This window comes from Clostridium algifaecis, from assembly GCF_017874415.1.
Taxonomy (GTDB): domain Bacteria; phylum Bacillota; class Clostridia; order Clostridiales; family Clostridiaceae; genus Clostridium_B; species Clostridium_B algifaecis.
The window spans coordinates 1-57,671 of record NZ_JAGGLM010000013.1; the positions used below are offsets into that span (position 1 = coordinate 1).

The following is a 57,671-nucleotide window of genomic DNA, read 5'->3' on the forward strand; positions in this document are numbered from 1 at the left end:
AATCTTCATGTAAAAAGAACAAATGACAAACTGCGACCATTTTAACAAATGGCCGTTTATTTTTGTACATATACACTTGGTAGTTTATCGCTTACTATTGAAGTAAGAAATCTGTATAAGAATAATGAACAAATTAGCATACTAGATTTGTACAATATTACAAGTCTTTACAAGTCTATTGATACATTTTTTTCACAATTAATTAATGAAGTGCTAAGTAATAACAATAAGTATATGAAAGTCAATGAATTTGCAACAATATTAGATAAAAAGATTTGTAATTTTTATGAGTATATAGATATTTTAAGGAACAGAACTAATGCAACTAGAAAAACTAATGATATTATTAAAGATGCTATTAGTAAGTATACTTACACATGGAGTGCATATGCAAAGGATAGGGCACAAAATAAAATTAGTAAGACTTTTGTAAAATATTACGACAGCAACTATTATGGTTTAGCAGAATGGTCTGATGAAATCCATAAGCAATACTTTATGGATGCTATAGATGAATATACAGCAAATAGTCCTAATGAAAAGAAAGCCAAAGATATATTAAAATTGTTTAAAGAACTAGACATAGAAGATAAAGAAGACTATGTAGATATTATTGAAGACAAGATAAAAAAGGCTTTTAGTTAAGAGGTGAAAAATTGAATATAGAATCATTGTCAGAAAAAATACCAATAGAAGAGACTATAAAAGCAATTGAGTATGTAAAGCATGAGAGAAATATAGAAAAATTTAAATCCTATGTAGATGATATTATGCCTTTTGGAGAAAAGACAACAGTTAAATATAGGAACAAATTTATTCAAAGGTTTATAGAGGTATCAGGGGAAGAAATAATGTATTCCCCTTTACTTCGATTTATTAATGAAATAGATAACTTTCAAACTAAAAAGGACATTATTTATTTTATAGTATGCTCAACATCTAGTGCTGTTGGGGAGATAGTAAAGGCATTTTGTGATAAAAAGATACCTGAAAGTATTGACTCTGAAGAGTTATTAGAGGTATTTACTAAAAGTATGAAAGATGCTAAAGAAAGTTCTATTAAGAAAACATATAGTGTTTCAACTACAATACTAAGTGATTTTAATATTATAAGCAGCAGAAAAGAAGATACAAAGACAAAGAAATTTATACTAAATACTAACATTAGACCTAATAACGAGGCTATACTTTTTAATTTGTATTATGAGTTTATAAAAGTAAAAGGAAATAAAATGCCTGAAGAAGAAGCAGTATTAGAGAGTGATACATTTAAGTATTTTTTAATGAGTAGTTTAATGAAAAAGAGATATCTTAAATGGATTATAGACAAAGGCTATATTGAGCACTATGTCATGGGTGGAAATTCAAAATATCAGTTTGCCTATGACACACTAGATCTTTTAGTGGAGAAGGTGATAAGTAATGATTAAAGTAATAGAAAATGCATTAAAAAGTATGGGGCAGAGGAAAGTTTTATTTATTTTAGGAGATCATTTAGTTGGAAAGACAAAACTGATAAAGGAATTTTTAAAAAGTAACTATGGAGAAGAAAATATCCATAAACATTATATAGATGTTGGACTGTATATAAAGGATAGGGTGAATAAAGAATATTTAGATACCTATGAGATTTACCCGGAGGAATTTAAGTCTGATGCAGAAATTTTTTTCAAAGAACTTGTAGATGAAAAATATAAGGATTCTAATATAATTGTATTTGACCACATGGAGTTTTTGCTATCAGAAAAATATACAGGCTGGATTAAGATATTAGATAAAAAGGCTATGGAAGAAAATACAGCAGTAGTAATTGTTCCAAGTGAGTATAAAGATAGTTTACCACTGAGAGCATATAAGTATATAGAAGTGTAATGGAGGGGAAATATCAATGAAGATAAGAGAGGTTGTTGAAGTACCTCGTATAGATAAGATAGTTAGACTTACAGATAATATGTCTGATAAGGCAGATGCTGAAAAATTAAGAGGATTATTAAAAGGTTATGTAATCACAGAAAGTGTTGAAAAAAATCTTTCTAATTTCTTTTATAAGGTAACAAATTTTAAAGACAAAGGACATGGTTTTTTAATCTCTGGGCTTCCGGGTTGTGGTAAATCTCATTTTATGTCTGTACTGGGGCTCTTAACCAAAAACAGTGAAGCCTTTGACATTATGAATGGTAAAAGTGAATCAATTGATAAATCAAAGAAGTTTTTTCAAGATAAAAAGGTATTTGTAGTACCTCTTATGGCAGAAGAAGGTGGTCCAGAAATATCTTTAGAAGAGATGTTTTTTGATGCAGCAGAGAATATAACTGGTTTTCCTTTTAGTGATGCTAGTTTTTATATAAAACAATTTGAAGAAGCAATAGTGGCTAATAGTAACTATGAGCAGAAGGTAAATAATTTCGTTCAAGAAGATTCAAAAGGAAGATTTTTAACTTGGGCAGATTTTAGAACAAAGATAAAAAGTGAAGAAGGAATAACTAGATTAATAAAATCTTTTGTAGATAAATATGAAATAACTTTCTTTAAACCCAATAGAGGCAGAAAAGAGAGACTAGATAATTTGTATAAATGGCTTTCTGAAGAAAATTATGATGCAGTGCTTGTATTAGTAGATGAACTTTCTGAATATTTAAATGATAGAGGCGGACGAGCAAGAACTGATGCATTGTTTTTAAAAACATTTTTAGAAAATGCGCAGCAAGAACGAAACGGAAAAATTATACCTGCATGGATAGTAGGAGCATTTTTATCTTCGTTAAATGATATTAAAGTGCCAGATGTATATGATTTAATGAAGGATAGGTTTCCAAGTGAAAATCAATTTACTTTGAAAGTAGACGATGTAGAAGATATTATTGACCAAAGACTTGTAGTTAAAAAGCAGCCTGATAAAATTGAGGAAGCATACATTACATTGAAAAAGAAATATAATGCTTTTGATAAAGTAGAGAAAGATACTTTTATGAAAATATATCCTCTTCACCCAGAAAGTTTGGACATCTTATCAAAGTCAGTTCGCTTTTTATCAAGACAAAGGTCTATTGTGGATTTTGTATTAAGTGAAGTAAAAGGAAACATAGATGAAGGAGGACATACAAAGGGAATTTTAGATGAGGATTTTCTAAAACTTGTAACTCCAGATAGAATATTAAGCCATTTCCAAGAAAGAATAAGAGAACTTAGTGATAAAAGGGAATACTTTGAAAGTATATATGCTTATTATATGGGACCAGAAGGATTAGGAAACGGTAAAATCAAAGAGTTGTTTAAAGATAATGAGTCGGATAAAGATACAGCATGTAAACTTATAGATGTAATGACACTTTTGAAAATTTTAGATTTGGAAAAAGAGTATACTGTAAGAGATTTAACTTATATGATTCAATATCCTAAGATGGAAGGGGATTTTGCAGAAGAGAAGGTAAATAAAATTCTTTTCAAAATGTATGATAAAGGAAGATTTATAGAATTTGAAGAAGATGAAAGCAGTGCTGGAGGGAATATATACTTCATAAATAAAGATGTAAGTCTTGCAACGAAGATTACACAAGATATGAAGAAGAAACTTGCTTTAGTTGAAGGAGAAAGTATAGTATCTATTGTTGATGAAATAGTAACTACACTATCACAAGAACCGTTAAGTATAAATGGATATTATAATGAACCATCTAGTATCAGAGTAAATTGGAATAATATAAGTCGTGAGGGTGTTGTTCTATTTAATAACTTAACCAAGACGGGAACAAAGGAAGGCTTATCTAAATCACTTACTAACCTAAAAGACTCTGAAAATGACTTTTATATGTATATAGGAACCTTTTTAAATACAGAAAAACAGAAAGAATATATAGAGAAGGCTTTAAAGGAAGTTAGCAGTGCAGGCAGTAACCAGACATTTTCGTTATGGGGAAATCATGAAGATGATTCCTCAAAAGAGATAGAAAAGAGACTGATTAAATCAATAATATATTGGTTACCTTCTAATGAATTAGAAAGAGAAGAAGGTAAGGAAAAACTTTATAGGCTAAAAGAATATTTTGCTTATACAGAACTGTACAAGGAATATGAAAAGAATTACCAAGAAACAAATTCAAATGAAAATAGAGAGTTAGTGGGAAAAGTTGAAGAAAAAATATTGAATTTACAAGATGAAGTATTTGAAATACTTAAAGGACTTTATTTAAATGGTAGTTTTTACAATATTGATGGCGATATTGATATAGATATATCTGCTTATGAAAAAGATTCTTTTACTAAAATTATGAATACAGTAGTAGGTGCTGTTTTAAGTAAGGTTTATAAAGATAATAAATTCATTTCTCCAGACGAAAATATAGGTCTTACAGATAAAGTTACAAATAAATTTATTAACTACTATATTACAGGAACTCAAACAGATCTATCAGGTATTGATTTAAGTATAATAAAAAATATAGTGAAGAAGTTTGGAGAAGCACAAATTAGGATTGATTCATTTAAATTTAATATAGACGCTAAAAATAATAATCTAGTTAAATTGATTATTGATGAAGTTAATGGAAAAGGTGAAGTTATATATAAGAATTTATACAACAAAACAAGAAAATCTACTTTTGGTCCAGATAAAAATATTGTGGATATTTTACTTGCTATGATGATTAAAAAGGGATTCTTATTACCTATAAAAAATGATATGCCTGTAAGCATTGCTAATGTAAAGGCGCCGCTTAATTCTTCGGTTACTAAATTTAAAATGGGAGAATTTGTGGAAGAAAAATATCATGAAGGCCTAATAAGAATAACAAAATTATTCTTTAATAAAAAATTTGAAAAGCAGGACCTTTCTTTCCAAGAAGAATTATGGGAAGAACTTATTCAATTTAAAAAGGTAAAATTGAATGAAATAAGTGATATTAAGAATAAACTAAATGAATTTAAGGAACCTCTCAAATTAGAAGATAACAGGTTATCTAAGACATATGAAACAATTAACTTTATGAAAACTTTAGTTGAAGATATAGCAGAAGACAATGGTTCAAAGGATGGATTAGAGTACTTTATAGAAAAAAACAACACGGAAATATCTGAGGGACTATTAGAGAAGTATTATGAAAATTTAAATAAAATATATACTTGGGCAGAATCATCATTACCTATAGATATTCGTAAAGTAAATATAACTATTAATGGATATAGAGAATTTATTCCAGATAAAGAAGATTATAAGGAACTTATAAATCAGTATAATTCTATGAAAGAATTGTTAAATAACGGAGATGAATTCATATTCAATAATTGTGCAAGTGAACTAAACAAGAAATTTAATATATTTAAAAATGACTATATATCTTTATATGTCGAAGAGCATAATAGGGAGAATGGAAAGCCTGAATTTGATGAATTAAGAACTGTTCTTGAAGAAGATAACTTTAAATTCCTAAACTTACTAAATGGAATTGAAAGAATAAATATGGATTATGACTATATGAACATAAAAAATGATATAGATAGTCAATTAAGGCTTCAGTGTAATTTATCTTCTATTAAGTTTTTAAAGGATAATGAAAGTGCTTGTAAGTGCTCTTTTAAACTAGGACAGAAGAAATTTATAGACGATAAGGAAGAATATCTAGAGGCAATAACAAATGCTGTTTTAGGATATATAGATCAATTAAATTTGCAGGCAAATAAAGAGAAAGTATTTAAGTATATTGGAGATTTAAAAGAAATTGGAGAAAAGAAAGATATTATCCAATTAGTTGAAAAAATGTATGAAATACCTTTAGATGAAAACAGATTAGATAATTATAGAAAGTATTTAACTGTTAATTCAGAAATTATTCCTTTCATAGATAAGGCTTTAAAGGTGAATATAAATATTATTCAAAGAGATATAAATAAATTAGTAGAGGTATTTAACGATAAGACCTATTCTAAAGAAGAAATGATAGAGAAGTTTACTGCACTTATTGAAGGAAATGATACATTATATAGAAACAATTATATTAAGTTTACTAACTTAAGAAATGATAACTAGGTGATAGTATGAATGAAGTATTTATAGATTGTTTAAAGAGATATCTTGAGGATATTACTGACTTAGGAAGTAATATATTATTTTTACAGGATGAAAGTGGGCTTATGGATGATGTCGAGGGTATAGATTTGTATCTATATCCTCATAAAGTAATATCAGTTAAGGAGAATGTGTTATTTAGGGCTAAATACGAAGATATAAAACATAAAAAAGACGAAAAATATATACTGGTTCTAAAAAATAAGGGCTTAAAAAGTAAATTATTAGACTTTATAAAGCGTTCAGAGAAAGCAAGAGTTATTGAAATAGATACTAAATCATTACTTGATTCAATAGAAGATGATGTAAATTGGAGTGAAGAGATAAATAACTTTCAGAGTGAAGACATTAAGAAGAAATTTAGGGAATTATTATACTATAGAAAGTTATTTAGAAAAAGTAATATAGAAAAAAATGAGGTCGATAAAGTAGTACTATCTGCATTTGTTGATTTAGATGCCACTAAACTAAAAGATGATGTAGATTGTTATTTATATTATAAAAATCTAAGTGAAATTTATTCCGATTTACACAGTTTCAAATATAAATCAGATATAAAGGAACTTATATATAAAGTTTTTGCTGAAAGTGGTTCATTAATTGCGAATATAATAAAAAAGGACATATTTGTTGAGTTTGAAAATCTATTGTGGATATGTACTGCACTTTATGAATTTAATAAATTGACCAGTGAAAATGTAGAAATAGTTTTAGGCCAAGATTTAGATAAGTTATCATATTTTAAGGAACATTTAATGGATCTTGTAGAGTTTGCTAAAGTAGTAAGTAAAAAAGATAAGATACTATATATTCAAAAGAAAGACGCAGCGGAAAAACTTATTTATAAATCAGGTATAAACATATATGAAAGTGAAAAAGATTATAGAACTATTATAAGAGAAGGCAATGGAACTTATATAAGTGTAATAGAAAGTATTAAAACTCTTCTTAAAGGCGTTAACTTAGAAGGATTTAAAAAGATATATAAACATGATTTCAATGATTTAATGGAACTTAAAGTACTGATAGACGAAAATAATAATTATTCAACAGAAAACATTAATAATGCAAAGAATTTATTTGATATAATCATAAATCTTTTTAAAGATATTGATTATATTGAAAAACAAATAAAATATGTCATTAATAGTTATTCAGATTGGGAGAATCTATATAAAAATTATCTTTATGATTTACAGTACAGATTCAGCAAGATAGTGCACTTAGATAGTCAAAACCTTATAGAATCTAATAGATATGAAAACATAGATAAAAGAATAAGTAGAATATTAAATGAATATAGAAAAAGATTTGCTGAATTTATTGAGAAGAACTATGAATCGTGGGAGAATACGGAATATGGAGTATCTAGACCTATTTTAAATAGTGATATTGAAAGTTTATTAAATCTGGAAGATAACAAAACTTTTATAATCATATTTGATGGTATGAGATATGATGCTTGGGAACATATAGTTAGACCTTATTTTGAAACAGTTTTAGGTGAAAGAAATACCAAGTATAAAAGTTCTTATGCATTGCTGCCAACTATTACATCTATATCAAGAGAAGTAATATATAGTAATATTATTAAAAACTATAAGAATGATGTTAACTATATTACAAAGTCAGAAAGTATGAAGAATGAGAAACTGTTAAAAGAAAGCATTCTTCAAGATAAAAAGATTAATGTTCTTGTATTTAATATGTTTGATAGAGATGGTCATAAGGCTACAGAAGATTTTTATATTTTCTATGAGAAACAAAGACAGGTTTTTGAAAAAAGCATAAGTGAACTTATAAAGGTGATACCTAATGATGCAAACCTAGTAATTGCTTCGGATCATGGCTTAATGAGAATAGATGAAAATATAAATATGAAAGATGAGCAATATATAAGTACAGTTAAATCAAGATACTTAACTGTAGATAATAACATTAAAAAAGAAGGCTGTATAAATATAAAAGATTATCTATTACCTTATAATAATAAAGGATACTTTTTAGGTGGTGGAGAGAAAGATTTTTATAGTCACGGAGGAGCAAGTATAGAAGAAATATTACTTCCTTTAGTGATATCTGAAACTAAAATTTCTCAAAGAAATAATGAAAATACACAAAAGATATCTTCTGTAGGATTAGAAGAAGAAACTTTAGTGCTAGATGCTAATGTTCAATTAAAGTTGAGTTTTAAGCCAAATGAAAAAGAAAAGATCATATTAGTTTCATTGTACAATTTAAAAAATCAAAATGTAAGTAATAGGGATATTGAAAAGATACTAAAAAATAAGACTGGAAAATCTGGACTTGTAGATGGCGTTATCAGAAGGCTTCTACAGAAGTTGAAAAAAGATGGACTAGATATTATAGAAACTTCATCTGCAGGAGACTTAATCATTTATAAATTGAATGACAAAGGGTTAAGAGGAGAGATATAATTGAGTGATATATTAAGAGAAATTATAGATTCATTAAGAAATGGAACAGTTCCAGCAGAAGGCACTGAAAACATTGCAGTTGGGATTGCTGATGAGTTAGTAGAAATTGAAAATAGATTGGAAGGCATAAAGAATAATAAATCTGCATTTAAATTTATTATAGGTGACTATGGTTCTGGAAAGACTTTCTTTAGTACCGCAGCCAGAGAAATGGCCTATAGTAAAAATTTTGTTGTATCGTCTGTTGTAATTTCACAGGAAGCACCTCTTCATAAATTTGAAGAATTGTATCGCAAAATAATGGATGGTATGAGAACATCAGAAAATAAAAAAATACCTGCTTTTACTTTAATACTTGAGGAATGGCTTTTAAATATTGAAGATAAAATTATTGAAATTGAAGGGTTAGATCCTGAAGAAGATAGAGAGAAGTTTGAAGTAGAAATGAGTAAGCGAATTAACGAAGAGTTATTAATAGTTGGTTCCATTGCTGCTTCATTTGCAAATGCTATAAGAGGTTTTTATAATGCTAAATATGAAGGTGATACAGTACTTTCACAAGGGGCTATTGCATGGCTTAAAGGTGAAAATGTAAGACCAGAACTAAAAAAGAAATTAGGGGTTACGGGAACAGTGACAAGGGAAAACTCTTTTGAGTTCTTTAGAGCATTGCTACATATGATTAAGTCTGCTGGGTATGAAGGTTTAACTGTTATTTTAGATGAAGTTGAAACCGTTCAGAAATTAATGAGAAAAGATATGAGAAGTGATGCATATGAAAATCTAAGGTTTTTTATAGATGAATCGGATAAGAATTCATTTCCTAACTGTTTTTTCTTATATACTGGAACTACTGATTTAATGGAAAGCGAAAAGGGATTTAAATCTCTTGAACCCTTATATCAGAGAGTTAAAGTAGATAGAGATAACAAATTTAAGAATCTTAGGCAGCCTGTTATGTTTTTAGACGGGTTTAATAAAGAAAAATTATTTGAAGTTGCTTGTAAGGTAAGAAGTATACATGGAGAAGTTTATTCCTGGATGCCTAATGATAAGGTAACAGATAGTTTTATAGAAAGACTGGTCAATGATATAACTTCGGGTTTTGGTGGAGAAATTAATATAGGACCAAGAGGATTTTTAAGAACCTTTGTAGATATTTTAGATAAATCTCAAATGTATGATAATTATAGACCACAAGAACAATTTGAATTCAATGAAGAAATAAGAACTATGGCTGAGACTATTGAAAATGAAACTGCACACATAGTGAATTTTTAGGTGATAATTATGTCAAATTTCCATATGTTATGCCAACCGCTTAAGAGTAAAATTATCAATAAACTAGGGTGGAAGGAACTTACTTCAGTACAAGAAATGACAATTCCGGAGATTTTAAGTGGAAAAAATGCTGTAATTCTTGCACCAACAGCAGGTGGTAAGACTGAGGCAGCATTTTTCCCAATTCTATCTTTGATACATGAAGAAGAACTTGGTCCTACATCTGTTTTATATGTTTCTCCAATAAAAGCATTGCTTAATAATCAAGAAGAAAGATTAAAAGTGCTTTCTTCTTTTGTATATGGTGATGTATTTAAATGGCACGGAGATGTTGAGAGCAATGAAAAAAGTAAATTTTATAAAAATCCATCTCAAATATTAATTATTACGCCTGAATCACTTGAAGTTATGCTAATGAGCCAAAAAGTAAACAAAGAAGAAATATTTAAAAATATAAGGTTTATAGTAATTGATGAGATACACGCATTTGCTGATAGTGAAAGAGGTTCTCATTTAATGGCTATTTTAGAAAGAATACAGGCTTTTTCTAAATATGATATTCAAAGAGTTGGTCTTAGTGCCACAGTTGGAAACCCTAAAGATATATGTGATTGGATGCAGGGAAGCAGTAAAAGAGAAAGTATTGTAATTGATCCACCTAAACTAGCAGGTCAGAAACGCATTGAAATTAAAGTGGTTAAGAAAGATGAAGATTTAGGTATTGAGGTATGCAAGAGGATACAAGGGAAAAAAGCATTATTTTTCTCAAATAGCAGAAGTGCTGCAGAAGGATTAAAGAAAGCAATAGAAGGAAAAGGGATAGATACATATGTTCATCATTCATCTATAGATAAAAGATTTAGAGAAGTAGCAGAAGAAAAATTTAAGATTGGAACGAATAATTGCATTATAGCAACTAACACATTAGAACTTGGCATAGATATTGGAGATCTTGATATTGTTCTTCAGTTAGATTCGCCAAATACCGTGTCTTCATTTTTACAGAGGATGGGAAGAACAGGTAGACGAAAAGGAACTATTGCTCATTATGTATTTTTCCCTACAAAGCCAGCAAAGTTAATTCTTTCTATAGCAATATTGAGTCTTGCTATGAGGAGATGGGTTGAAAATGTATATGTAAGTAAACTTTCTTATGACATATTGTTTCACCAAATATTAACTATGTCTATGGGCGAATTTGGAGTAAATAAGGAGCATGTTTATGAAGTTTTAAAATGTGTTTATTCATTTTCAGATATAAGCAGGTCAGACTATGAATACTTACTTAATTATATGGTTGAAAAGAAATTTATACAGATAAATAGGAACATGATACACATAGATACAGAAACTGAAAAGGTTTTTGGAAGACAGAATTTTATGACGCTTTACTCGGTTTTTGAAACAAATAAGGAGTTTACAGTAAAGTTTAGAAATAAATCTATTGGAACTCTTGAAAGATGGTTTGTAAATGCTCTTGGTGAAAATTTTCAATTTATTCTAGCCGGCAAGTATTGGCAAACAGATAAAATAGATTATGATAATTCTATAATACATGTAGAAGAAGCAAAATCAGCAATGCCACCAAGATGGATGAGTGGAGAAGGTTTTTATTCTTATGAGTTATCTCAAGAAATACTAAAGGTGCTAAGTACAAATGAAGAATATCCATTCTTAAATAGTTATGAGAAATCAGTATTAAAGGATGTCAGATATGAGGAGAAAGCCTTTGGACTTGAGATAGGCAAAATCATTATAGAAGAAATAAAAGACGGATATCACTTTTACACATATGCCGGAAATGGTGTGAACTATACAATGGCTACTGCTTTTTCTTTTATAAATAGAATGATAGATATTAAAAGTATTACTTGGAATGGCTTTAAGGTAGTAGCAGCGGATAAAGACTTCAAGCCTAAGAATGAAGAAATATTAAAAGTTATTGAAGATATAAAGAACAATGAAAATTATTTTGAAGAGAATTATGATAAGTTAGTAGAAAGAGTACCAGATATTTCCTTATCAAAATATCAAAAATATTTGCCTGATAGACTTAGAAAGAAAATGTTGGCTGACTATGTATATAACATTAAAAAGACAGTTGAGTTGATTAGAACTTCTTCAATAGAAATATTAAAGATATATTAAAAAGACTGGAAGTTATTACCAATACTTAAGGGGTGATTATTTTTGCATTTATGTAAAAATAATCTAATGACTAAGGAAGATAGGATGTTTCCAATAAAGATTGAAACAAATCAAGTAAATGGTAATGGTGGATATCAAATAACAGTAGACCTTCTACAGAGGCAAAAGATACAATTAAAAATGTATTTAACTATATAAAAGCAAATACAAATAATATGGGTGTTAAATCAAAGTTAGAGGAATTTAATTATATTACCCAACTTATTGATGAAAATGCTTCAGGTGGCAATCAAGAAATAGGTGCTGCCTTTTATATGAACATGATATCTAATTTTATAACCAAAGTAATAAAAACAAAAACAGTAGTATTAGGAAGCTTAACTGTTAATGGAAATCTTATTAAAGTAAGTAATTTAAATGAAAAGATAAGTTATATTATTGAGCAAGGAGCAAAATTTGTTTATCTTCCGATCTCAAATCAACCAGATGTAATGATTTTATCACCAGATATTTGGAGCAAAGTATCATTGATATTTTATGTAAGTCCATAGGATTTAATGAGAAAGATATTTGAACTGGAATAAGGAGAATTAATATGTCCGACTACATCTTAACCTATACAAAAACTAAATTTTATCCTTTAGAACCATTAATGAAAGATATAAAAATTGAAGATATAGCCCATGCTCTTTCTTTGATGACAAGAGCAAATGGGCATTTTAAGCACTTTTATTCTGTAGCTCAGCATTCTGTTAATTGTTATAAGGAAGCAAAAATTAGAAGATATTCAAAGAGAGTTCAGCTTGGCTGTCTTTTACATGATGCCAGTGAAAGCTATATTTCAGATTTAACTAGACCTGTTAAAAAGAATTTATCACAGTATTTTGTTATAGAAGAAAAGCTTCAAAAGGTAATATACGAGAAATTTGGACTTGTTAATTTAACAGAAGATGAAATAGATAAGATAAGAGAAATTGATGATGCAATGCTATACTATGAATTTATAGAGCTTATGGATGAAAAAATATTTGATGAAGAGCCTTTTATAGCTATGAAACATAACTTTTCACAAAGAGATTTTAAAACTGTTGAAAGTGAATTTATATATGCATTTGAAAACTTAAATAAATCTGATACTAAGAATAGTTTTGTTGGTGTTGATGGCTGTAAATATGGTTATGTAGCAGTAAATATAACAGATAATGATTTTGATATTAATGTTTTTAAAAATATAGAAGAAATATGTGCAAAATATAGTGATAGTAATACAATTTTAATAGATATGCCTATTGGACTTCCTGAAAATACATATGATATAAGACCGGAAACAGAAGGAAGAAAAATATTATCTTCAAGATCATCTTGTATATTTACAGTGCCATGTAGACAAGCTGTGTATGAAGATGATTACTGCAAGGCTAATGAAATAAACAGAGATGTATTAGGAAAAGGTTTAAGCAAACAGTCTTTTTCTATTTGCAGCAAAATAAAAGAGATAGATGAATTTTTAAATAATGCACCAGAGTATAAAAATAGGCTTTTAGAAAGCCATCCAGAAATCTGTTTTGCAATGCTTAATTTTGACGGAACAATGGCAATGCCTATTTTTGAAAACAAGAAAACAGAAGAAGGAATAGATAGAAGATTTGAGGTATTAAGCCGCTATTATGAGAAGACTGATGAAATTAGAGAAGTACTATATTCTGATGACAAGTTGAAAGGGATTAAGGATGATATCATAGATGCACTATGTCTTGCTATTACTGGAATGCTTGGATATAAAAATGGATTTAAAACTATACCAGGAAATCCAATGAAGGATAGCAGAGGACTATTTATGCAGATGGTTTATGCTGATTAAATTTAAGAGAGGTATTATAAATGCTTTCAAAACAAAATATAATAACCACAATAAATTCCTTGAGTAATAAAAGAAAAATCTTTTTTTCGGAGGCAGACTTTCAGTTTGCACTTTCTTGGGAGCTGCAAAGGCATATGCCCAAAAGTGATGTTAGATTAGAATACTCTCCTGCACATATTGATCCATCTATGCATATTGATATTCTTCTTAAAGAAGAGGATGAGTTTTATCCTATAGAGTTAAAATATGTAACTGCTGCTTGTGATACTATTGTAGATAGAGAAAGATATTTATTAAAAAATCATGGAGCACAAGATATAAGAAGATATGATTTCTTAAAGGATGTTATGAGAATTGAAAAACTCATTTATAACCATAATGAATATAAGAAGGGGTATGCTATTTTTCTAACTAATGACTGTAGTTATTGGACAAAGTCCTCCGCTAAGAAAACCTGTGATAGGGTTTTAGAATAAATCAAGATGAAATAAAATCAGGGGAACTTAAATGGGGAGAAGCAGCAGGAATAGGAACTAAAAAGGGCAGAGAAGGCAGGGAAACTATAAATTAAACTGGCAGGATTATAGTAGTATTAGTGATGAAAAATGGGGGAAATTTAAAATTCTTATTGTTGAAGTAGAAAATAGCAAAGATATAACAAGTTTTAATATATAAAAAGCAACATCTAAGAATTATTAAAAGCAAGAGATGTTGCTTAAAGGATTATTATTTTATATGTGGAAGTATAACTTTAATAATATCGCTAATTATTTCTAATTCGTGGTTTGAACACTTATAAAGTAAAGAAGTAATTTCAGTAGTTTCTTTAACTAGCTGAGAATTATTATCTCCAAAAACTAAATAATCAATAGAGCTATGAAGATTTTTAGATATGTTAACTAAACTATCCATGCTCATTTTTCTTTCTCCTCTTTCAATTTGACCAACATAAACAGGAGAAAGACCGATAAGCTCTGCAAATTTTTCTCTTGATATTCCTAATAATTCACGTTCAAAACGAACTCTTTCACCAATACTTTTATAATCAGGTTCATATTTCATTTAAATCTCCTCCTGTAATTACTTTACAAGAGTAAAAAGAATATAAAAATAAGCTATATGTATATAAAAAATATATGCATATAGCTTATTTGACATTAGGCATTATACTAATTCGGATTTACCTTCAAGTTTGGCATACATTCTTTCTTGCTGCTTAGTTGTAAATTGAAAATATATTTCAGTATTTGAAACTGATTTATGACCTAACCACCACTGCAATTCTTTTATATCTATATCACATTCAGCTAGATGAACAGCAGTGGTATGCTTAAGTGCATGAAAATGATGTTTTGATTTATCTTCTATATTTGCTATTGAGCAATATTTTTTCATTAAATAATTTAAAGTTTGCCTAGATATAGGCTTGTTTTTTTGACTTTTAAAAAGTATTTCAGATGTTGATGATATTCCATTTTTCTTGATGTATTTGTTTAAAATATGTTTTGTTTTTTCATCTAATCTTATAGTATTATTATTGCTTCCTTTTAAGCGTTTACAATAGATTTCACCTTTATCCATATTATAATCTTCAAGTTTTAAAAGTGAAATTTCAGAAGCACGTAAACCACATCTATATGCAATTCTGAAAATTGATAAATCTCGGAGAGTATGAGACGCGCATGTACTTTCAATAGTGCTAAAAAGAGATTTTGCTTCTTGCTGTGTTAAATATTTAATTTTAGTTTCTGTGTTTTTCATTTTGTTATATTCTCCTTAGTAAAATAATATACAATATAAATATTTTGTACCATTTTATTATAATACAAATTGCATATTATGCAAATAATTTACTGTATATTGTAATATTATATAGAAAATACATGGTAGAGTTTTATTTTATACAAATACATGTAAAATATAGGATAATTCTCTTCATTTATTCTATCATAACTATACAAAATATTTATTTTGTTTTAATAAATAATATAATGACTTTTTCTAAAAGTCAAAGGAGCAATTACTAAATCAATATAAAGCTAATAGCGTATTAAAAATATTGCTATAAAGCTCACAAAGTAGTAAAATTTATTTAATGATAAAAAAATAGAGGTTTTAAGGGAGAAATGTATTAAAATAGAAATTAGAGATTTAGAGAAAAGAAGAGAAATATTAAATGAATTAGCAGAAAATATTGAAGGTTTAGATATAAACGAAAGAAATATGTTACAACAAATTAGTGAGGAAATGGACATACTTATAGCAGATTATATTAATAATTCTTGCTTAAGTATTAAAAGGTGAATATCATGAATAAAAGTAAAATAGTTAAAATTAATGAAGTTTACAATAGAGGAATTTCAGGAGGAGAAATTGGAATTTGGGAATGGAATATAGAAGAAAATTATGTGTTTTTATCTGAGAATTGCTATAGATTTATTGAATATACAAATGAAAAATTCAATGATTTTTATGAATGTATTGATAAATTTGTATTAATGGAAGATAGAGATAGGGCAATTGAAGAGTTAAAACTGTTTACTATAAGTAATTTAGATTTATATACAAGTGAAGTTAGAATTTTAACTAAAGAAGGTAAGGAAAAATGGGTTCTGATTAAGGGGAAATATAGTAAAAATAAAAAAATTATTTCAGGATCTATTACTGATTTAAGTATAAAAAAACAGCTTGAAAATGAAATTGAAACAGTAATTTATTATGACTTAATTACAGGACTTCCAAATAGGAATGTATTTATTGAAAAACTAAAAAAAATTATAGAAAAATGTAAAAATGAAAAAAGTAAATCAGCAGTTATTTGTGTTGATATAGATAATTTTAATTTAATAAATGATACATTTGGATATGAATATGGGGATGTGTTATTAAGGATATTTTCACAAGTATTATCATCACTAAAAAATAATATTAATGTATTCAGAATAAGTGGAAATAAATTTATTCTAATTTTAAATCAAATAAGTAATTATTGTGAAATTGAAGAAGTTTGTAACAAAATATTATCGTATTGTGATAAACCATTTGAATTAATAGATGCTCAAGTGTACATATCTGTAAGTATAGGAGTTGCATGCATACCAGAAGATAGTTTAAATGAAAGTGATATTTATAGATATGTGGATTTAGCAATGCAACAATCAAAAATTAAAGGAAATAAAATGATTACTTTTTTTGATAAGTCTATGTACAATAAATATTTAAGAAAAATAACTATTGAACAGGAATTAAGAAATGCTATAAAAAATGAAGAATTATATATAGTATATCAACCACAAGTAGATATGACTAAGCACAAAATTATAGGATTTGAAGCATTACTAAGATGGAAAAATAGAAAGCTTGGAAATATTTCTCCAGCAGAATTTATTCCAATAGCAGAACAAAGTGGTGTAATAGTAGAAATTGGTAAATGGGTGATTAACTCTGCATGTGATAAAATTTTAGAATTATCAAAAGCAAATTATCAATTGGAATCTGTATCAGTAAATATTTCACCTGTTCAACTTAGAAATATGGATTTTTTAAATACATTAGAAAATATAATTGATAAAAAAAATATTTCACCATCAATGCTGGAAATAGAGATAACGGAGGGAACTATAATAGATTTGAAAAAAAACAATATTGACATTTTCAATAAAATTATTGAAAAAGGATTTAAAATAGCAATTGATGACTTTGGAACAGGGTATTCATCTTTAAATTATTTAACTATTGTACCATTTAATACACTGAAAATAGATAAATCATTTATAGATGGTATTGAAAAAGGAAAAAATATGGCGGTAATAAGCTGTATATTAAATTTATCAAAAGCATTAAACTATAAGGTTATTGCAGAAGGTGTGGAAACTGAGTTGCAGATGAATAAGCTACTTGAGATAGGAAGCAGTATAATACAAGGATATTATTTTAGTAAACCTATAGATGAAAGAGAAATAGAAAATTTATTAGGTGAATTTTAATATGTAAGTGAAGGAGATGAAAGTGATAATAGATAATATAAAAGAAGTTTTAGAAAATATACACAATAAAAAATAACGATAGGGAGATATGACAATGAAATTTTTTGTTGATTTAGGGGTAAAGAAAAAGCTTGTCTTAGCATTTTCAGTGATTTGTATTTTTATGATTTTAATAGGAGTGGAGGGTATATTAAGTTCTGCAAAGATAAACGAAGGCTCTAAAGCTATATACAGTACTAATTTAATATCCATTAAAGATTTAGAAAAAATATCTTCTAATATAAACGATGTTAGAGCTAATATACTTAGAATTGTTTTTGAAAGAGATAAGTCAAAGTTAAATGAAGAGATACAAACTATAGATGATTTAACTAATGAAAATAAGAAATATCAAGATGAATATGAAAGTTTACCTGCAACAGATGAAGAGAAAAAAACTTATACAGATTTTAAGAATGATTTATTAAAATATAGAGAAGTAAGAAATAAGGTGATTGAACTTGTAAAAGCCGATAACTATGATGAAGCAGTTAAAGTATATAATTCAGAAGTAAGCCCAATCAGAGCTGCTATGGCTGAAAAATTGAAAAAATGTATTGATATAAATGAAATAGAAGCTAAAAAAACTAATGAAAATAATATAGCTCAGTTCAACAAGGTTAAGTCTACAATAATAATCTATACAGCTATAGCATTTTTAATTATAATTTTAATGGCATATGTATTAAGTAAAAATATAATGATACCACTGAATAAGATAAAGGAACTAGCAAATAGATTATCTAACTATGATTTTTCAACACCAATTAGCATTACAAGAAAAGATGAATTTGGACAAACAGGTTTAGCTTTAAACACAGCACAGGAAAATGTAAATAGCTTAATTAAAGTAATTATGGAGAATTCACAAGATATAAGTGCATCTTCGGAAGAACTTTCAGCAACAGTGCAGGAATTATCATCAAAAGCAGAAACTATAGATGAGGCCGTAAACACTATTTCCTCAGGTATGCAAGAGTCAAGTGCTACTACAGAAGAAATAAGTGCGTCTATTGAGGAAGTGGATTCAAGTATAAATGTTCTTTCTACAAAAGCTATGGAAGGAAGTAATAGTGCAAATCAGTTTAAAGAAAGGGCTACGGATGTTAAAAATAATAGTCAGATGGCACTAGAGGAAACAAGAACAATTTATACTGAAAAACAAAAAAAGATGGAAAAAGCTATTGAAGATGGAAAAGTAGTAGAAGAAATAAAGGTTATGGCAGATACTATTGGAAGTATAGCACAGCAAACTAATTTACTTGCATTAAATGCAGCTATAGAGGCAGCAAGAGCAGGAGAGCAGGGTAGGGGTTTTGCAGTAGTTGCAGAAGAGGTAAGAAAGCTTGCAGAACAGTCAGCAGAGGCAGTAACAAATATTCAAGAAACAATTTCAAAAGTACAACAAGCCTTTATAAGCAGTATTGAAACTGGTAGTGACATATTGGAATTTATAAACACAAAGGTACACGAACAATTTGATGCCTATGGGGAAACAGGCAAACAGTATTATAATGATTCAGATTTTGTAAGTAAAATGTCCGAGGAGATTGCAGCTATGACTGAAGAAATAACAGCTACAGTTGGACAAGTAAGTGGAGCAGTTCAGAATATGGCTGAGGCTTCACAAAAATCAAGTGAAAAATCAGAAACAATAAAAGAAAGCATAGATGAAACTACAAAAGCTATAGAACAAGTGGCATTAACGGCACAAAGTCAAGCAGAGCTTGCTCAAAAACTAAATGAAATAGTTCAAAAATTTAAGATATAAAAGATTTAACTACTGATACAAAAAGTAATTTCATATAATCATTTTTTGTATCAGTTTTTCAAAAAGTTTCCTTTAGAAATGCATAGTGTACTTATATTATACCCTTTAGCTTTTAATATTTGACTTTTAAAATCAACTAGCTCAATAGGCACGTTTAGTTCAGCAGCTACTGATGAAAAGGTATAATCGCCATAAAATAATTCCATAATAGTAGAGTCTGGAATTAAAAGTTCTGATGCGAAAAGATTAGCTTCTCTTTCAGGTTTTGATGTCATATCAAATAAAGAGAATTCTCTTATAGCATCATTTTTGGCATAACTTTGGTGAAATCTATCATGTCCAAGTTCATGAGCACATATAACTGGTAATAGTTCTTCCTGAATATTTTTATTGATTACAATATACCGAAACTTAGATTGATAGAAATAATACCCCTTTAAGTCACCTAAATCATGATAGCATATATTAATATTCATACCTTTAGCCATTTCAAAAGGATCTCTTGTCTTATATTTTTTAATAAGCTTATCCACTTCTTTAGAAATAAAATTAGTCATAAGCAATTACCTCTCTTAAGGAGTTTTATTATCGTCATTGCCTATAGATGTTGATTTATTACCATATTTTTTTCTTGCCTTTTGTTTTGCATCAAAATATATTTCCGTAATTGACTTAAAAAAAGCATCCTTATCTTCATCGGACAATTCCCCTCCTGCAAGTACTGCAGAAGTTCTCTTTAAAATCATTTCTGCCTCTTTTTTCCCTTTGTAACCAAACTCAGCTTTAGCAGAAGATATAAAATTCTCATCTCTTGAAACATCTTCATTATCAGATATTAAATAATCTACAGAAACATTGAATATTTCAGCAAGTCCAGTAATAATCTTTTGCCCTTTAGGGAATCTAGTATTATTTTCGTAATTACAGATAGATTTTTGAGTAATACCTAACTTTTTTGCCAATTCTTCCTGAGAAAGTCCAGCTTCTTTACGGAGTAATTTTATTTTATCACCAAAATTCATTTCTGTGACCTCCAAATATATAAATTTAAAAACAGAACATTTGTTCTTAAAATTATTGACAAGATAAATTTGCCAATATATACTTATAATTAGAACGAAAGTTCATAATATTATTCTAATTCAGAACAATATTTCTGTCAATGATAAAGTGTAAGGGGGATGTGTCATATGGCTATTTATGAAGGAATTCAAAGTAATAATATTAATGCTGGAATTGATAACATAAAAGATAATAAGAAAGTAAGTCCTAATATTTATCATAATACTAAGCTACTTTTAAAACTATACAATAAAGTTTTATGGAGAATAAATAATTCCTTTGAGGAGATAGAGGAAGATTGTATTTCTTTCTCTGGAAAGAGACTGGATGAACTATTACATAGTCTTACTGATACAGAAGAATTCATAACAGAAGCAAGACTTGAAAGTAGGCTGCAATCTATAGAAGATAGTAAAAGTATTATAAATTTAATTGAAAAAGCTCTACTTATGTTAAAGTCCTATCCTGAAAATGGAGAGAGGTATTATTCAATAATTTATAAGATATATATTTCTGCCTACCCTTATAGTGAAAGTGAAATAATTGATTATTTATGCTGTTCAAGAGCTACCTATTATAGAGAGAAGAAAAATGCAATTAATTTACTTGGAACAATACTATGGGGATTTTTATTTCCTAATTTCATGAAAGAAATTAAAAGCATAAAACTGATACAAGATTGATACTAAAAAAATACATAATTGGTACTGACACCATACTTTGATACTGCTATGATATATACAATGGCAATAGTATTAGTGTTAGAGGACATTTTATTTTGCAGTAAATTAAGTTTTTTAGACAAGAAAATCAGCATGGAAATTATAGAGAAAAAAGCACAAGCTGTAATGGATACATCTTGTGCTTTTTGTCTAGGATTTAAACACGCCTAAAAAACCCACTACCATAATAATCCAATTGCATATAGATTTCAATAGTTTTTGCGAAAATTATGAAAAAAAGTATCTTAATAATATTTGTAAAGACTCAATCCGCAAGGAATTAAATATACCAGATTCAGATAAGCTTAAGAAAAACGGAACTTTTGAACGTGGGATATTTTATATAGTTGATAATGATTTGAGATATAGCAGAATAAAAATACAAACTCTGCTTTGGGAAACAGCCTCCGGCGAAAAGAAATATATAAGCGTATTTCCATCATTCATTATTAAGTATAACAAGGTTTCTACAGATTTAATTGAGTTTATCAGTACCAATGTAGGGAAGGATGAGAATATTTTTGATTACATAGATGATTCTGGTGATTTATTAGAGTGTGAAGATATTTTGGCGAGGTCGTGTAAAAGAGTAGAGCATGCTGTAATAAGTAAAAAACTAACAGCATTATTAAGTGCAAAGTACACCGAAACTTTTAACAATACCATTAGCTTCATTAATTTTGTTGATTATAAAAAGCTTAATCTAAGATTTAAAGAAACTTATGTATTGATAATTGCAGCAAATATCTGCTTTAAGTCACTTATTTTAAATGGCGCTAGCCTTTCTTACCTCAATGAGTTTTTCAAATTTTTAAGATAGTTTCATATTCCATAAAATTATTCATTTCAAGGACAAGTTCTTATAAAAAGACTATTTTCATTTCTATTTTCTATCATTTTTATAAAAAAACTAAAAATTCAACATTTTTCTAATGAACCACCAACAATCTAAATTTCTACTATATTAAATTTTTATAATTATAGCAGCCGCTAGGCTAAAACAGCAAGAAAAATTTATTTTTATAGTCACTGTAGCTTTCGTAAAATGGAATTACAAAAATGAAATGAGGTGTTTTTAATGTTTGAAGGATGCATAAAGACTGATGATGCTGTCGCATTTTTTAGGTACACTGTTATTCTTCCTCTTTTAGAAGCAGATCCAGGAACAATAAGAAAAGTAGCTTATGAGTTGGCCCATACAACCTTCAATGATCCAGTAAATAAGCGCATAGTAACCTTTGGAGAAAGAACTATCTTCACCTACTATGCAAATTATAGAAAACATGGTTTTGAAGGATTAAAACCAAAAACAAAATCTAATAAAGGCAAACATCCATCTATACCTGAAGAAACTATAAAAGAAATATTAAGCTTAAAAGAAGAGCTACCGTGCCGTTCAGCGCAGAAAATTATAGCTATGCTGGAACTGGCAAATAAAGCTGAGAAGGATTTCTTAAAGGTTAGAACAGTAAATAGAATACTCAGTTTTTATGGATATACAAGAGAAAATCTATCTAAAGATACAAGAGTTTATATTAAGCATGAAAAGGAAGCTATAAACATGATGTGGGAATCAGATGTTATGGAGGCATTTTATATTTCAGATGGAGATGGAGCAAACAAACTTGTATATCTAATAGGATTTATAGATGATCATTCAAGGCGAGTTTTACATTGTCAATTCTATTTTGATTCCACGCTAACGCGTCTTGAAGATTGCTTAAAAAAAGCTATAACGAAGTTTGGTGTGCCTCAAAGTCTTTATGTGGATAATGGGAAAATTTTTATAGCTGAAAACTTTAAAATAATTTGTGCAAAGCTTGGAATAAAACTAAAATATTCAACTCCTTATCACCCGCAGGGTAAAGCGAAGATAGAGAGGTTTTGGCAATATGTCCAGAGTTCTTTTGTATCAGAAATTAAGCAACATAAATTAAATAATATTATAGAGCTTAATGATCTTTTCCAAGGATGGCTTAAGACAGAATATCACGATAAACTGCATACTTCCATCGGCAAAACTCCAGTGGAAGCGTGGATTAGCTCGCTAAACAATGGGACTAAGATAAACTTTTTTTCACCAGTACAGCTTGATGAAATATTTTTACATTATGCTGAAAGGACTGTTGATAAGTATGGAACAATTTCTTTTCAAGGTAACACATATGAAATTGATGGATCACTTGTAGGAAAGAGAATATCACTTAGATATAATCCTTTTCATTTGGATTATATTCATATTTACTATAATGATAAATATTTTGGAATAGCAAAAATAATAGATCTTAAAAACCAAAAACATAAAGATGTAGGACATATTGAAGAAGATCCTTGTGTTGATTCCGAAGTCTCAAAACAATATTTCGAGAATATAAAAAGCAACTATCAAGATTATCTTCAAAAACAAATTGATTCCTACTTATCAAAGGATTTAGTTGCTACTAATAAAGAGAAAGAAAACTCTGAAACGTCAGATGCTGAAGGTTTTAGAGCTCCTAAAGACAAAGACTACGTCATAGATAAAAATGAATTTGTTTCAATAGTCTCCCAGGCTTTAGATATTTATACTGTAACCTTTGCTGAGAAAGGTAAGCTCTACGAGCTGTGGGAAACCTTCAAGGAGTTTAATAGAGAAATTCTAATATCTATACTTAATGATATTAAGGAAACCACACCAGATTTTAAGAGGAATTTTCTATATTATCTGTCACAGCTCAAAACAATGTACCTATTAAAGTTAAGTGCTGAAAAGTAATAATCGGAGGTGATGTATTTTATACATAATTTTTATGCCATATTATAATTAAAATCCTTTCCACCAAAAGATGGAAATTAATTTTCTAGACTATTAAGCCAAGCCTTAGTTTCTTTCATTCTGTAAGAGTTTCCATTCATGTTAACAACATAAGATTTATGAGTTAACCTATCAGTCATTGCTGCAGTCATCACAGGATCACCAAATATTTCACCCCACCTATCAAAAGAAAGGTTAGTGGTAATTATTGTGGATTTTTGACCAGCTCTTAAAGAAATGTGAGTAAATAGGAGCTCCGCCCCCTCTTTATCAGAAGAGATGTATCCGAATTCATCCAAAATAACTAAATCATATTTAGAAAGTTTGTTTTGATAACATCTTAAATTTTTTGCTGATTTTAATTCTTTTAATTGTGTAATAAAAAGAGGTACAGTTGTAAATAATACTTTATATCCTTCTAAACATGCCTTTATTCCTAAAGCAATGGCAATATGAGTTTTTCCAGTTCCACAATTTCCAGAAAAAATTACATTCTGTCCGTCTTTTATGAATTTTAGGCTACTAAGATGCTTCAGTTTTAATTGAGCATCTGCTGGCAAATCCTCAATGGATATATCTTCTAAATACTTCTTATATGGAAAATTAGCTGTTCTAATTCTGCTTTGAGTTAAGTTATAGTTTCTTATATCGCATTCTTTTTGAAGGAGCCCATACAAGAACTCCTCATAACTAAGGTTACTAGTATTAGCATCCTCAATTGCTAGTTCAATATCACTTTTTATAACTCCTAGTTTCATTATTTCAGCGTATGTTTTGATATCACTAATAAATGAATTCTTAGAATCCATGATTATTCACTCCCTCATTAGTTTAAAAGACTATTGAAATCTTTTAGAATATTAAGTGAATTGTTCATAATTTCATCATTATGATCTTCTAAATATATAATTTTAGGATCATCTTTTCTTGAACAAATAAATTCAATTTTATCAACACTAATATTAGTTGGACATACTTCTTGTATATCTTTTATTGCATTATCAACAGAGACAAGCCCGTAATTACCAACTAATTCAATAAGCTTTACAAACTCTCGTTCATTGTTGTTAAAATATTTAGAGTAAATCTCTTTCAGGGTGGTATCCATTTGATTAAAGGCTGTGCTATTAACCAATGCCTTCGGCTTTCTAAAAAGTGTTTTAGCATAATGAGTAATATCTATATGCCATAGGTTAAGACCATAAACCTTATCATGTCTAGCTATCTCTTCTTGATTATAAAACACTAGAATTTTAGTAGTATATACCTTACAACGTACCATTGTACCAACATAATCATCTGGTACTGAGTAGTAACAGGAATCTACCATAATAGTTGAGTATTTGTTTACTCTTAGATCCGAAATAGTAGCTGTTTCGTATAAAGGCATATCTGGTAATAAGTACTCTCGTTCTTCGTCTAATAATTGAAACGGTGACTTATTAGAATTGGATAAGGTTCTTGAATTTAATTTATTTAGCACTTCATCAAGGTAGGCGTTAGCCTCATCTAATGAGGTAAATGTGCGTTCTCCTGAAAATGCTTTCCTTCTTATAAATTCAACACTTCTCTCAACATGCCCCTTTTCATTGCCACTATAAGCATTACAAAACCTAAATCTAAATTTATAATATAGCGATAGCTTTAGAAGTGCCTCTGTTGGCTCTTTTTCTGTATGCCCTACAAACTTTGCTACCGCAACTCTAGTGTTATCATATACAACTGTTCTATGATTACCTTTGATATGCTTAAAAAATGAGGCATGAGCTTCTAAAAAACATCCTGTATTCTGCTTTGGAAATAACCTAGCCCACCTGTAATTGCTATAAGCTGCTGTAAATACTGCTAATTGAAATTCCTTTATACTACCATCATTCCTTTTAAATTTAACTACCCCAAAATCAAATTCTACAATATCTCCTGGAGCATATTCTTGACGTATATACGCTTCGCGTTTTTTTCTTTCTATGCTATTTACAGCATTTACTACAGACGGATAACTAACGCGATATCCTTCTTCAAGCAAAGTTTCATACATATCTATTTTTTTCTTCTGTTGTTTAGATAATCCACTTAGACGCTTTTGCTCATTTTCTTTTAAAAATTGCTCGAGTCTTTCTATAACCTCATCGGTTAAAGCCTTTTTGACTCTTGGGGATGAAATATATTTAGGTTTAGCTGTTATATCATCGATAATATTTATTTTGTCTATTTCAGCCAAGTCATGATTAATTTCAATCAACTTATTTTCATAATCTTTAACATATTTTCTTATGGTTTCTCTGCATATTCCCGTTTCTTTGCTTATCTGTCTTTGAGATTTACCTTCTCTGATATGTTTTAATATAATGTCCTGTTTTTCATTCAAGTTTATCACCCTTTGCACTTCCTCTTATACCCAATATTATTACCTAAATATTGTTTGTATAAAAGGTTTGGAAAATACTAGTGGGCAGGTTTTTAATTATAATTTGGTACAGTTATAGTTTATACAATACAGGTGATAAATGTGAATACAAAAGTTCAAACATCTATATTGGAGCACTTTAAGCTTAGTTCAATACCATTTTTAGATAGAACTAAACAAAACTTTCAATATGAAGAGTTTAATCATAACATTAATCTTATATCTACAGTTTTTTATTCAAGACAGATTGCGGCTGTTACAGGAGCCGCAGGCTGTGGCAAAAGTTCTCTACTCTTTTATGCAGTTAATGATTTGGAGCCTTCTGAATTTAGAGTGGTATCTTCAGAACTTTCCGCTCCTAACAAAAAATCTTTGTACAAAACACTAGCTCTCAAGATGGGCATAAAACCTGTTTTTAATGCTGATGATATAAAAAATCAGATTTTTAATTTCTTTAACGAGGAAAATTCAATGGGTAAATTTAATTCAATTATTATTGATGAGGCTCATACTCTAAGCATTCCTATGTTTGATGAAATAAGAAGCTTTTATGATGAAGGAAGTAACTTTTCCCTAGTTCTTATTGGGTTACCAGCACTAAATAATCAGTTGAATCTTTCATTAAACCTACCACTAAAGCAAAGAATTTCTCTTTTCATAGAGTGCTCAGGTCTTAGTCTCGTAGAGACTAAAGAATATATCATGCATCAGCTTGATATTGCAAGGATTAAAGAAAATATTATTGACGAAAAGTGTTTTTCGCTAATTCATAGTTTAACTTCTGGAGCTCCAAGAAGAATAAATCAACTATGCTACGCATCCCTTTTGGAGGCCTATAAAGAAAAACAGTCCATAATCTCAGAAGAAATTATAAAGAAAGTGCAGGCGAAGTTGGCATATGTATAAAAATAAAGTACAAAAAAAACATAAAAATAATACGAAAAATACAAATTTGGTACAAAGGTTAAAGGCTACTGAAAGGTATATAAACCGCTTTCGGCTAGAGTTTTATTCTTTGGAAGATAGGCTTCTCAATTGTAATTCCTTGATGGAAGGAAGGATAGAATTTATAGAAGAGAAAATTGGCATTGAGCCATTTTAAGGTGATAATTTATGGAAGTAATAAAAAATCCAACAACAATAAAACTGCTGTCAAAGCAAATAATCTTAGCTTGTGATGAGTATCTTTCACTAAAGCTATCAGAACAGAAGTTAAAAGAGCTGATGCTTTACTATGCTAGTAATCATGGAAATAAGCTATTTAAAGGCCACAATCTAAACCCTACTGTTCTAAATCGTATTGGCAAAAAAAGAGCGGAGCTCGTTGAACACACCCTATAGGGTTTTCAAATTAGGCTATAAAAAAGAAGCACCCCTTTTTCTAAAAATAAATAAGGGGTGTTTCTTATTATAGATTTGCTGCTGATTTTCATGGCTAAGTTGCTGTAAATTGAGATGACTAATAACAGTAGTTGTTTCAGAAGTTTAGATTTAGGTTGATAATTATAAATATGGTGCTAGTATCTGCTGTTATCGTAATTAGCTTTTTCACAGTATATAATGTTACAAAACAATCATTGGAGCAGCAATCTGAAATAATTATGCATGGAATAGCTAAAGATGACGGAAAGATTACTAGTGTAAACGGTGATTTAAAAAATACTAAAAATCCAGCAAATATTATTTTAGATAAAGTATTTTGTACAAGAGTATCAAAAAACGGAGATGTTTTAGAATACTTACAAGTAAGTGATTTTAATCAAATGCTTATGAAGAATATCTCTATACAAGCACTTAGTGATTCTAAATTGAAGGGATTTTTGAAACATGAATCATATACATTTAAATATATAAAGGTGGAAAAGGAATATGGTTCAATTTTAGTGTTTTACGAAATAAGTAGTGAAAATTATATATTTAATAGAATATTAACTATTTCTATGATTGTATTTTTAATAAGCCTTATTTTTATATTCCTTATAAGTTTATATCTTTCTAATAAAGCAATAAAACCTGTTAAAGCTTCTTGGGAAAAGCAAAACATCTTTGTTGCAGATGCCTCACATGAGCTTCGTACGCCATTAGCAATAATTAAGTCAAACCTTGAAATTGTTATGGAAAACAAGGAAGAATCTATACAAAGCCAAGGTAAATGGTTATCCAATGTTGATAGAGAAATTGATAGAATGTCAAAATTAGTAGAAGAACTCCTATTTTTAGTTAGAGTTGATATGCAACATGAAAAAATGGTTTTTGATAAGGTTAATATCAGTTATGTTATAAATAATCTTATAGATAACTTTAAACCATTACTCAATAAAAAGTTCATAAATATTGTGAGTAATGTTGAAACTGATATTATAGCTATGGGAAATGAAGGAAGAATAAAACAATTAATAACTATTCTAATTGATAACGCTATGAAACATACTCCACAAGGAGGTATGATTGATGTTAAATTGATTGGAAATGAGAATTATTATGAAGTAATCATACGTGATAACGGTGAGGGGATTCCTGAAGATGAAATAGGTAAAATTTTTGAACGTTTTTATAGAGTAGATAAATCACGTTCAAGAAATTATGGTGGGGCAGGACTGGGGTTATCTATTGCAGATTGCATTGTAAAAGAGCATAATGGAAAGATTTCGGTAAAAAGTGAACTTGGGAAAGGAAGTGAGTTTAAGATACGAATACCCTACAAAAGGATGGAAAGGATTGATACAGATGGTTAGAATAGGTGACTTTTCTAAAATTGCAAGAGTTTCCATAAGGATGCTTCGACACTATGATCAAATAGGAATTTTTAAACCTGCATGTATTGACAATTTAACTGGATATAGAGGTTATTCTATTGAGCAATTGCCAAAACTCAATAGAATCATATTTTTAAAAGATATTGGATTTTCACTAAATGAAGTCAAGGAGTTAATAGATGAGAATATTTCTATTGATGAAATGAAAGAAATGCTTTTAAAAAGACAAAAGGATCTGGAAAATGAAATAAGTATGGCACAAATCAATTTGAAGACTGTAATGGATAGGCTTAAAACTATAGAAGATGAAAGAAATATACCTAGATACGATATTAGCATTAAAAGAACAGATAGTTATACACTAGCTTCACATAGAACTATAGTTCCTCATATGAATCAGATGGGTATTTTCTGCTATGATATGTATTCTAAATTGTATAAAGAACTTAATAAAATGAATATTACCCCAATTGGTCCAGAAATCACATTCTATTATAATGAAGAATACTGCGAAGCTGATCTTGATATGGAAACGGGTATTCTTGTTCCGCATACCTGGCTAGATATAAAAAATAAAAATGAATCTATTCTAATGTTTAGGAATATTGAAGCCGAGGAAAATATGGCTTTTCTTTTATATAGTGGATCATTTGATGGTATTGAACAAGCAATTATCGAATTACTTAAATGGGTTGCAGTGAATAATTGGCAAATTACGGGTGCGCTTAGGGAACTACATCTCTCAGGGCCTGCACACCCAGATGGTAAAGTGGTTGAAAATGCTATTGTTGAACTTCAAATCCCGGTTTCTAAAATTTTATAATTTGCTACTTGACCCTCACATTATGTGAGGGTTTATTATTAGTTTGTAAAATAGAAAGGTGGTTGATTTTATGATTATAAAAAAAGATTACAAGTTTACTTCAGTAGTATTTATGGCATTTTTTATATTTTTAATGGCTGGTTGGCTTACACTGATTAGTACATTTCAATTTCCAGATATTTTAAGAGAAAGTGTTATGGAACGTTTTACACTCTTTCAGGAGAACAAAGATATTATAGTACCTGCTTACTATATTATGTCCCTAACATCAATACTTCAGGTCTTTATGGCTGTTTCTATGTATCACCTTACCAAGAAAGGAAAATTTATTGATATCGTTTCACTAACCGCAGGTGTTTTATCTGGTGTGTTTCAGATATTAGGTTTCTTTAGATGGGTAATTCTTATACCTATGTTGTCAGATGCTCTTAATGCAAATGAAATATCCTCAGATATTATCTTTTTCTTTGAAAAATTTGCCAACACTTATCTTGGAATGACTGTAGGGGAACATTTGAGGTCGTTTTTTACAGGACTATGGGTAATATCTCTTGGCATCATTCTCATCAATAACTCCAGTTTTGATAAAAAGCTATCTATATTAGGGTTGGTTTCAGGTGTTGCTGTATTAGCGCAAAGTTTTGAGACTGTAAGTAGCAGTTTTAGTTTTTTAGGAGAAATAACTGCACCACTATGGGGACTTTATCTTGTATGGGTTCTTATAATGTCCATTACTTTATTTGCTAAAAAAGATGATAGCAGCTTGACTAAAGTTCATTGGGCAACATGGATTATTGGGTTAATCATTTATCTTGCAAATGTGATTCCATCATTTATGTAAAAATAAATTACAAGCTGCATATAAATTTGAATAGGAGGGAGTTAGATTATGAATAGTGAACTACATGTAGTGCTTGGAGCAGCGGGTTCAGTTGGTAAAAGCGTCGTTGAAGAGCTACAAAGGAGAAATTTTAAAATTAGAGCAGTAGAGAGAAAAAAGAAAATAAACGGAGTTGAAACTGTAAATGCAGATTTACTGGATTTAGAGCAAACAACAATTGCCTTAAAGGATGCAAGTTATGTTTACTTGTGTATTGGCCTACCATATAATACTAAAGTTTGGCAGGAAAAGTGGCCTATAGTTATGAAAAATGTTATTAGCGGATGTGAGCAAGCGCAAGCGAAACTTATATTTTTAGATAATGTTTACATGTATGGGCCAGCACCGTTGAATATTCCTTTTACAGAAATGCATTCAAAAAAAACTATTTCTAAAAAAGGTATGGTGAGAAAAATTATATCAGATATGATATTGGAAGCACATAGTGCTGGCAAAATAAAAGCAGTTATTGGCCGTTCGGCAGATTTTTATGGACCAAATGTTATTAATAGTCCATTGTATGTTTCATTTATTGAGAGAATGTTAAAAGGAAAAGCCCCTCAGTCCTTAGGTAAGACTAACATTAAACATACTTACTCCTATACAAAGGATAATGGTAGAGCCTTAGTTACTCTTGCAATGGACGACAGTACTTATGGGCAAGAATGGCATCTTCCAGTTAGTAAACCCATTACAATAGATGAAATTATTGTAGAGATTAACAAAGTACTGAATACAGATTTTAAGGCAACTGTTATTCCTAGGGTTATGTTAAAACTCATGGCCAGATTTATGCCATCCATTAAGGAAATAGAGGAAATGTTATACCAAGCGGATTATACTTACATTATGAGCGATGATAAGTTTAGAAAATATTTTCCAGAATTTGTGGTTACTGATTTTGAAACAGGTATTAAACAAATGATAAATTCATTTAAGAGTTAGGAGTAATTATGAAGGAAGGGTTGAATATGAGTAAAAAATTAAGTGTAAAAATGAATAGAGACTTTATTAAAAATTCACAATTAGGTAATAACTATTGGCGAAGTTTTGTATTGACTATTGTGTCAATTATAATTGCAGTTGCAGTTGTAAATTTTGCATGGTCATTAATTCTTCCTAGCAATATGTCAGATACTTTAATGGTGAATTTAATCAATATTATATTAATGGTTAATATCCTTGTTGCTCTGTTAGCTTTCAGGTTTGCATTTACAAAATTTCATAAGGGTTCTTTTAAAAGCATGAATAGCATAAAAGAAAGATTTCGTATCGGTGTCTATGCAATATTTTTTGTTTTAGGTCTAGTAATATTTTTCCTAAATAGTTTAATGACAAATTTCACAAATTTTCAAAATTTTATTAAAAATTTTCAATTGAATCAGTTTTTGATCTTGCTCATTCTATCTATCATTAGTTTGCCGATTCAGTCATATTTTGAAGAATTATTCTTTCGTGGATATCTGCTTCAGTTTTTTGGTGTGAAATTCAAGAGAATTGCAGTAACAATTATTATTAATAGCATACTGTTTGGATTGTTTCATATTGGTTATGGTTTAAGTAATTTCATTAGCTCTTTTCTATTTTCTACAGTTGTCTGCATAATTACGCTTCGTACATCAGGCATCGAAGCTGCAAGTGGAATTCATACAGCTAACAATCTTGTTATTGCATTATTTTTCCAAACGTTGAGCGACATAAAAGACATCCCATTTAGCTGGGAAATAAACTTTAACGAATTGTTTGTGGAGATTTGCACATTTGCCATTATACTTTGGTTTACATTTACTTGGGCTAAACAAAATGAAAAAAAACAAATACTTATGTCCAATAGTCAAGAAAGTTAGGAAATGATCAGAGATTTCGTATCTAAATTCCAGTGAAAATCTTATTTTTACTGGAATTATCTTTGTGTAACAAAGTAAACCACTTGCTAAGCAAGTGGAAGAAAAAAGGCTTATGCCGTTGAGCAGAAAAAAACTCCTATGTTAGAATAAATGCAGGTCTAGCCAACCGCAAATATAAAAACATAGGAGGATTGTCTAATGAAAGACACAAATAGTTTATCGCATACAACATGGAATTGCAAGTATCACATAGTTTTTGCACCGAAATATAGGAGACAAATAATATATGGGAAAATAAAAAGTGATATAGGGAGAATAATACGAAAGTTATGTGAGTGGAAAGGTGTAGAAATAATAGAAGCAGAAGCATGTCCGGATCACATACATATGCTAGTAGAGATACCACCAAAAATAAGCATATCAAGTTTCATGGGATATTTAAAAGGAAAAAGTAGTCTAATGATATTTGACCATCATGCAAACTTGAAATATAAATATGGAAATAGGGAATTTTGGTGTAGAGGATATTATGTTGATACAGTTGGAAAAAACAAAAAGAAAATAGAAGAATATATAAGAAATCAATTGCAAGAAGACTTGGCATATGAACAGATGAGCATAAAAGAACTAGTTGATCCGTTTACCGGTGAACCAGTAAAGAAGAACAAAAAATAGTCGCTTTAGCGACTGCACGAGAAAGTATGCGGGTGGCGGATCATTCAGAGGGCTTTCAGCCCAGCCAGTAACATGCCCTTATAGGGCTGAGCAAACCACCGGCTTAGCCGGTGGTCATGATTTTTTACACTAATTAATAGTAATGGTAAGTCTGTAGATCTATAGCTTGCAAAAATAGTTATAATTACCCATACCCAAGAAATTTTAATAATTAATTTCCAATTTTATTTATATATTAAGTCTTTTCAAATGTTGGATTATTCAAGTTATCCTCTATAGTAAATCTCTCATCTCGTATGTCAACAACAATAGCTACTTGCAACATTCGTTTCTTTCTAAAATATCTGATACATCTAAAAAAATATAACTGCATCAGTTTGAATGCTATAATTATAAACATTAGTATTGTTTCTACGCCTGTAGGGCTATAAAGAAAGCAATGGTCTAATGCCATTCGTTACTTAATCTTTTGACCACATATTGAAACCTGATAATTACCATACAAACTAATTCTGTCCATAAGATTGTTTAGTGCCTCAAGGCTAGTTGTTTCAATTTTTATATAATAACAAGCATCAGAAGTCACTTTATATGCTTCAACAATAGAAGTTTCATTTGCTAAAAGATGTAAAAAATCTTGATGTTTAAAGGATTTCATATATATTTTTGCTATTGCAACTAAAGAAATACCAAGCCTTTTGCTATTTACTTTAATCGTAAATTTCTCAATAATTCCCTGATCAATTAAATTATTAATTCGAATACCGACTGCTTGCCCAGTCATGTGAGTTATCTTACCTATTTCCTTATAAGATATATTAGAATTATCAATTAAAATATTTATAATTTTCAAATCTGTTTCATCCATATTAATAATCCATTTCCTCCCAAAAACTAATTTTTAAAGACTATTGTAGTATAACTTTTTCAATGTGAAAATAATTTGTTCAAAAGCTTTTCTCTACAAAATTGTTTAATTGTATTAATTATACTAAAATTAGTTTAGAAAAACAAATTTGTGTACAATAATTAAATTTCTTTTGTTAGTGGATCTTACCAATAATAAGGGAGGCAGGAAAAATGGGTAAAGGTAAAGGAAGTAAAAAGTTATGTAAACTAGCCACTATATTATTTATAATTGCTAATGTATTATGGGGATTGGTTTTTTTAATGCCCTTTATGCCATTAAGTATTTCGATGAAAGCAATTTTAATACCAGTACTAGCAGTAGTTGGTGAAATTACACTATGGATTTCAGTAGCACTAGGTGGCAAAGAATTGGTAGTTAAATATAAAAAGTATTTTAATCCAAAATATTGGTTTAAAAGCAGGAAAGAAAGTGTAGACGAATTGGGGGTGAAAAAATGAAAAAAATATTGCTTTTAGGAGAAATAGATGTAAATTGTTATTTTATAGAACATAATAGGAAATGTTATATTGTTGACCCAGGATATGAAAAAGAAAAAGTTATAAAATATGTAGAAGAGAATGAATTAGAAGTACTAGGGATACTTTTAACACATGGTCATATAGATCATATTGGAGCTATTGATAGTTTTAATGTGCCTATTTACTTACATGAAAAAGAATATGATATTTTGCAAGAAAATTATACTTATGGATTTGAATACTATGGTAAAGTAAAGCCTTACGTACTAGAAGATCTAGATATAAGAATTATTGATGAAAACTCACAACTTGCAATTGATGAAAGGCTTATAGAAGTAATTTATACCCCTGGTCATACAATTGGAGGGTTAAGCTTCAAATTTGGCCATGATCTATATACTGGGGATACACTTTTCAAAGGTACGGTTGGTAAGTGGGAATATCGAACTGGTGATATTAATACTCTAGGAAAAACCATTATTCGGCTAATCGATACTCTTGATGAGAAAACCAGAGTACACCCAGCTCATGGCCCAAGTTCAACCATTGGAGCTGAAAAAAATAGTAATTTTTTCTACTTAAAGTGGAAAAATGATCAAATATAAAAGTAAACAACAAGAAGTATTAGAAAAATGAAGGAACAGAAGGTGTAAAAATCCATCCTTCGCTGCTAGAGATAGCACCGAATGCTAAAGTTGTTAAAAAGATATTCGCAGATAGTTAGTTTAAATAGTATTTTTTATTTATGTAAACCATTTGGGTGATGCACACATTCAGCATTACTCAAATGGTTTGTGAAAAATTTGAAAAGCTCCCGTCTGAGATACTCCTCTATTTACCAAACTTCTCAATGTAAAGAGGGGTGATGACTGTGTTAAGATAGATTCGAAGCATCTTTTCTATATAGAACTCAACATCAAAGCTGTCTCCACATAGTCCCCATTCAAATATTACACCTTTTGCTACCATACAAATATTTGCACCTATCTCTTCGGCACTTTCATCAGTTTTTACATATCCAAGGTTTTGTGCATGAACCACCTGTTGAAGAATAAGCATTGAGTAGCTTTCTCCAGACATATTATCTCGATTAAGTAATAAAGAATTTTTAATATTATAATAGCTTCTAACATATTGCACACCTATTTGTTTTGTATATCTAATATTATGTAAATGAATTTCAACAATGATATCTATAAAATTATCTTTGTGCAAAGACATTTGATTATCAAAGCTATACTCATCATAGCATGCGTGCATATAAAAAGCAATTAAACTTTCCTTAGAATCAAAATAATGAAAAAATGTACCGTTAGAAATTCCAGCTAATTTACAAATATTTTTCACTGTTAGATGTGATATATCATTTGATTTTAGAAGCTCAATAGCCGCATCTAAAATTTTTTGTTTTGTTTTTTTTGATTTGATTTCTCGTGGGGTTGATAATTCCATATATAACTCTCCTAAATAAATTTTGTTAGTAAGCAATAATGAAAACCTTACTATTCATATATTAACACAAAATAGATAAATTTGCATTGACAAATTAATAACAAATTGATAATCTATATTTAAATCTAGAGTTTACTCTAATTCATTAAATTAAAATTATCGCAAATAAAATTTTATGGAGGATGTTTTGATGAATAATTACTTAAACTTTAAAGGAAAAAATTGTGTAGTAACTGGTGCAGCAACTGGGGTAGGAAGAGCAGTAGCCACTAAGTTTATGGAACTCGGGGCTAATGTTTATGCCATGGATATTAATAAGGTATCGGATGTGACTAAGTACATAAAAGTTGATTTATGCCGAAAAGACCAAATTGATAATGCAATTACTCAGCTACCTGATAAAATAGATGTATTAATTTCTAATGCTGCACTAGCTGGCACTACCTTTATGGATTATGTTTTTACTGTGCCTGAGGTGTTTTCAGTAAACTATATTGCTTGTAGATATTTAGTTGAAAGTCTTATACCTAGGATGCCTAGAGGAAGTAGCATTGCAGTGGTTTCTTCAACTACAGGAGAAAACTGGAAAGATAAAATGGATTTATTAGGAGACTTATATGAAAATGGAGACACCTTTGAAAAGGCAGTAGTTTGGGCAGAAAACCATATTTATGATGAAAGAGTATTTAATGGCACTGAAAGACCTGACTGTTTATATACTTTCAGCAAGGAGGCTCTTATATATTTTGTAAAAAGAGCTAGTTTTGATATTCTTAAGAAGGGAGTACGAATAAATGTTTTGTGTCCAGGTGGAATTGATACTCCTATGGTAGATGAAATAGCTCGCATTGTAGGAACACATGAATATGATAAAGCTGCAACAAATCCGATTATGGATCGAGCTGCTACCCCTGAAGAAATTGCAGATTGTTTACTATTCTTAAGCAGTAGCCTATCATTTAGCTTAAATGGTTGTGATATTACAGCTGATTTTGGATTCACCCCTGGAGTAATGTTTCAAAGATGCACACCAAATGGAGAATTTATATAAATAACAACATAAATTAATATTTTAAAGGATTGGTGAAAAAATGAAAAAAACTAAATTTTCAGGTTATAAAGTTGCTTTTGGAGCTTTAATAGTATTGTTTGTTCATAACGGAATAATGGGTACGCTTGGTCTCTTTTTACCAGAGATTTCAACAGGGTTAAAAGTACCTATTAGTCAGGTTTCACTTGGATTAACAATTTCATCTGCTGTTGCATTTATTATAAGTTTGTTTGTAGGTAAATTATTAATAAAATTTTCTCCCAAATATATTCTTTTGTTAGGATCGATAACAACCTGTTTACAATGCTTTGTTTATGGAAGTGCATCTTCCCTATGGATACTATATTTGGGATCTGTAATAGAAGGGTTTACAACTGGAATTGCTACAACTACATGTATCGCTGCATTAATTAAACAATGGTTCGTTGAAAAAAGATCTTCAATGATTGGTTATGTATTTGGAGGAGCAATGCTCGGAAGTGCATTGTTCATGACTTTAACAGGAATATTGATTCAAGGAATTGGCTATAGACATACATATTATGTACTTGGAGCAATAGCAATAATTATTGCTATACCTGCTAATATTATTTTTATCAAAAAGGGGCCTGAAAAACTTGGACAGAAGCCACTTGGATGGGAGAAGGAAGAAGAAATTGAAGCTGCATTAAACGCTGAAACCCAAAATGCAAAAGGAGTAACTTTAACTCAAGCGACAAAAAGTCCTTCTTTCTGGTTAATTTTGCTTGTGGGCACAATTTTTGCTGGATTAAGTATTGGGTTTGCAACATTTGTTCCTTCGTTCTGGCAGGAAGAGGGGATGGATCCAGTTAAATCTGCTTACTTGATTACTATTTATAGCTTGGTAGCCACTATTGCAACAATTGCATCTGGAAAAATTGCTGATAAATTTGGGAATAAAGTATTTGTTACCTATTTACATTTAGCCTTTATTGCAGCTATGGGTTGTGCAGTATTATCTAGAGGAAACTTATCTCCAATATTTGTTGGTGGTTCAATACTGTTTGCTGCAATTGCATTTCCAATTTATACAACTATAATTCCTACAATTACATCAGAAATTTTTGGGAGTTTAGACTATGAAAAAATAACTGGTATATTTATGGCAGGATTATATATTGGACTTTGCTTGGTATCACCAATATGTGGTTATATTCATGATATAACAGGAAGTTTTTCATCATCATTTATTTTCCTAGGTGTTGCTGCACTTATTTCATTGATATGTATACTAATAGCCTTGAAATTATCACCAATGAAAAAGGTGAGTAATAACTAGTTAGATAAGATTGGAGATAAGTTTGAAAGAAATGCTTTCATGACGTTTTGCTCCTCAAGAAAGGAATGATCATAATTATGAAATATAAAAATATGTTAGCAAAAGGAAGAATAGGATCTCTAGAAATAAAAAACAGATTAATAATGCCCGCTATGTCAGAGACATTAACTGATAAATATGGCCAGTACATGGAAGATGAAAGAGCGTATTATGAAGAAAGGGCAAAAGGTGGAACAGGACTAATAATCACCTCCTTTTGTGCAGTTGATCCCAAAGGCCTAGGAGCTCCAAATCAGTTGGGAGCATATGATATTTCTCAAGTAGTTGGATTGAAAAAAATCTCAGATGGCGTTCATAGATATGATGGAAGGATTTTTTTACAGCTTCACCATGCAGGCCGTGCTGCTAGTTCAGATGTTATTGGAGAGCAACCAGTTGGACCTAGTGCAATACCTTGTCCACTAGATTTTGGTGGCACACTTGAAATGCCAAGGGAAATGTCAAATGCTGAAGTGAAAGAAATGGTAAACAAATTTGTGTTTGCAGCAAAAATTGCTAAGAGAGCAAATTTCGATGGTGTGGAATTACATTGTGCTCATTCTTATTTATTAAACCAATTTATTAGTCCACTTTCTAACCAAAGGACAGATGAGTATGGTGGAAATACAGAAAATAGAGTAAGAATAATTAAAGAAATTATTAGTGGAATAAAAGAAACTTGCGGCCAAAATTTCCCGGTTTCAGTTAGGTTATCAGGAAATGATGGGATTGAGGGTGGAATAGATATTGAAGAAGCTGTTAAGATTGCAATTCTTATTGAAAAATATGGAGCAGATATTATAAATGTATCCGCTGGTGGATATGAAGCAACTCAGCTTTGCATACCAACTGCAGGTTATGAACAAGGATTAAACGTATATTTGGCCGCAACAATAAAAAAAGCTGTTAGAATTCCAGTTGCAATTGTTGGAATGATAAGAGATTACGATTTTGCAGACCAAATTATAGAAAAGGGAGATGCTGATTTTATATGTATGGGCAGACCACACATAGCTGATCCGTATATTGTAAATAAATTGGAGACAGGGCGAGAAAAAGAAATCAGACAATGTATTACTTGTTTGCATTGTGTAGAATCAGCAGACGAAGGAAGAATGGCTTGCGCAATTAACCCAGTACTAGGATATGAAAAAGATTTTAGGAATTTTCATAAGAACGGTAATGGCAAAAATGTTGTAGTTATTGGAGGAGGTCCAAGTGGATGCGAAGCCGCAAGAGTTTTAGCAATAAGAGGATATAGGGTAGTATTGTTTGAAAAGAAAAGCAAACTTGGAGGACAGGTTAATCTTGCTGCAGTTCCTCCAAATAAAGAAAGGATGTATTTATTATCAGATTACTACACATACATTCTTGAAAAACTTGGAGTAAAAATAGTATACAATACTGAAGCAAATCTGGAAAATGTTAAGGCTAATAATCCTTATGCGGTATTTATTGCTACTGGAAGTGGCCCTGTAATTCCGCCAATTGAAGGGATAAAATCCGAAAATGTATTGACCGCTGAAAGCATTCTTGAAGGAAATGTTAAGCTTGAAGGTAAAAGAGTAGCAATTGTTGGTTCGGGAAATACTGGAATTGAAACAGCAGAATACTTACTTCACCTTAATAATACAGTTACTTTGGTTGACATGCTGCCTGAAATTGGAATGTTGGCAAGTACTAGTGGCATGTATGCGTTAGCTGATGTTATGAAATCTGGTGTTGAAACCTTAGCAGGACACAAACTGTCATCAATAAATGGAACATCCGTTGAATTCATTAATGTGGAGAACAATGGGAAAGTAACTAAGGAATTTGATTATGTTATATTATCTCTAGGGGTACGAAAAATAGATACTCTGTTAAAAGAGATGACAAGAGAGTTTAAAAGGGTTAAGGCAATCGGAGATGCATATCAAACTGGCAATATTGCATCTGCAGTAAAAAGCGGATTTTATGCAGGTTATTTCTTTGAAGATGAAATAGATGAAATGGTGTAGATATATACATAATTGAATAGTTAATATTAAGGGGAATACATGATCACTCAACGTTTAATAAGTGTTGGGTGATTATTTTACATTGAATCTCGAGCACTGGATTTTCTTTGTATAGTAAAGAAGATTTATCTGTAAGTAGCAAATTCGATAATATAAGGGCATTGCTTCATTAGGTGACAAATCCAGTTAAGCTGAAAGCCTAGTAAAAGTAATCATCAAGGAGCCTTCTAGCTATTTACTGTCCGTATAAGAAATTATATGTATAAAGTGTGGTGACAAAGTGTTTGAAAAAATGTGAGCAAAAATACAGGGGGTAACATAAAGTGAATCCTGCTGTATAGTAAGTGGGTCTAATAATTAATATTAGAAGGAAAATAATTCTTACTTTGAGCATAGTTGGCAATAAAAAATATAATGCTTGTCTACAATAAATATTAATGCTAAAATAAAAATGTACAATAAAATTAAAGATTATAGGTGGAGGATTTTAAGTGAAACTTAGAAAGGAATGTACTTGCCCATTAGAAATTACACATGATATTTTAAAAGGGAAATGGAAAACAGTTATTTTATGGCAATTAAAACATTATGGAAAAACTTCTCTTTCTCAATTAGAAAAAGATATTAAAGGGATCAGCCAGAAGATGCTACTTGAACAATTAAATGAATTACGAGATTTTGGCTTGGTAGATAAAATACAGCATGACGGTTATCCATTAAGAGTAGATTATTTCCTTACGGAAGGAAGAGGAGAAAAGATAATAAAGGCTTTGGAAATCATGCAAGAAATAGGTGAAGAATATTTAAATGAAAAAATAAAAAGCATTGATACTTAAAGTATTCAAGTATTGACGTTTTTTACTATTAGATTAAATTATGATACACACAAAAAAGTGGGTAATTTTCAAAATAAATTATTGATGATATTATAAACCTATCAAAGCTTTAGAGATAAAGATACAAGGCTAATAAGCTGAAGGAGTTTGAGGGTAAATATAATGAAAAAATTATTACTACACGGGGAAATACCGGTTAACTGTTATTTTATTGTTCATAACAATAAGTGTTATATAGTTGATCCAGGATATGAAAAAGAAAAACTTTTAAATTATGTTAAGACAAATAATTTAGAAGTTTTGGGGATACTACTAACCCATGGTCATATAGATCATATAGGTGCAATAGACTGTTTTGATTTACCTGTTTACTTGCACAAAGATGAATATGAAATATTATGTGATAATCATAAAAATGGATTTGAGTTCTATGGAAGAGAGAAAACATATTCATTAAATGATATAAATATAGTAAAAATTGACGAAACAACTGTTTTACCGCTTGGTGATAAAAATATTAAAGTGATTCACACACCAGGACATACTATTGGAAGTGTATGTTATAAGATAGATGATGATTTGTATACAGGAGATACTCTTTTTAAAGAAGCTGTTGGTAAATGGACTTTTCCAACAGGAGATTTAGATACTCTTAAAAGGTCAATAATTCACTTGATTGATAGACATAAGAATTTTATTAGAATACATCCAGCACATGGAGAGAGCAGTACAATAGAATATGAAAAACAATTTAATTATTTTTATAAAATATGGAAAAATGAAAAATTATAAATTTTAGGAGGTTTTTATTAATGAAAAAAGCACTTTTAGTTATTGATTTACAAAATGATTATTTTGAAGGTGGTAAGTTTCCGCTATGGAATACTGAAAAAACATTAGAAAACATAGAAAAAGCAATAGTAAAAGCAAATGATAAAAATATACCAATAATATTAATTCAGCATATTGCAGATAGCAGTCAAGGTATAGCTCCATTTTTTAATGAAGGTACTCATGGAGCTGAAATTCATCAGAGAATATTAAAAGCTGCTCCTAATGCAAAAATAGTAATTAAAGCATTTGCTGACAGTTTCCATAAAACAAATTTAGAAGAAGTATTATCAGAACTTGGAGTAGAAGAGCTTCTTGTATGCGGAATGATGACACAAAATTGCGTAACTCATACAGCTATTTCTAAGGAAGCAGAAAAATACAGTGTAAAAATATTACCAGATTGCTGTACAACTATAAATGAGCCAATACATCTAATAGCACTTCATGCAGTATCAACACGAACTGAATTTATTAATTCTGATGAAGCATTAATGTAGAATTTACTATAATAAATAAAGGAACATACTGCTATGATATATACAATGGCAATAGTATTAGCTGTTTTTTTAGCCTTGAAGCGTTTATATACGCCTCAGGGCTTTTTTTATTATATAGGAATTTTCTATTTTTTGGCCTCAAAAAAATGCCCGGTAGGGCTTGAAAAAACTTATGCGCAGCCTTTGTTGAAAATATTAACAGGTAAATAATTACATGACTTAAAAGCGATAATAATGTAAAATATACTAAAGTATTTTTCAGAGGATAAGAAGATATGGGAGTAATTAAAAAGATTTTTAAAGAAAATTGGAATGAGTTTACAATATTATATTCTGATAAGATAAGAAAAACTATATTCAAGGAAGTAGAAAAAATGCTTGAGTGTGGTTCTTTAGAAAAAGGGTTTATAGAATTTAAGTGCGAAGCATGTGGAGAAATAAAAAGAGTAGGATTTAGATGTAAAAGTAGGTTTTGTACATCATGTGGAAAAATAAGATGTGATGATTGGGCAGAAGAAATGACTGGAAGATTAATAAATGTAGTACACAGACATATGGTTTTTACAATACCAAAAGAACTCAGAAAAATATTTGCAGAAAAAAGAGAGTTACTTTGCTTAATACCACAATGTGCAGCTAAAGCAGTAATAAGCTACTTTAAGGATAGAAATAAAAAAGAATCATTTACCCCAGGAATAGTATCAGTAATACACACATTTGGAAGAGATTTAAAATGGAATCCACATGTACATATGCTTGTCACCGAAGGTGGAGAGGGTAATGTAACTATTTTTAAGAAAATGAACTATATAAGTTATGAAGCATTAAGAAAAAGGTGGCAAAAGCTTCTTTTAGACGAGTTAGAATTAAAAATGATAAATAAGAAGAAGTGGTTCAGAGAATTAAAAAATAAAATATATAAGAATACAAAAGAAGGATTTTATGTATATGCAAAAGGTATAGTTAAAACAGCAGAAGCTGCTTTAAAATATGTGGGAAGATATGCAGCAAGACCGGCTATTGCAGAATCGAGAATAATTAAGTATGATGGAAAAAAAGTTACGTTCTATTATGAAAGACATGAAGATGGTAAAAGAGTAGAAGAAACATTGGATGTTATAGATTTTATAGGAAAATTAATAAGACATATTCCTGAAAAAGGGTTCAAGATGATAAGATATTATGGAATATATGCAAAAAGTAAAAAACATAGAGAAAGGTTTTTTAAATTAATGAGGGAGGCAATATTAGAAACGAAAAGAAAATTAAGAAAATGGAAGTATAGAATACTTAAGTATTTTGGAGTAGATGCGCTTGAATGCGATAAGTGCGGAGCACAAATGCGTTTCTATGATATAGTTTATGAAGGCGAAAGTATTAGAGAAAAATTGAGAAAGAAAATTTTAGATGATAATAAAAGGAAACTTGAAGAATTGATGCATACATATGGGGTGATAAAAGGACTAATTCATGATAAAATGGAACCACTATATATATAAATAAGGATGGAAAGTATAATGGGAAAAAAGAACAAAAAGATAAGAGATAAGCAAAGAGCAAAATTTAAAGCTAAAAGTGATAAGAGTAAAGAGTTAGAAGAATCAATACAATATGTATGCACTGAATGTGGAGAAGAAGAACTGATTCCAGAAGGAGTAGTACAATATTTTGATATTATGGATGATGGGGATATATTAGAACCGCCCACTTTTACTTGTGAAAAATGTGGTGGACTAATGAAACCTAAGAAATATGAAGGAGTTCATGGTATAACTTATGAACTTTAAAATGCGATAGCATTCTGAATGCTTTCGCGTTTGGTTTAAGTGTAATAAATTAACTTAAAAGTGATAATTATACTGAATGATTCAGAATGCAAGCTACCGCTTCAAAAGCGATAGCTATAAAAGCGTGGCTAAAAAGCCACGCCTATTTTATTATAAAACTAGAAAGGGTGTTAAAATGTACTATACATTAAATAATGGTGTATACATTGTAAATGGCAAAGTAAAAAGCTGTATTTATGACTTGAATGAATCGAAGTTATATAGCATTAACAAAGTATTGGCTGAAAAGGTTAATCAAATTAATAAAGGTCAAATAAGAGTGGACTCTGTAGATGAGGAGTTAAAAAAAGTTCTTGATAGTTTTGTTGCTCAAGGATTAATTAAGATGTCAGAATTACCGGAAACACATCAAATAGATGAAATAAAAGAGGACCGCTCAAGGTGTAAGTGTATTGTGTAAACTATAACTGTACCAAATTATAATTAAAAACCTGCCCACTAGTATTTTCCAAACCTTTTATACAAACAATATTTAGGTAATAATGTTGGGTATAAGAGGAAGTGCAAAGGGTGATAAACTTGAATGAAAAACAGGACATTATATTAAAACATATCAGAGAAGGTAAATCTCAAAGACAGATAAGCAAAGAAACGGGAATATGCAGAGAAACCATAAGAAAATATGTTAAAGATTATGAAAATAAGTTGATTGAAATTAATCATGACTTGGCTGAAATAGACAAAATAAATATTATCAATGATATAACAGCTAAACCTAAATATATTTCATCCCCAAGAGTGAAAAAGGCTTTAACCGATGAGGTTATAGAAAGACTCGAGCAATTTTTAAAAGAAAATGAGCAAAAGCGTCTAAGTGGATTATCTAAACAACAGAAGAAAAAAATAGATATGTATGAAACTTTGCTTGAAGAAGGATATAGCGTTAGTTATCCGTCTGTAGTAAATGCTGTAAACAGCATAGAAAGAAAAAAACGCGAAGCGTATATACGTCAAGAATATGCTCCAGGAGATATTGTAGAATTTGATTTTGGGGTAGTTAAATTTAAAAGGAATGATGGTAGTATAAAGGAATTTCAATTAGCAGTATTTACAGCAGCTTATAGCAATTACAGGTGGGCTAGGTTATTTCCAAAGCAGAATACAGGATGTTTTTTAGAAGCTCATGCCTCATTTTTTAAGCATATCAAAGGTAATCATAGAACAGTTGTATATGATAATACTAGAGTTGCGGTAGCAAAGTTTGTAGGGCATACAGAAAAAGAGCCAACAGAGGCACTTCTAAAGCTATCGCTATATTATAAATTTAGATTTAGGTTTTGTAATGCTTATAGTGGCAATGAAAAGGGGCATGTTGAGAGAAGTGTTGAATTTATAAGAAGGAAAGCATTTTCAGGAGAACGCACATTTACCTCATTAAATGAGGCTAACGCCTACCTTGATGAAGTGCTAAATAAATTAAATTCAAAAACCTTATCCAATTCTAATAAGTCACCGTTTCAATTATTAGACGAAGAACGAGAGTACTTATTACCAGATATGCCTTTATACGAAACAGCTACTATTTCGGACCTAAGAGTAAACAAATACTCAACTATTATGGTAGATTCCTGTTACTACTCAGTACCAGATGATTATGTTGGTACAATGGTACGTTGTAAGGTATATACTACTAAAATTCTAGTGTTTTATAATCAAGAAGAGATAGCTAGACATGATAAGGTTTATGGTCTTAACCTATGGCATATAGATATTACTCATTATGCTAAAACACTTTTTAGAAAGCCGAAGGCATTGGTTAATAGCACAGCCTTTAATCAAATGGATACCACCCTGAAAGAGATTTACTCTAAATATTTTAACAACAATGAACGAGAGTTTGTAAAGCTTATTGAATTAGTTGGTAATTACGGGCTTGTCTCTGTTGATAATGCAATAAAAAATCTACAAGAAGTATGTCCAACTAATATTAGTGTTGATAAAATTGAATTTATTTGTTCAAGAAAAGATGATCCTAAAATTATATATTTAGAAGATCATAATGATGAAATTATGAACAATTCACTTAATATTCTAAAAGATTTCAATAGTCTTTTAAACTAATGAGGGAGTGAATAATCATGGATTCTAAGAATTCATTTATTAGTGATATCAAAACATACGCTGAAATAATGAAACTAGGGGTTATAAAAAGTGATATTGAACTAGCAATTGAGGATGCTAATACTAGTAACCTTAGTTATGAGGAGTTCTTGTATGGGCTCCTTCAAAAAGAATGCGATATAAGAAACTATAACTTAACTCAAAGCAGAATTAGAACAGCTAATTTTCCATATAAGAAGTATTTAGAAGATATATCCATTGAGGATTTGCCAGCAGATGCCCAATTAAAACTGAAGCATCTTAGTAGCCTAAAATTCATAAAAGACGGACAGAATGTAATTTTTTCTGGAAATTGTGGAACTGGAAAAACTCACATTGCCATTGCTTTAGGAATAAAGGCATGTTTAGAAGGATATAAAGTATTATTTACAAATGTACCTCTTTTTATTACACAATTAAAAGAATTAAAATCAGCAAAAAATTTAAGATGTTATCAAAACAAACTTTCTAAATATGATTTAGTTATTTTGGATGAATTCGGATACATCTCTTCTGATAAAGAGGGGGCGGAGCTCCTATTTACTCACATTTCTTTAAGAGCTGGTCAAAAATCCACAATAATTACCACTAACCTTTCTTTTGATAGGTGGGGTGAAATATTTGGTGATCCTGTGATGACTGCAGCAATGACCGATAGGTTAACTCATAAATCTTATGTTGTTAACATGAATGGAAACTCTTACAGAATGAAAGAAACTAAGGCTTGGCTTAATAGTCTAGAAAATTAATTTCCATCTTTTGGTGGAAAGGATTTTAATTATAATATGGCATAAAAATTATGTATAAAATACAGTAAGTTTGCTTGGATTGAAATTACAAGTAAATGTAACTTGAGATGTATTCATTGCTACAATGAATCGGATATTCGTTGCGATAACATTATGTCGTTATCACAATTTAAGCAAGTTATTGATATTTTGCTTGAGATGGAGGTACCTAAAATACAAATAATTGGTGGTGAACCATTTTGTGATAAAACAGTACTTAGAAATATGCTTAGCTACACTGTCGGCAAATTTGAATACATAGAAATATTCACTAACGGAACATTAGTTCCTGAAATGTGGTTTAATTATTTGGCTGAAAATAATATTCATATTGCACTATCAGTGTATTCTTATAATCCAGAAATGCATGATTTGGTTACAGGAATTAAGGGTTCTTTGGAAAGAACTAATAAAACAATAGAAGAATTAAAAAGGCATGGAATATCATACAGAGTTTGTAATGTTTTGATGAAGAATATTGAATTGGGTGAAAAAACAAATGATCTATATACTCTTAGTGAGGAAAAAGATGTTGTGAGAATGTCAGGTCGTGCAAATTTTAATTTATTATCAGATGAACTGATAAAGAAAAAACTTATTACAAAGAAGTCATTCCAAAAACCTATAAAAAGAACATTTTGCAAAAGATTAATTTCAGGACATAATTGTTTTCGTGATAAAATATACATTTCGGCTAATATGGAAGTGTTTCCTTGTGTAATGGAGAGACGGATGAAACATTGTGTAATAGATGAACATAAGCAGATTATTTTAGATGACAATATACGGTATTTTACTAAAGATAAAGTTAACGAATGCTCTGAATGTGAGTATAGATATGCTTGTTTTGATTGTAGACCGAATTCACTAAGCGAAAATATATATGAAAAACCGTGGTATTGCACATATAATCCAAGACTTGCTGAATGGGAGGATGAAGATACATTTATTACTGAATTGAGAAATAATTGGGACGAAACAACAGAAAGTTGTTCTCAGATTAATCTGAGTTGATTTGGGAGGAAAGTAATATGGAAAACCGTAGAAGATATCTTAATATATTAAGAAAAATGAATTTGCAAGACGAAGATATAATTAATGAAGCACTGAAAAAAAAGGGTTTCTATTCTGACTCCGATATATATCCTCTTTCATCGTTACATTTTGAATTAACATCTAGGTGTAATGCGTTTTGCAAGCACTGCTATAATAATTCTGGAATAAATACCGGGTTGGATGTAATGACACCAGACAAGTGGACTGCATTTTCGAAGTATATTGTTGAACATGGTGGAGTCTTTGAATGTCTTCTTTCAGGAGGAGAACCCTTGCTTTTAGGGGATAGTTTGTTTGAAATTATGGATATTTTACATGATGATGGTACAATATTTCTTGTAATGACCAATGGATACTTGTTGACTGAAGATATGGTAAAAAAATTTAAAAAGTATCAATACCATTGGTTTCAAGTTTCCATAGATGGTGCTACATCGAAGTATCATGATTTGTTTCGTCAAACAGAAGGAAGTTGGGAAAGAGCAATTAAAGGTGCAACTGCTATTTCTAATAATGGAATACCTCTAAAGATAGCACATTGTGTAACTCCTTATAACCTAAAGGATATCGACGATATGTGTGCGTTGGCGTATTCACTAGGTGCATCTAGTATTATGGTTGGTGGAATTTCGCTCAGTGGTAGGTCAAGTGATAATCTAGATATGCTCTTATCAGGTTCAGATAGAAAGATTTTGAGTGATAAACTTGAGGAAAATCGTATTCGTTACAAAGGACGTATGCGCGTTAAGTCAACAAATAGTGTAAAACATGGTTTGCAGAATCATGCTAGAAGGCCACGTTCTGGAGCAGTGATTAGACCAAATGGGGATATTCGTATTGATGGAATGGCACCATTTATTATAGGCAATATAATCAATGAAGATTTTACAGAAGTATGGGAAAATAAAATTGATAATTGTTGGAGTGACCCAAGGGTTCAAGAGTTTATTACTGGATTCGATGAGGATGATAGAAATAGAACACTAATCAATTATGTAGAAAGAGATATTCGATTATAATAATTTATAATGGGAAAAGAGAATGGTCAATGACAGATAGGGTTATACTCTTTTTCATAAAACCGAGTAGCAATTGGTTACTTGATTATACATCAAATTGCTGAGATGCAGGAGTTCCTTGCAGAGCAGATGGAGCAGATAGAAGAATATGATGAATCCTTTGTGAGGCGAATGGTTGAAAAGGTAACGGTTTATGAGGAGAAATTCATGGTGGAATTTAAGTCAGGCACAAGCGTGGATGTAGAAAGATAAAAGTATCGAAAATAAGGCACTGTGTAGGTTAAAGATAATTACATAGTGCTTTTAACGTTCTGTAAATTTTTACAATAGTACATTGTATTTATCAACCAAACGGTTTATAATTAGAGGTAGATAATGGAGGAATGTCATGATAACATCAGATATGATAAGAGCATTGTGTGAGAAAAAGAATATTAGTATTGCAGAACTTAGTAGACGTATTGGTCAGACACCTCAGAACTTTAATAAAAAATTGAAACGAGGTACTGTTTCACTCGAAGAGATGAAGCAAATAGCAGATGTGATGGAAGTTACATTTGAGCTGTCTTTTAGATTCCCAGATGGAGATTGTATTAAGGCAGGAAATGAATAGGTGGTGATTTACTATGGATACGGTGGATTTGATTATCAATTCATCTACAAGCTTTTATAATTATTTAAAACAGGATAAAAATGGAAGGTACCGTTCTTGGGAATATTGCTATTCTCATTTTTATAATGCACGTGGTAAGGAAGATGCTGATATCGATTACTTAAGTCTTCATCTTGCTTTTTATCTTGCAAGTTGGGGAATGTATAGAGGATCGTCATTTTTATTGCAAAAGGATTATAAAGTACATATTCCTGTTGTCCAGGAATTGTTAAAACCGAAATATGATCCACTGATGGGAATTGAATGCACTGAATTCAAGAAGGAAGGTAATCAGAATCTGCTTGTGGAGATAAATGCCTTCATAATTGAATACTACGATAAAATTCGTAGAGAAGTAAAGGAGCAAGACTTGAAGAAGCAACTGTCCTACACACTCATCACAAAAATTCTTATGGGAACGATGGGATGTGTTCCGGCTTATGATAGGTATTTTATATCTGGTATTAAAAATCAGAAGATAGCAACAGGCAATTATAATATCAAGTCAGTCTTACAGCTTGTCGATTTTTATGAGAAGAATGCAGATAGATTAGAGTCTGTAAGGAAGAGCATGACGGTTTGCGATTTGCCATACCCGCAGATGAAAATGCTTGATATGGGATTTTGGCAAATAGGGTTTGACTTGGATACAAATAAAGGTATAAAGATAGCACACTAATGGGGGTTATTTATGGAATATACAGATGTAGAAAAACAATTCCTATCACTTATGGAGAGGTCTGATTTCAAAAATTTATCAAAAAATGATGTACTGAGTTATGCTTCAAAACTGAATGAGTTGCGTCCAGAAGTGGCACAGCAGGTTCTTGCACAGTTTCCTGAACTTGCAAAGCTGATTCAGTCTTCAATGGTTGAGTACAAAGGAATTCTTGAAAAGATTATTGCAAGTGATGATGACAGTACAAATCAAGTGTATGGTATCTTAAATAAAGAACTTGAAGGTTTACATGAAAGCAGAAAAGAGTATATTGTATTTGCTGATAAAGTACGTTCTGATTTAAGTAAGTGCCTTGATAATCCTAATTTGACACAGGAACAGCAAAAAGAAATCATTGATCGTGAGATGGAAATTTCCCATCTGGTGGATAAAAAAGATACAGAGATACGAGAACAGGAAATGGAAACTGCTCGTATGGCTGATAAAAAAGACTCAGAAAAGAAAGAATATAATTGGAGGACACTTGGTGTAGCAAGTCTTGTTGTACTCACAGCTGTTGGAATAAGTGCAGCCGCATTAGGTGGTAAATTTGATATTAAGCTGCCGAAGAAATTGTAATGGTGTATTGTTAGGTAGAAAAACATTTAGCCTTTAATACTAATTGAAATAGTTCGAAAGTGTGGATTTACGGGGGTAATAATGATTGAAAAAATGCATCGTTTTTTTCAGAGCTTTCCTGATACACCACCTATTGGTGTGAAAGGAGATTATAGATGTTCAGTTCATTACAAAAATACATATAGATTAGATAAAGCTAAAGAGCAATATTCTCTTCCAATAGTAGATATATATGATATCATCAACTACACTAATGATTTTCTCGAAAAAATTAGTATCGTGGTTAAAACGAAAGATTCTAATAAATACAATCCGTTGCAAATTGATTATAAAGAGATTAAACGAAACAACGAATTAGTTTCCGTAGCTGATATTGTTTGGATGAAGTTTACTAATAGTGGGCATTTAGGTGTTGTAGCAACGAGCAATGATATAAATTTTGATATACCACTAAACGAAAATGAATATGACAAGAAAGAATGGAGATATAATCCTTATAAAAGAAAAAATGAGTTGGTGTGGAAATATACTTCATCTGGAATTTTAATCCACCAATTAGGAGAGTACTGGGACACTTCATTTGTATTAGTGTTTCCGTTGTCCAATATACCGAAGGGATATAATCGAGGTGATATTGAAAAAGCAGTCGGAAATTACTTGATACATAAAGGCGTGCCAATAATTGATTTTTATTCACATAACTATTAGAAAACTATAAGTCACTGGAAAAATTCAGTTTGTCGGTGGATATATTCCCACAAACAAGAGTTGTCATTTGACGTACTTCCTATCCTCTCGTGCCATGTGGAGAGTGTGGTGCTGCTGAAGCGTTGTAGTTCGGGAAGCAAAATGTAGGATTCGACCACAAGATTTTATGGGTTGAGAACGATTTTGAGGTAAAAAACAGGTTAAAAATCTGCTTTTTTCCTCCTTAAAAAAAATAGGTAAAAATATAGATGACATGAAGGAGATAAAATTATGAATGATAAAACTGTGGTATTAAATGCCAGCTTGGTAAATTATGATGGAAACATTGATTACTCACAAATTGCATCTGAAGTGGTAATCTATGATGAAACGTCTGAAGATAAAATTTTGGAGCGAGTTGACGGTTTTACAATCGTTGTAACGAAAGAAATGAAAATCACAGGTGACATTATTAGAAAATTTCCTGATAGTGTAAAGATGATTTGTGAAGCCGGAACCGGATATAATAATATAGATTTGAATGCGGTACGCGAAAAAGGAATCATGTTATGCAACATCCCTGCGTATAGCAGTGAACGAGTGGCACATACAGCGATCCTTTTGATTTTAAACCTGGCAAGCTCAATGCAAAAACAGATTCGTATGCTTTCGGAAGGTAATCACGATAATTTCCATAAGCACTTAATGGTTGACCATGTTGAATTAAATGGCAAAACATTAGGAGTTATCGGTTATGGAAATATTGCAAAAGAAATAATTAAAGTAGCACAAGCACTGGGAATGAAAATTTTAGTATCGACTAGAACTCCAAGAGAAGATGTTGAGAATATTCACTTTACAACAAAAGAGGAAGTATTCATGCAAAGTGATTTTATTTCTCTTAATTGTCCTTTAAACGAATCAACAAGACATATGATGAATAAAGAAACTTTAGCAATGATGAAACCGACAGCATATTTAGTCAATACTGCACGGGGAGCATTGGTTGATGAAAAAGCATTGATTGACGCATTGCAAAATAATGTAATTGCAGGTGCGGGATTAGATGTGCAAGAAGTAGAACCATTAGATGATGCTAGTCCATTATATACAATGGATAATGTTATCATTACTCCGCACATGGGATGGCGGGGATTAGAAACAAGACAACGCTTAGTTTTATTGATCCAAGATAATATCAGAGCTTTTTCTAAAGGACAGCCGATTAATAGAGTAGATTAAAAACCCTCAGTGAGAGCTTTCATCTTAAGAGCTTTTATATTTACTAAAGTAGATATCGAAAAATGAGGGAGTACTAGCCCGATGGCCATCAGAATTGCAGCAACAAGGCATGTAGAAGCTGTGGTTAAACTATTTAGGAAATAAGCCATTTAAGATAGATTTAATAACTCAATAAATACCATTTGCCACCATAAATTATTTTTGGGTGGCAATTATATTCTCAAATATATTTGATTCATGAAATAGTTGAATTTGAATACATAAATATATTATGATAAAGTAATGAAGAAATTTCCATCTTGGATAAAGATGAATTAAACATATATTTAAATAAAAAGGAAGGCAGTAAAATAGAAGGATTTATAGTTGAAGTGGAACACAGTCTTAAAACATTCTTAGAGGATTGGAGTAAAAGCAGATAGAAAAAATAATATTTTCTTGAGAATTTCATAAACTTAATTTATAACATCTTAATCCTTAAATAATTAGATTTTAGAGATTAATTATATCAGATGGAAAGAGGAATTATGAAATATGAGGTATGTAATTGTATGTGTAGTTAAAGGAAAAGCAGGAGATTTCAATAATAACATGAGAAAAGAATTATGGACAAAATTTGAGACAAAATCGTCTAAACTGCCAGCACATTTTACTATTAAAGCTCCTTTTGAATATGAAGGAGATATCACAGAACTTGAAAATGCTATAGCAGATTTTAAGAAAGACGAAAAACCTGAAGCTTTTAACATAGAAGGCTATGATCATTTTGATAATAGGGTAGTTTATATGAAAGTAAAGATGTCTAGAGAAGGCAAGAATATGCACGATAGACTTATTGATAAAATGGGCTCAGTATCTTATATAAAATTTAAGAAAAAAGAAGGCAAAGATAAGACATTTCATGTGACCCTGGCAACGAGAATGACACCTCTTTTATATCGAAAGGTATTTAATTACGTAAATAAGTATCCTTGTAATTTTCAATGCTTATTTGATAATGTGAGTATATATAAATTTGAGGATTATAAGTGGAAATTATATAGAGAATTTAACTTATAGGTAAATTACAGAGTTAGTTAATATTAAAATATATTTGCTAGAAGATGTTTGTTCTATAACCGAGTTTCTTGATGAGTCAAACAATTTGTGGCATAGTCAACAATTTTTTTGATATCATTGACACTATTCCTAATGGTTATCATTTAAAAAACGATTAATATTCAAATATGCATATCATGTACCTCATTCTTCTGCAGTTATTTCGGGTAATTTGCATTCTTGACCGCTATGGATCGCTTCAGTCCCGGCAGCTACTGACGTTTTGTAATACCAGATTTTATAGTCGATTTTTTTCATATGTTTTTCTAGTAATCTAATTTGGTCAGCAACTTTCTTTTTGTGTTCAATGAAAATTTCAAGACGATTTTTGAGAGTAGCATTACCCTCAAGACACCAATCTATAAATTGCTTTATTTCTTTTATTGGCATTCCAGTTTCCTTTAAAACTGTATTAATTCAAGGTCAACGTATTTTAATAAAATAAAAAATCAAAATAACACCTAGTTTTAACTGGGCGCTATTTTGTTTAATAATTTTTTTAGTTTTAATTTTTCAAGTATGTAATAATCTTTATATGTATTTAAGATTATTTTATAACAATCAGTTCATATTTTCTGGTACCCAAACCTATTTTTTCTGAGTGTTCAAGGCAGGTGTGCCATTCCGATTCTGGCGTTGAATTGGCAAAGTGATCGTGATGATCTTGAAAGTTGGGTTTTGCCATGTTGTCAGATAACTGACTGTTTTGTAGAGGCGCAGCTGCCATACAAGCATCCACACATGCTTGATCAAGTGCTAGAGGATCGAAGGAAGCGAACATACCAAGGTTTGGAAGAATTGGTGTGTCATTTTCAGGGTGACAGTCACAATTAGGTGAAACATCTACCACAAGAGAAATATGGAAGCAAGGACGACCATCTACTACTGCCTTAGCATATTCTGCCATGCGGCAGTTCAGCTCTCTACTGGCTGACCAGTTTGCAAATTCAATTGCATCAAAATTACATGCACCTAAGCAGCGGCCGCAGCCAACACAATTTTCTGTATTGATAGTCATCTTCTTTTTTACATCATCAAACGATAAACCATTATTAGCACATTCACGCTGGCATCTTCTACATCCCTGGCATTTTTCCTCTATTATATGAGGTTTTCCGTTAATATGCTGATCTTTTTTTCCAGCACGAGAGCCACAACCCATACCAATATTTTTGATAGTACCACCAAAGCCAGCCATTTCATGACCTTTGAAGTGAGTTAGGCTGATAAATACATCAGCATCCATGATTGCATGACCAATTTTGGCCTCTTTTATATATTCACCATTTATTACAGGTACTGTGATGTCATCGGTTCCTTTTAATCCATCACCTATAATAATTGGGCATCCAACTGTAAGAGGAGTAAAACCGTTTTCCCAGGCACATTCCAGATGTTCAAGTGCATTTTTGCGGCTACCAGGATAAAGTGTATTGCAGTCAGTTAGAAAGGGCTTTCCTCCTAATTTTTTTACTACATCTACTACTGCTTTTGCATAATTTGGTCTAAGATAACCTAAGTTGCCAAGTTCACCGAAGTGCATTTTTATAGCAACAAATTTATTATTCATGTCAATTTGGCTGATATCTGCCTTTTTAATAAGTCTTTTTAATTTAGCTGGTAAACCTTCTCCAAGTTTTGCTCGGAAATCAGTAAAATAAACTTTTGATTTTTCCATACTTAATCGCTCCTTTTTGAAAAATACTGATTGATTTTAATATTTCATAATAATTATAAAACCTAGAGTTAACTTTAGGTCAATAGTTTTTTAAAATTATAAAAAGAAATATCCAAATTATAATATGAAGTAACTACGATAAAATATTTCCTTTTTTATTCGCAAAAGTTTGCTAATGCTTCAATATCCTTTATTCTGAAAGTTGATAAGTGAAAATCAATTATACCCTCGTCTCTCATTTTGCACATTTCCCTTGACATAGATGGTCTGGATACATTTAAAAAATCAGCAAGTTCATTTCGCTTTAAGGATAAAATTATAGTGCTATTTTTGGTATTTTGATATTGATCCAACAAATATGAACAAATTTTACCACGTATACTTTTAATTGAAAGGTATTCCACCTTCTTATTTAACATTAAACCCTTATCTGATATTATTTTCATAAAATTTTGGAGAAGTGAAACATGCCAGGAGCAGTTATTTTTACATCTAGCTATAAGATCTGCGTTTGTAAGAAACAAAACCTTACAAGATGATTGTGATATGACTGTCACTGGCCATTTTTTATGACTTGAGAATACAAACATTTCACCAAATAATCCTCCTTTTTTTACTACGTTCATAATAACTCTATTTCCTTCGGCACTTTCTTTTACTATTATAGCTTCACCTTCTAAAACTAGGCCAAATTTGTGGACAGATTCACCTGAATTAACAATACATTCATTTTTGCCAAAACTGTGTATTTGAGCAGTTAAACAGTGTAACAGTAAAATAACCTCATTTCTTTTTATTCCATTAAATAGAGGTGAATTTTCAATTATATCAATATATTTTTCTATCATTTTAAAACCATCCTTTTCGTATCCTCAGATACTGAATTGTAATAATAAATATAATATAATAATCACATAGAAAAAACAAATGTAAAATAAGTAATTGGGAGGTACATTATGTCAAATATGTTTTGTTTTCAATGTCAAGAAACTGCAGGGGGAAAGGGATGTACTGTAAGAGGTGTGTGCGGTAAAACCAAAGATGTAGCTAAAGCTCAAGATCTATTGGTTTATGTAACTAAGGGATTAGCGATAGTGAGCAATGAAGGAAGAAAAGTTGGAGTAGTTGATGATAATGTGGATAAATTTATAACTGAAAACTTATTTTTTACAATTACTAATGCTAACTTTGATAGAGAAGCAATTTTAGATAGAGTAAAAGAAACTTTAAAAATAAGAGAAGAAATAAAAACAAAAGT

General features: G+C 30.2%; 60 protein-coding genes (1 of these 60 running past the window's edge). 49 read left to right on the top strand and 11 right to left on the bottom strand.

What is annotated here, in order from left to right; all coding sequences use genetic code 11:
- The first annotated feature begins 48 nt into the window (after nucleotides 1-48).
- The 11 genes from J2Z42_RS09720 (at nucleotide 49) to J2Z42_RS09770 (ending at nucleotide 14,265) form a co-directional block, all read left to right on the top strand.
- Nucleotides 49-645, top strand: coding sequence for a hypothetical protein (locus J2Z42_RS09720; RefSeq protein WP_209702445.1), 597 nt, complete (start codon nucleotides 49-51; stop codon nucleotides 643-645).
- Between the two features lie 11 nt (nucleotides 646-656).
- Nucleotides 657-1,430, top strand: coding sequence for a hypothetical protein (locus tag J2Z42_RS09725; RefSeq protein ID WP_209702446.1), 774 nt, complete (start codon nucleotides 657-659; stop codon nucleotides 1,428-1,430).
- Complete coding sequence (locus J2Z42_RS09730) at nucleotides 1,423-1,872, top strand: P-loop NTPase family protein (RefSeq protein WP_209702447.1); 450 nt, start codon at nucleotides 1,423-1,425, stop codon at nucleotides 1,870-1,872. Before J2Z42_RS09725 ends, J2Z42_RS09730 begins: the two co-directional genes overlap by 8 nt.
- 16 nt (nucleotides 1,873-1,888) lie before the next feature.
- Nucleotides 1,889-6,022: a DUF6079 family protein gene (locus J2Z42_RS09735; protein WP_209702448.1), complete on the top strand. Its 4,134-nt coding sequence runs from the start codon at nucleotides 1,889-1,891 to the stop codon at nucleotides 6,020-6,022.
- Nucleotides 6,023-6,030: 8 nt separating this feature from the next.
- Nucleotides 6,031-8,499 (top strand): PglZ domain-containing protein, encoded by a 2,469-nt coding sequence (locus J2Z42_RS09740; RefSeq protein WP_209702449.1) that lies wholly within the window; start codon nucleotides 6,031-6,033, stop codon nucleotides 8,497-8,499.
- Nucleotides 8,500-9,780, top strand: a complete 1,281-nt coding sequence (brxD, locus tag J2Z42_RS09745) for a BREX system ATP-binding protein BrxD (RefSeq protein ID WP_209702450.1) — start codon at nucleotides 8,500-8,502, stop codon at nucleotides 9,778-9,780.
- Between the two features lie 9 nt (nucleotides 9,781-9,789).
- The gene (locus J2Z42_RS09750) at nucleotides 9,790-11,928 is read left to right on the top strand and encodes a DEAD/DEAH box helicase (protein ID WP_209702451.1); all 2,139 of its coding nucleotides are present in this window, start codon (nucleotides 9,790-9,792) and stop codon (nucleotides 11,926-11,928) included.
- Nucleotides 11,929-11,970: 42 nt separating this feature from the next.
- Nucleotides 11,971-12,126: a hypothetical protein gene (locus J2Z42_RS09755; protein WP_209702452.1), complete on the top strand. Its 156-nt coding sequence runs from the start codon at nucleotides 11,971-11,973 to the stop codon at nucleotides 12,124-12,126.
- Between the two features lie 17 nt (nucleotides 12,127-12,143).
- Nucleotides 12,144-12,479, top strand: a complete 336-nt coding sequence (locus tag J2Z42_RS09760) for a S16 family serine protease (RefSeq protein WP_245331565.1) — start codon at nucleotides 12,144-12,146, stop codon at nucleotides 12,477-12,479.
- A gap of 44 nt (nucleotides 12,480-12,523) precedes the next feature.
- Complete coding sequence (locus tag J2Z42_RS14780; RefSeq protein ID WP_209702453.1) at nucleotides 12,524-13,789, top strand: DUF429 domain-containing protein; 1,266 nt, start codon at nucleotides 12,524-12,526, stop codon at nucleotides 13,787-13,789.
- 134 nt (nucleotides 13,790-13,923) lie between these two features.
- Complete coding sequence (locus J2Z42_RS09770) at nucleotides 13,924-14,265, top strand: hypothetical protein (RefSeq protein WP_209702454.1); 342 nt, start codon at nucleotides 13,924-13,926, stop codon at nucleotides 14,263-14,265.
- Between the two features lie 250 nt (nucleotides 14,266-14,515).
- Here J2Z42_RS09770 and J2Z42_RS09775 read toward each other — a convergent pair whose 3' ends face one another.
- The gene (locus J2Z42_RS09775; RefSeq protein WP_245331566.1) at nucleotides 14,516-14,851 is read right to left on the bottom strand and encodes a helix-turn-helix domain-containing protein; all 336 of its coding nucleotides are present in this window, start codon (nucleotides 14,849-14,851) and stop codon (nucleotides 14,516-14,518) included.
- A 102-nt stretch (nucleotides 14,852-14,953) separates the two neighbouring features.
- Nucleotides 14,954-15,550 (bottom strand): tyrosine-type recombinase/integrase, encoded by a 597-nt coding sequence (locus J2Z42_RS09780; protein ID WP_209702455.1) that lies wholly within the window; start codon nucleotides 15,548-15,550, stop codon nucleotides 14,954-14,956.
- A gap of 548 nt (nucleotides 15,551-16,098) precedes the next feature.
- On the opposite strand from J2Z42_RS09780, the gene J2Z42_RS09785 reads away from it, so the two are divergent.
- Nucleotides 16,099-17,775 (top strand): bifunctional diguanylate cyclase/phosphodiesterase, encoded by a 1,677-nt coding sequence (locus tag J2Z42_RS09785; RefSeq protein WP_209702456.1) that lies wholly within the window; start codon nucleotides 16,099-16,101, stop codon nucleotides 17,773-17,775.
- A 94-nt stretch (nucleotides 17,776-17,869) separates the two neighbouring features.
- A complete protein-coding gene (locus J2Z42_RS09790; RefSeq protein WP_209702457.1) occupies nucleotides 17,870-19,585 on the top strand; it encodes a methyl-accepting chemotaxis protein in 1,716 nt (571 codons plus the stop codon).
- Between the two features lie 50 nt (nucleotides 19,586-19,635).
- Here J2Z42_RS09790 and J2Z42_RS09795 read toward each other — a convergent pair whose 3' ends face one another.
- Nucleotides 19,636-20,142, bottom strand: a complete 507-nt coding sequence (locus J2Z42_RS09795) for an ImmA/IrrE family metallo-endopeptidase (protein ID WP_008423896.1) — start codon at nucleotides 20,140-20,142, stop codon at nucleotides 19,636-19,638.
- A gap of 15 nt (nucleotides 20,143-20,157) precedes the next feature.
- Nucleotides 20,158-20,607 carry a helix-turn-helix domain-containing protein gene (locus J2Z42_RS09800; protein WP_209702458.1) on the bottom strand — a complete coding sequence of 150 codons (450 nt, stop codon included), beginning with the start codon at nucleotides 20,605-20,607 and terminating at the stop codon, nucleotides 20,158-20,160.
- A gap of 168 nt (nucleotides 20,608-20,775) precedes the next feature.
- On the opposite strand from J2Z42_RS09800, the gene J2Z42_RS09805 reads away from it, so the two are divergent.
- From J2Z42_RS09805 to J2Z42_RS09820, 4 genes are all read left to right on the top strand, one after another.
- Nucleotides 20,776-21,330, top strand: coding sequence for a hypothetical protein (locus J2Z42_RS09805; protein ID WP_008423901.1), 555 nt, complete (start codon nucleotides 20,776-20,778; stop codon nucleotides 21,328-21,330).
- 60 nt (nucleotides 21,331-21,390) lie between these two features.
- Nucleotides 21,391-21,540 (top strand): hypothetical protein, encoded by a 150-nt coding sequence (locus J2Z42_RS09810; protein WP_209702459.1) that lies wholly within the window; start codon nucleotides 21,391-21,393, stop codon nucleotides 21,538-21,540.
- 25 nt (nucleotides 21,541-21,565) lie between these two features.
- Nucleotides 21,566-22,189, top strand: a complete 624-nt coding sequence (locus J2Z42_RS09815) for a hypothetical protein (protein WP_209702460.1) — start codon at nucleotides 21,566-21,568, stop codon at nucleotides 22,187-22,189.
- 258 nt (nucleotides 22,190-22,447) lie between these two features.
- A complete protein-coding gene (locus J2Z42_RS09820) occupies nucleotides 22,448-24,124 on the top strand; it encodes a DDE-type integrase/transposase/recombinase (protein WP_209702461.1) in 1,677 nt (558 codons plus the stop codon).
- A 77-nt stretch (nucleotides 24,125-24,201) separates the two neighbouring features.
- Here J2Z42_RS09820 and istB (J2Z42_RS09825) read toward each other — a convergent pair whose 3' ends face one another.
- Nucleotides 24,202-24,972, bottom strand: coding sequence for an IS21-like element helper ATPase IstB (gene istB / locus J2Z42_RS09825; RefSeq protein ID WP_209702462.1), 771 nt, complete (start codon nucleotides 24,970-24,972; stop codon nucleotides 24,202-24,204).
- A gap of 17 nt (nucleotides 24,973-24,989) precedes the next feature.
- The gene (gene istA, locus J2Z42_RS09830) at nucleotides 24,990-26,540 is read right to left on the bottom strand and encodes an IS21 family transposase (protein WP_209702463.1); all 1,551 of its coding nucleotides are present in this window, start codon (nucleotides 26,538-26,540) and stop codon (nucleotides 24,990-24,992) included.
- 132 nt (nucleotides 26,541-26,672) lie between these two features.
- Here istA (J2Z42_RS09830) and J2Z42_RS09835 point away from each other — a divergent pair, with 132 nt between their 5' ends.
- The 8 genes from J2Z42_RS09835 (at nucleotide 26,673) to tnpA (ending at nucleotide 33,551) form a co-directional block, all read left to right on the top strand.
- Nucleotides 26,673-27,476, top strand: coding sequence for an ExeA family protein (locus tag J2Z42_RS09835; protein WP_209702464.1), 804 nt, complete (start codon nucleotides 26,673-26,675; stop codon nucleotides 27,474-27,476).
- 207 nt (nucleotides 27,477-27,683) lie between these two features.
- Nucleotides 27,684-27,911 carry a TIGR04540 family protein gene (locus J2Z42_RS09840; protein WP_209702465.1) on the top strand — a complete coding sequence of 76 codons (228 nt, stop codon included), beginning with the start codon at nucleotides 27,684-27,686 and terminating at the stop codon, nucleotides 27,909-27,911.
- Between the two features lie 170 nt (nucleotides 27,912-28,081).
- A complete protein-coding gene (locus tag J2Z42_RS09845) occupies nucleotides 28,082-29,305 on the top strand; it encodes a sensor histidine kinase (protein ID WP_209702466.1) in 1,224 nt (407 codons plus the stop codon).
- Entirely contained in the window at nucleotides 29,298-30,149 is an 852-nt protein-coding gene (locus J2Z42_RS09850) for a MerR family transcriptional regulator (protein WP_245331573.1), read from the top strand. Before J2Z42_RS09845 ends, J2Z42_RS09850 begins: the two co-directional genes overlap by 8 nt.
- A 70-nt stretch (nucleotides 30,150-30,219) precedes the next feature.
- The gene (locus J2Z42_RS09855) at nucleotides 30,220-30,990 is read left to right on the top strand and encodes a DUF4386 family protein (protein ID WP_209702468.1); all 771 of its coding nucleotides are present in this window, start codon (nucleotides 30,220-30,222) and stop codon (nucleotides 30,988-30,990) included.
- 48 nt (nucleotides 30,991-31,038) lie between these two features.
- Nucleotides 31,039-31,974, top strand: a complete 936-nt coding sequence (locus J2Z42_RS09860) for an NAD-dependent epimerase/dehydratase family protein (RefSeq protein WP_209702469.1) — start codon at nucleotides 31,039-31,041, stop codon at nucleotides 31,972-31,974.
- Nucleotides 31,975-32,000: 26 nt separating this feature from the next.
- Nucleotides 32,001-32,876: a CPBP family intramembrane glutamic endopeptidase gene (locus J2Z42_RS09865; RefSeq protein ID WP_209702470.1), complete on the top strand. Its 876-nt coding sequence runs from the start codon at nucleotides 32,001-32,003 to the stop codon at nucleotides 32,874-32,876.
- 198 nt (nucleotides 32,877-33,074) lie between these two features.
- A complete protein-coding gene (tnpA, locus tag J2Z42_RS09870) occupies nucleotides 33,075-33,551 on the top strand; it encodes an IS200/IS605 family transposase (protein WP_209702471.1) in 477 nt (158 codons plus the stop codon).
- Between the two features lie 457 nt (nucleotides 33,552-34,008).
- On the opposite strand, the gene J2Z42_RS09880 is transcribed toward tnpA, so the two are convergent.
- Entirely contained in the window at nucleotides 34,009-34,419 is a 411-nt protein-coding gene (locus J2Z42_RS09880; RefSeq protein WP_209702472.1) for an Lrp/AsnC family transcriptional regulator, read from the bottom strand.
- Nucleotides 34,420-34,631: 212 nt separating this feature from the next.
- Between J2Z42_RS09880 and J2Z42_RS09885 the strand changes: the two genes are divergently transcribed.
- Entirely contained in the window at nucleotides 34,632-34,919 is a 288-nt protein-coding gene (locus J2Z42_RS09885) for a transporter suffix domain-containing protein (protein ID WP_209702473.1), read from the top strand.
- The gene (locus J2Z42_RS09890; protein ID WP_209702474.1) at nucleotides 34,916-35,545 is read left to right on the top strand and encodes an MBL fold metallo-hydrolase; all 630 of its coding nucleotides are present in this window, start codon (nucleotides 34,916-34,918) and stop codon (nucleotides 35,543-35,545) included. The genes J2Z42_RS09885 and J2Z42_RS09890 overlap by 4 nt, the downstream gene beginning before the upstream one ends.
- Nucleotides 35,546-35,771: 226 nt before the next feature.
- Here J2Z42_RS09890 and J2Z42_RS09895 read toward each other — a convergent pair whose 3' ends face one another.
- The gene (locus tag J2Z42_RS09895; protein ID WP_209702475.1) at nucleotides 35,772-36,392 is read right to left on the bottom strand and encodes a TetR/AcrR family transcriptional regulator; all 621 of its coding nucleotides are present in this window, start codon (nucleotides 36,390-36,392) and stop codon (nucleotides 35,772-35,774) included.
- 190 nt (nucleotides 36,393-36,582) lie between these two features.
- Here J2Z42_RS09895 and J2Z42_RS09900 point away from each other — a divergent pair, with 190 nt between their 5' ends.
- The 21 genes from J2Z42_RS09900 (at nucleotide 36,583) to J2Z42_RS09990 (ending at nucleotide 54,696) form a co-directional block, all read left to right on the top strand.
- On the top strand, nucleotides 36,583-37,443 hold the full coding sequence (locus J2Z42_RS09900; protein WP_209702476.1) for an SDR family oxidoreductase: 861 nt from the start codon (nucleotides 36,583-36,585) through the stop codon (nucleotides 37,441-37,443).
- 40 nt (nucleotides 37,444-37,483) lie between these two features.
- Complete coding sequence (locus J2Z42_RS09905; protein WP_209702477.1) at nucleotides 37,484-38,743, top strand: MFS transporter; 1,260 nt, start codon at nucleotides 37,484-37,486, stop codon at nucleotides 38,741-38,743.
- Nucleotides 38,744-38,820: 77 nt separating this feature from the next.
- Nucleotides 38,821-40,782, top strand: a complete 1,962-nt coding sequence (locus J2Z42_RS09910; protein ID WP_209702478.1) for an NAD(P)/FAD-dependent oxidoreductase — start codon at nucleotides 38,821-38,823, stop codon at nucleotides 40,780-40,782.
- 491 nt (nucleotides 40,783-41,273) lie between these two features.
- A complete protein-coding gene (locus J2Z42_RS09915; RefSeq protein WP_209702479.1) occupies nucleotides 41,274-41,618 on the top strand; it encodes a winged helix-turn-helix transcriptional regulator in 345 nt (114 codons plus the stop codon).
- A 162-nt stretch (nucleotides 41,619-41,780) separates the two neighbouring features.
- Nucleotides 41,781-42,410: an MBL fold metallo-hydrolase gene (locus J2Z42_RS09920; RefSeq protein WP_209702480.1), complete on the top strand. Its 630-nt coding sequence runs from the start codon at nucleotides 41,781-41,783 to the stop codon at nucleotides 42,408-42,410.
- 20 nt (nucleotides 42,411-42,430) lie between these two features.
- The gene (locus J2Z42_RS09925; RefSeq protein WP_209702481.1) at nucleotides 42,431-42,949 is read left to right on the top strand and encodes a cysteine hydrolase family protein; all 519 of its coding nucleotides are present in this window, start codon (nucleotides 42,431-42,433) and stop codon (nucleotides 42,947-42,949) included.
- Nucleotides 42,950-43,224: 275 nt separating this feature from the next.
- Nucleotides 43,225-44,448: an IS91 family transposase gene (locus tag J2Z42_RS09930; protein WP_209702482.1), complete on the top strand. Its 1,224-nt coding sequence runs from the start codon at nucleotides 43,225-43,227 to the stop codon at nucleotides 44,446-44,448.
- Nucleotides 44,449-44,466: 18 nt separating this feature from the next.
- Nucleotides 44,467-44,736 (top strand): SIR2 family protein, encoded by a 270-nt coding sequence (locus J2Z42_RS09935; RefSeq protein WP_209702483.1) that lies wholly within the window; start codon nucleotides 44,467-44,469, stop codon nucleotides 44,734-44,736.
- A 175-nt stretch (nucleotides 44,737-44,911) separates the two neighbouring features.
- Complete coding sequence (locus J2Z42_RS09940) at nucleotides 44,912-45,196, top strand: hypothetical protein (RefSeq protein ID WP_209702484.1); 285 nt, start codon at nucleotides 44,912-44,914, stop codon at nucleotides 45,194-45,196.
- Between the two features lie 110 nt (nucleotides 45,197-45,306).
- Nucleotides 45,307-46,857 carry an IS21 family transposase gene (istA, locus tag J2Z42_RS09945; RefSeq protein ID WP_209702485.1) on the top strand — a complete coding sequence of 517 codons (1,551 nt, stop codon included), beginning with the start codon at nucleotides 45,307-45,309 and terminating at the stop codon, nucleotides 46,855-46,857.
- A 17-nt stretch (nucleotides 46,858-46,874) separates the two neighbouring features.
- On the top strand, nucleotides 46,875-47,645 hold the full coding sequence (gene istB / locus J2Z42_RS09950; protein WP_209702486.1) for an IS21-like element helper ATPase IstB: 771 nt from the start codon (nucleotides 46,875-46,877) through the stop codon (nucleotides 47,643-47,645).
- 84 nt (nucleotides 47,646-47,729) lie between these two features.
- Nucleotides 47,730-48,698 carry a radical SAM protein gene (locus J2Z42_RS09955; protein ID WP_342590015.1) on the top strand — a complete coding sequence of 323 codons (969 nt, stop codon included), beginning with the start codon at nucleotides 47,730-47,732 and terminating at the stop codon, nucleotides 48,696-48,698.
- 17 nt (nucleotides 48,699-48,715) lie between these two features.
- Nucleotides 48,716-49,759, top strand: a complete 1,044-nt coding sequence (locus tag J2Z42_RS09960; RefSeq protein WP_209702487.1) for a radical SAM/SPASM domain-containing protein — start codon at nucleotides 48,716-48,718, stop codon at nucleotides 49,757-49,759.
- Between the two features lie 129 nt (nucleotides 49,760-49,888).
- A complete protein-coding gene (locus J2Z42_RS14680) occupies nucleotides 49,889-50,011 on the top strand; it encodes a hypothetical protein (protein WP_281063540.1) in 123 nt (40 codons plus the stop codon).
- Between the two features lie 136 nt (nucleotides 50,012-50,147).
- Nucleotides 50,148-50,372, top strand: a complete 225-nt coding sequence (locus tag J2Z42_RS09965; RefSeq protein WP_209702488.1) for a helix-turn-helix domain-containing protein — start codon at nucleotides 50,148-50,150, stop codon at nucleotides 50,370-50,372.
- Nucleotides 50,373-50,385: 13 nt separating this feature from the next.
- Nucleotides 50,386-51,090 carry a hypothetical protein gene (locus tag J2Z42_RS09970; RefSeq protein ID WP_209702489.1) on the top strand — a complete coding sequence of 235 codons (705 nt, stop codon included), beginning with the start codon at nucleotides 50,386-50,388 and terminating at the stop codon, nucleotides 51,088-51,090.
- Nucleotides 51,091-51,102: 12 nt separating this feature from the next.
- Nucleotides 51,103-51,708, top strand: coding sequence for a hypothetical protein (locus J2Z42_RS09975; protein ID WP_209702490.1), 606 nt, complete (start codon nucleotides 51,103-51,105; stop codon nucleotides 51,706-51,708).
- Between the two features lie 81 nt (nucleotides 51,709-51,789).
- Entirely contained in the window at nucleotides 51,790-52,416 is a 627-nt protein-coding gene (locus J2Z42_RS09980) for a hypothetical protein (protein ID WP_209702491.1), read from the top strand.
- 270 nt (nucleotides 52,417-52,686) lie between these two features.
- On the top strand, nucleotides 52,687-53,637 hold the full coding sequence (locus J2Z42_RS09985; RefSeq protein WP_209702492.1) for a 2-hydroxyacid dehydrogenase: 951 nt from the start codon (nucleotides 52,687-52,689) through the stop codon (nucleotides 53,635-53,637).
- A gap of 299 nt (nucleotides 53,638-53,936) precedes the next feature.
- Nucleotides 53,937-54,059: a hypothetical protein gene (locus J2Z42_RS14685; RefSeq protein ID WP_281063541.1), complete on the top strand. Its 123-nt coding sequence runs from the start codon at nucleotides 53,937-53,939 to the stop codon at nucleotides 54,057-54,059.
- Between the two features lie 112 nt (nucleotides 54,060-54,171).
- The gene (locus tag J2Z42_RS09990) at nucleotides 54,172-54,696 is read left to right on the top strand and encodes a 2'-5' RNA ligase family protein (protein ID WP_209702493.1); all 525 of its coding nucleotides are present in this window, start codon (nucleotides 54,172-54,174) and stop codon (nucleotides 54,694-54,696) included.
- A gap of 183 nt (nucleotides 54,697-54,879) precedes the next feature.
- On the opposite strand, the gene J2Z42_RS09995 is transcribed toward J2Z42_RS09990, so the two are convergent.
- From J2Z42_RS09995 to J2Z42_RS10005, 3 genes are all read right to left on the bottom strand, one after another.
- Complete coding sequence (locus tag J2Z42_RS09995; protein WP_209702494.1) at nucleotides 54,880-55,125, bottom strand: MerR family transcriptional regulator; 246 nt, start codon at nucleotides 55,123-55,125, stop codon at nucleotides 54,880-54,882.
- 157 nt (nucleotides 55,126-55,282) lie between these two features.
- Entirely contained in the window at nucleotides 55,283-56,413 is a 1,131-nt protein-coding gene (locus tag J2Z42_RS10000; protein ID WP_209702495.1) for a DUF362 domain-containing protein, read from the bottom strand.
- A gap of 155 nt (nucleotides 56,414-56,568) precedes the next feature.
- The gene (locus tag J2Z42_RS10005) at nucleotides 56,569-57,261 is read right to left on the bottom strand and encodes a Crp/Fnr family transcriptional regulator (protein WP_209702496.1); all 693 of its coding nucleotides are present in this window, start codon (nucleotides 57,259-57,261) and stop codon (nucleotides 56,569-56,571) included.
- Between the two features lie 108 nt (nucleotides 57,262-57,369).
- Here J2Z42_RS10005 and hcp point away from each other — a divergent pair, with 108 nt between their 5' ends.
- A protein-coding gene (gene hcp / locus J2Z42_RS10010) for a hydroxylamine reductase (protein ID WP_209702497.1) crosses the window boundary here: on the top strand, nucleotides 57,370-57,671 show its beginning. Its footprint extends 1,351 nt past the window's final position; 302 of the gene's 1,653 nt are visible here — the first part of the coding sequence; the start codon lies at nucleotides 57,370-57,372; the stop codon falls past the right edge of the window.

Coding starts and splice junctions, on each gene's coding strand:
- J2Z42_RS09750 (WP_209702451.1), top strand. CDS start 9,790: ATGTCAAATTTCCATATGTTATGCCAACCGCTTAAGAGTAAAATTATC.
- J2Z42_RS09885 (WP_209702473.1), top strand. CDS start 34,632: ATGGGTAAAGGTAAAGGAAGTAAAAAGTTATGTAAACTAGCCACTATA.
- J2Z42_RS09850 (WP_245331573.1), top strand. CDS start 29,298: ATGGTTAGAATAGGTGACTTTTCTAAAATTGCAAGAGTTTCCATAAGG.
- J2Z42_RS09805 (WP_008423901.1), top strand. CDS start 20,776: ATGGCTATTTATGAAGGAATTCAAAGTAATAATATTAATGCTGGAATT.
- istB (WP_209702486.1), top strand. CDS start 46,875: ATGGATTCTAAGAATTCATTTATTAGTGATATCAAAACATACGCTGAA.
- J2Z42_RS09845 (WP_209702466.1), top strand. CDS start 28,082: ATGGTGCTAGTATCTGCTGTTATCGTAATTAGCTTTTTCACAGTATAT.
- J2Z42_RS09930 (WP_209702482.1), top strand. CDS start 43,225: ATGGGAGTAATTAAAAAGATTTTTAAAGAAAATTGGAATGAGTTTACA.
- J2Z42_RS09865 (WP_209702470.1), top strand. CDS start 32,001: ATGAGTAAAAAATTAAGTGTAAAAATGAATAGAGACTTTATTAAAAAT.
- J2Z42_RS09925 (WP_209702481.1), top strand. CDS start 42,431: ATGAAAAAAGCACTTTTAGTTATTGATTTACAAAATGATTATTTTGAA.
- J2Z42_RS14680 (WP_281063540.1), top strand. CDS start 49,889: ATGGAGCAGATAGAAGAATATGATGAATCCTTTGTGAGGCGAATGGTT.
- J2Z42_RS09920 (WP_209702480.1), top strand. CDS start 41,781: ATGAAAAAATTATTACTACACGGGGAAATACCGGTTAACTGTTATTTT.
- istB (WP_209702462.1), bottom strand. CDS start 24,972: ATGGATTCTAAGAATTCATTTATTAGTGATATCAAAACATACGCTGAA.
- J2Z42_RS09810 (WP_209702459.1), top strand. CDS start 21,391: ATGGCAATAGTATTAGTGTTAGAGGACATTTTATTTTGCAGTAAATTA.
- J2Z42_RS09960 (WP_209702487.1), top strand. CDS start 48,716: ATGGAAAACCGTAGAAGATATCTTAATATATTAAGAAAAATGAATTTG.
- J2Z42_RS09770 (WP_209702454.1), top strand. CDS start 13,924: ATGCCCAAAAGTGATGTTAGATTAGAATACTCTCCTGCACATATTGAT.
- J2Z42_RS09935 (WP_209702483.1), top strand. CDS start 44,467: ATGGGAAAAAAGAACAAAAAGATAAGAGATAAGCAAAGAGCAAAATTT.
- J2Z42_RS09820 (WP_209702461.1), top strand. CDS start 22,448: ATGTTTGAAGGATGCATAAAGACTGATGATGCTGTCGCATTTTTTAGG.
- J2Z42_RS09910 (WP_209702478.1), top strand. CDS start 38,821: ATGAAATATAAAAATATGTTAGCAAAAGGAAGAATAGGATCTCTAGAA.
- J2Z42_RS09740 (WP_209702449.1), top strand. CDS start 6,031: ATGAATGAAGTATTTATAGATTGTTTAAAGAGATATCTTGAGGATATT.
- J2Z42_RS09995 (WP_209702494.1), bottom strand. CDS start 55,125: ATGCCAATAAAAGAAATAAAGCAATTTATAGATTGGTGTCTTGAGGGT.
- J2Z42_RS09880 (WP_209702472.1), bottom strand. CDS start 34,419: ATGGATGAAACAGATTTGAAAATTATAAATATTTTAATTGATAATTCT.
- J2Z42_RS09975 (WP_209702490.1), top strand. CDS start 51,103: ATGGAATATACAGATGTAGAAAAACAATTCCTATCACTTATGGAGAGG.
- J2Z42_RS09985 (WP_209702492.1), top strand. CDS start 52,687: ATGAATGATAAAACTGTGGTATTAAATGCCAGCTTGGTAAATTATGAT.
- tnpA (WP_209702471.1), top strand. CDS start 33,075: ATGAAAGACACAAATAGTTTATCGCATACAACATGGAATTGCAAGTAT.
- J2Z42_RS09760 (WP_245331565.1), top strand. CDS start 12,144: ATGGGTGTTAAATCAAAGTTAGAGGAATTTAATTATATTACCCAACTT.
- J2Z42_RS09800 (WP_209702458.1), bottom strand. CDS start 20,607: ATGAATTTTGGTGATAAAATAAAATTACTCCGTAAAGAAGCTGGACTT.
- J2Z42_RS09895 (WP_209702475.1), bottom strand. CDS start 36,392: ATGGAATTATCAACCCCACGAGAAATCAAATCAAAAAAAACAAAACAA.
- J2Z42_RS10000 (WP_209702495.1), bottom strand. CDS start 56,413: ATGGAAAAATCAAAAGTTTATTTTACTGATTTCCGAGCAAAACTTGGA.
- J2Z42_RS09890 (WP_209702474.1), top strand. CDS start 34,916: ATGAAAAAAATATTGCTTTTAGGAGAAATAGATGTAAATTGTTATTTT.
- J2Z42_RS09980 (WP_209702491.1), top strand. CDS start 51,790: ATGATTGAAAAAATGCATCGTTTTTTTCAGAGCTTTCCTGATACACCA.
- J2Z42_RS09730 (WP_209702447.1), top strand. CDS start 1,423: ATGATTAAAGTAATAGAAAATGCATTAAAAAGTATGGGGCAGAGGAAA.
- J2Z42_RS09905 (WP_209702477.1), top strand. CDS start 37,484: ATGAAAAAAACTAAATTTTCAGGTTATAAAGTTGCTTTTGGAGCTTTA.
- J2Z42_RS09970 (WP_209702489.1), top strand. CDS start 50,386: ATGGATACGGTGGATTTGATTATCAATTCATCTACAAGCTTTTATAAT.
- J2Z42_RS09840 (WP_209702465.1), top strand. CDS start 27,684: ATGGAAGTAATAAAAAATCCAACAACAATAAAACTGCTGTCAAAGCAA.
- J2Z42_RS09775 (WP_245331566.1), bottom strand. CDS start 14,851: ATGAAATATGAACCTGATTATAAAAGTATTGGTGAAAGAGTTCGTTTT.
- J2Z42_RS09780 (WP_209702455.1), bottom strand. CDS start 15,550: ATGAAAAACACAGAAACTAAAATTAAATATTTAACACAGCAAGAAGCA.
- J2Z42_RS09940 (WP_209702484.1), top strand. CDS start 44,912: ATGTACTATACATTAAATAATGGTGTATACATTGTAAATGGCAAAGTA.
- J2Z42_RS09860 (WP_209702469.1), top strand. CDS start 31,039: ATGAATAGTGAACTACATGTAGTGCTTGGAGCAGCGGGTTCAGTTGGT.
- J2Z42_RS09790 (WP_209702457.1), top strand. CDS start 17,870: ATGAAATTTTTTGTTGATTTAGGGGTAAAGAAAAAGCTTGTCTTAGCA.
- J2Z42_RS09990 (WP_209702493.1), top strand. CDS start 54,172: ATGAGGTATGTAATTGTATGTGTAGTTAAAGGAAAAGCAGGAGATTTC.
- J2Z42_RS09855 (WP_209702468.1), top strand. CDS start 30,220: ATGATTATAAAAAAAGATTACAAGTTTACTTCAGTAGTATTTATGGCA.
- J2Z42_RS09785 (WP_209702456.1), top strand. CDS start 16,099: ATGAATAAAAGTAAAATAGTTAAAATTAATGAAGTTTACAATAGAGGA.
- J2Z42_RS09795 (WP_008423896.1), bottom strand. CDS start 20,142: ATGACTAATTTTATTTCTAAAGAAGTGGATAAGCTTATTAAAAAATAT.
- J2Z42_RS09900 (WP_209702476.1), top strand. CDS start 36,583: ATGAATAATTACTTAAACTTTAAAGGAAAAAATTGTGTAGTAACTGGT.
- J2Z42_RS09720 (WP_209702445.1), top strand. CDS start 49: ATGGCCGTTTATTTTTGTACATATACACTTGGTAGTTTATCGCTTACT.
- J2Z42_RS10005 (WP_209702496.1), bottom strand. CDS start 57,261: ATGATAGAAAAATATATTGATATAATTGAAAATTCACCTCTATTTAAT.
- J2Z42_RS09965 (WP_209702488.1), top strand. CDS start 50,148: ATGATAACATCAGATATGATAAGAGCATTGTGTGAGAAAAAGAATATT.
- J2Z42_RS09735 (WP_209702448.1), top strand. CDS start 1,889: ATGAAGATAAGAGAGGTTGTTGAAGTACCTCGTATAGATAAGATAGTT.
- J2Z42_RS14780 (WP_209702453.1), top strand. CDS start 12,524: ATGTCCGACTACATCTTAACCTATACAAAAACTAAATTTTATCCTTTA.